Below are 56,757 nucleotides of genomic sequence, written 5' to 3'. Positions count from 1 at the left end.
GCTCGCCGCCCTTCCCGGCCTCGCCGCCAAGGCCGCCAGGAACGGCTACGAGGCGGCCCGGGTCGTCGACGCCGACGCGCTGTACGCCCGCGAACCCCACCTCGGTCCCGGGGCCCTCGGCGCGCTCGCGGTGCCGGACGAGTCGATCATCTGCCCGTTCACCACCCCGCTCGCCTACGCGACCCAGGCCGTACGCGCGGGCGTGGACCTGCACCTCAACTCCCGCCTACAGCACGTCACATGGGCGGAAGGCGAAGGGGTGGGCGGCCACACCCTGCACACCGAACGCGGCCCGCTGCACGCCCGCTGGCTCGTCAACGCGGCCGGTCTGCACGCCGACACCGTCGACCGCATGCTCGGCCGCACGACCTTCACCGTCACCCCGCGCCGCGGCCAGCTCGTCGTCTTCGACAAGCCCGCCCGCGCCCTCGTACACCACATCCTGCTGCCGGTGCCCACGGCGCTCGGCAAGGGCGTCCTCGTGGCGCCCACCGTCTTCGGCAACGTGCTGCTCGGCCCGACCGCCGAGGACCTCCACGACAAGACCGCCACCCACTCCACCGAACAGGGCCTGAGCGCGCTGCACACCCAGGGCGCCCGGATCCTCCCCGAACTCCTGGAGGAAGAGGTCACCACGGTCTACGCGGGCCTGCGCGCGGCCACCGAGGAGGACGACTACCGCATCGACTCCTGGGCGGAGCAGCGGTACGTGACGGTCGGCGGCATCCGCTCCACCGGCCTCACCGCCTCCCTCGCGATCGCCGCCCACGTCACCGGCCTCCTCGCCGAAGCTGGCCTCGACCTCGGTACGCCGACGAGCCTCCCGCCCGTCCGCATGCCGAGCCTCGGCGAACGCACCCAGCGCCCCTACCAGGACCCCGGACGCATCGCCGCCGACCCCGACTACGGCCGCATCGTCTGCCACTGCGAGCGGGTCACCCTCGGCGAGATCCGCGACGCGCTCGGCAGTACGGTGCCACCGGCGAGCCTCGAAGGCCTGCGGCGGCGGACGCGGGCGCGCGGCGGGCGGTGCCAGGGGTTTCACTGCGGGGCGGCGCTGCGGGACCTCTTCGACGGCGAACTGTCGTGACAGAGCGGGGAGTTGACACCGTGGTGAACGGGACGGGCGGGACGGGCGAGGCGGGCAGGGCCTTGGGTCGGCGGGTGCGCGAGGTCGACGTGCTGATCGTCGGGGCGGGTCCGGCCGGTCTGACCGCCGCCGAGCATCTGGCCGCCGCCGACTGCGGCACCGTCGAGGTGCTCGAACGCGAACAGCAGGCCGGTGGCGTGCCGCGCCACTGCCACCACGGGGGCTTCGGCACGCCCTGGACCAGTGGCCCGCGCTTCGCCGCCGCCCGGTCGCGTGCCGCGACCGACGCCGGAGCCGTCGTCCGCACCTCCACCACCGTCACCGGCATCCCCGAGGCCCGCACCGTCGACGTCACCGGCCCCGACGGCCTGGAGCGCATCACCGCCCGCGCCCTGGTCCTCGCCACCGGCGCCCGCGAACGCCCCCGCGCCGCCCGCCTCGTGCCCGGCACCCGCCCCGCCGGGATCCTCACCACCGGCGAACTCCAGCAGGCCGTGCACCTGTACGGGCAGTACGTCGGACGCCGAGCCGTCGTCGTGGGCACCGAGCCCGTCGCGTACGCCGCCCTCGACACGCTGCGCCGCGCGGGCGTCACCGTCGTCGCCCAGCTCACCGACCTCGACCGGCCGCAGATCCCCCCGCTGCGCGCCGCCGACGCCCGGCTCCGCCGCACCGTGCCGCTGCTCACCCGCACCACGCTCACCGAAGTGCTCGGCCGCGGCCGCCTGACCGGCGTACGCCTGCGGCACGCGGACGGCCGTACCACCCAAGTCCCCTGCGACACCCTGGTGTTCACCGGCGACTTCGTCCCGGAGGCCGAACTCGCGCGCGGCGCGGGCCTCCGCATGGACCGCGCGACCCGCGGGCCGCTCGTCGACACGGCGTTCCGCACGGACGTCCCCGGGGTCTTCGCCGTCGGCAACGTCCTGCACGCCGCGGAGACCGCCGCGACCGCCGCCGCCGAGGGACACACCGCCGCGGCGGCCGTACGGCGCCTGCTCGCCCACGAGGACCGCCCGCACGCGTTCGGTCCGCAGCTCGCAGTCGCCCCGCCGCTGCGCTGGATCACCCCGGGCCGCCTGCCGCGCGACCTCCCCGCCGACGACACGCAGCGCTTCCTCGTACGCGCAGCCGAGCCGCTGCCCGCCCGCGGCGGCGCGACGCTCACCGTCACGCAGGACGGCCGTACGCTGCACAGCGAGCGGGTGCGCGGCCCGTTGCGCACGGGCAACTCGCGTGAAATCAGCGGGTCTTGGGTGCGGGACGCCGCCCTGGACGGCGGCCCGATCCATGTCACACTCGCCGCGACGCGCCGCTGACCGTTCGGACCCTAGAGCTCCTGCTCCGTCCGAGCGATCAGCTCCCGCGCCTCCGCCTCCCGCCGGTCGTACCGCTCCGGGTACGCCGAGACCTGGACGGCCTGCGCCAGTTGGCCCGGCGTGAGTGACGGGTTCTCCTCTTCGACCGTGAGCGCCCGCGTGAAGAACTGTCGTGACGCGTACGCCACGTTCGTCACCTGCTCCGCTGAGCCCCAGCCCTGACTCGGGCGCTGCTGGAACACGCCCAGCGAGTCCTCCAGGCCGTGGTCGAGGTTCTCCATGCCCGACTCCACGAGTGCGGCCTCGAACGCCGACAACAGCACCTTGTCGTCCGCTCCGAGCTCCAGGCCCACCCGGTACACGACCACCGCCACCGCGAGATCCGGCTCCCCGGTCCCGGGACCCGGCGGCGGCCCGTCGTCGCCCGCTGCCGTGTCCTCCATGGCGCGCCCTCCCCGTTGTGCGCTGTCGTGTCACCTCGACCGTACGCACGGGAGCCCGGAGGCGGAACCCCGCCCGTGCCCCCACGCGCGGGGGCGCGTCCCACCCGGCACACATGTCACGTCCGGGAGACGCGCCCACAGGCCTGCGGGCCGCCGCTGCTTGCCGCTCTGCTCGTGCAACGGCGCACCGTGGGCGTCCTTGCCGCGAGCTCGGCGCCATGCTCGCCGGGATCAACAACCGCCCCGGCAGCCGACACGCCGCCGTCTCCCGGCTCGGATGGCCTCGGGGTGTTCCTCGGCGCCGGACGCGATCAACACGCCTCGCAAGGCTGCCAGTTGAACGCCACCTTCGCTGGACTCGGTCTGATCGGCCGCGTCTTGAGCGCGGTCGGGCCCGTCGCCTCCGCCTGCGGGCGGTACTGTGCGTCCGCGGGCGCCGCTCAGCTCTCGCCCCTGCGGCTTGCCTGCCTGGGTACGTACAGACCGGCGGGCCGCCGGTTCGACGGGGGATCGCGGCGCTATCGAACTCCCCATCCTGGCCTGGGGGTTCGGACCGCTACCGACAGCGCGGCGGGGCGATCAGTCCTTGTCCGCGTGCACTTGACGCCCGCCCCGAAGGCCCGTGCGTACGTCCGATACCGTGCCTCCGGGAGATCCGCACGGAGGGGAAACGGCATGCACACGGCCGACGGGGGCTCAGCGCAGGAACACGATGTGGTCGACGTGCGGGACGTGGACCACGACGAGGGCTTTCCGCAGATCCCCGACCCCGAGGATGGCGTCCGCTGGCTCGCCCCGACGGATGTCGAGCAGCACCTGTACCGGCTGAGCCGCCGCGACCACACGTACGCCTACCTGCGCACCCTCGCCGCCGAGGGCGTCTACTACCCCGTCTGGCGGGAGGACGCGGACGCCGCGGGCGAGGACGAGTTCCCGATGTTCACGCGCGAGCGAGACGGCAGGCTCTGGGTGCCGGTCTACACCGAGGGCCTGCTGCCCCGCCCGCACCCCGACATGGTCTTCGAGTTCGCCAACCTGGCGCGCCTCGCCCGGATCCTGCCCGCCGAGGCCGACGTCCTCATGGTCAACGCCGGCACGCCCTGCCAACTGCTGCTCGCCGTGGACGAGGAGGAGCGCGACGTCTGGTACGAGCTGGGCTGCGACCTCTTCGAGCCCGACGCCTTCGGCGACCGCGTCCTCACCCGGCGCAGCGGCAACGGTGTCCCCGACCTCGGCCCGCTCCTGCACGGCCTCGCCTGCGGCGCCCACCTCTGCTACGGCAACGGCGACGCCTGGAACACCCTGCACTGGCACGGCACCGGCTACCACAACGAGATCGAGCGGCTCAGCGAGTGGTGGGGCGTGGACAGCCGCGCCGACTGGCTGGAGATCCAGGAACGCCTCCTCACCCGCCAAGTCAGCCCCTGGTACTGGGACTTCGTGCTCGCCGCCCGCGACAAGCTGCTGCTCGCCACCCCGGGCATCGTCGAGGAGGCCGCCTGGCGCGACACCGTCGAGTCGACCCTCCGCGAACGCCTCCGACGCGGCGGCCGCGACCACCGGCCGGGCGCGGACGCCGAGTTCGACGCGTTCGTCGTCGAACTCCGCGGCCTCGTCGGCAAGATCATGCGGTACGAGGCCCGCTTCCGCGCCGACGGACTCCTCCCGCCCGGCGGCATCGTGCGCACCGTCGCGGCCTGGGACGTCGGCCGCGCCTCGAAGATGGCCCGCTGGGGCCGCGGCGCCCGCTACGCCACCGAGCCGGAGATGTACGAGGCGATCGAACGGGCCGGCGCCGGGGCGCGCGCCGCCTACCACTCGTGGGAGGAGTTCTCCGCGGGCTACGTACTCGGCCGCTGTCTGCACTTCGACGAGGAGGAGTTCGGCAGCTGGTACACCACGGTCCTCGAAGCCCACCGCGCCCTCGTCACCGACCCCGACAGCCCGTGGCTGACGGTGCCGTTCCTGGGCGGTGCCGTCCGGGGACGGTGAGCGGGGCGGGGCCGGGGCGGGCACGGCCGGGCTTGACCGCGCGGCGCCCCGGACCGCAGGATGAGTACGTGATCGCGCACCTGACCTGTACCGCAGCCCGCTCCGGCACCCTGCCGGACCGCTGCGGCTGTGCGCGCAGCGGCTTGTAGCGGACGCCTTCCCGTCCCTCGCCGCCGACGCGGCCACACCACCCCCTTCCACCGGCGGGGCGCACCGCGTCCCATCCGGGCGTTCCCCGTACCCCGTACCCCCGTATCCGCGACGCCGTGTCCTGTGACGGCTCATGCGCCACAACGGGCCGGGACGCCCGGCCGGACGTGCCGCCGCCCCGCCCTCAGCCCCCGGGAGCCCGCCGATGACGCCGACCACCACCACCCCCGCACCCGCCGCGCCCACGCTGCGCACGGCCCAGATCCCGCCGAACGGCCTCTACGAAGGCCGACGCGTGCTGCGCCGCCTGCCGGACGGCGTGGCCGAGCGGCCGTACGAACTCTTCGCTCTCGCACCGCAGTCCGCGACCATCGGCGCCGAGATCAGCGGCGTCGACCTGTCCCGGCCGCTGACGCCCGAGCTGCGCGACGAGCTCAACCGCGCGCTGCTCGAATGGAAGGTGCTGTTCTTCCGGCAGCAGCACCTCACCTCCCAGCATCAGCGCCAATTCGCCCGCAGCTGGGGCGAGTTGGAGACCAACCCGCTCCTGGAGTCGGGGGACAGCGACGACGTCGTACGCTTCGACAAGAGCGCGGGAACCACGCCCAGCTTCGAGAACGTGTGGCACACCGACGTCACCTTCCGGCCCCGGCCCGCCATGGGCGCGGTGCTGCAACTGCGCGAGGTGCCCCCGCGGGGCGGCGACACCATGTGGGCGGACATGGCCGCCGCGTACGACAACCTGCCCGAGGACGTGCGGGCGCGCATCGACCGGGCCACCGCCGAGCACGACTTCCTGCCCGGCTTCCGCCGCTTCTACGGGCCCGAGCGGCTCGCCCCGATGCAGGACGTCTTCCCGCCCGTGACCCACCCGGTGGTGCGCACCCACCCCGCGAACGGGCGCCGCATGCTGTTCGTCAACACCTCGTTCACCACCCGCGTCCACGGCCTTGAGCGCGCCGAGAGCGACGAACTCCTCCGGCTGCTCTTCCAGCAGGCGCACGTGCCCGAGTTCCAGGTGCGCTTCCGCTGGCAGGCCGGCGACATCGCCTTCTGGGACAACCGCGCCACGCAGCACTACGCCGTGAACGACTACGGGGACGCGCGACGGGTCGCGGAGCGCGTAGCGATCGCCGGGGACCGGCCGTACTGACCTTTCCGGCACGGCAGTTGACGAGTTGACGTCACGTCAGGCGCGTCTCGTACGGGGCCACTCGGCCCGGTCGCTCAGGCGCGCCTGACGACGATGTCCCCCGCACTCGTCGTCGCCCGTACCTCCACCGTCTCGTCCGTGCTCCGCGGGCCCTCCGCCGTACCGAGGGAGTTGAGGACCGAGCCGACGGCCGTGCTCACGTCCAGCCACGCCGCCGTGGACTCCCGGATGCCGACCTCCAGGTCGCCTGCCGCCGTCCGCAGCGTGATCCGGCCACGGGCCACGTCCCCGACCCGGATGTGCCCACTGGCCGACTTGGCGTCCACGGAGGCGTGCGCGACATCCACCGAGATGCGGCCGTTGGACGAGTTGGCCTTCAGGTCGCCCACCGCCTCCCCGATCACCGTGTCGCCGTTGCCGTTGCGCACCGTCGCCGCGGCGCCAAGCGTGCCGATCTCGATCCGGCCGGCGCCGTTCACCTCCGCCGCACCGTCGACCCGGCCCAGGGTGAGGTCGCCGTGGCTCGTGCGCAGCCGTGCCGTGGCCGCCTGCTGCACGTGCAGGTCGCCGAGCGAGGTCTTGAACTCGCAGTGCCCGAGCGGGCCTTCGCAGACCAGGTCGGCCATCGGGGAACCGCCCTGCAGGTCGGAGCCCGACGGCACCTCGACCGTGATGTCGAGGCTGCCCGGCCTGCCGAAGAGCGACCGCTTCCGGGGGCCCTTGACCAGCACCTTCCCGCCCGAGCAGGTCACCTTGGTCTGCTGCGCCGCCTGTACGTCGTTGTCGTCCGCGCCGTTGCGCGGCAGCACCTCCACGACGGTGTCGCGGCGCTCGCCCGCGACGATCCGTGCGGAGCCCAGGTCGAATTCCAGGGTCACCGAGACCGGTCCCGGGGTGTCGAAAGTCGGCATGGTCGTGGCCGTCCTGTCCTCGTGGCTGTGGTGGGTCTCCCGCGGTGTTCCGGGCCGGTCAGCGGACCCAGCCCGTGAACCCCTGGTGACCGCGGCCGCGCCCGCGCGCGGGGGAGTGCGCGGCGCTGCTGGTGTCCATCGCCGTGGCCACCGCCCGTACCAGCCAGGCGTTCACGGACAGGCCCTCGCGCCCCGCCGCCTCCTCGACACGCGCCTTGAGGTGCGCGGGCAGCCGGAAGTTGATGCGCGACGTGCCGCCGTCGTCCCCGTCGACCGGAGCGGGCGGCGCCACCGGAGGCGCGGGCGGCTCGGCCCTCTCCTCGTACGCCTCGGTCCCCGCCGGGGCCGTCACCACGAACTCGGGGTCGCGGCCGCGCAGCCGTACGTCGACGGAGCCCGGCGCCAGGTCCTGGGTGACCTCGGCCATCGCCGCCGACAGCGCTTCGAGCAGCGTGAGGCGGGTGGCGGACTCCAGGGGCGCGGAGAGGCGCTCGGCCAGCGCGCGGCTCTCCTCGCCGCCCGCCTCCGCGGCGACGGCGAGCTCTTGGCGGAGGTGGTCGACGTAGGGCGTGAGATCCATGGCGCCAGTATGGTGTCACGGTGGCGTCAGGACAAGTTCCCCGATGCCGTCCGCCGGTGCGATGTGGCTGGTCACGGCCGTGCCGGCGGTTCCGTGGGGATCGCGGACCGGCCGCTGTGATTGCGCGGGTGCCCCCGCGCCCGCGATGGTGGCAGAGCGGGCCGAACCGCAGCCCGGCCCGCGAGAGCGCTGTGCCGACCGTGCGAGCAGCGCGGCCCGCGACGGAGAGGACCGGCCGTGAACGCCACCGAACGCGATGAAGGCAGCCAGGGCGACGGCAACGCCGCGTACGGGCACAAGAAGTTCAAGCGGTCCAAGAGCCACTTCGCCGACCGCGTCACCGCCGACGGCCGCGACGGCTGGCCCGTGGAGCCCGGCCGCTACCGGCTCGTCGTCAGCCTCGCCTGCCCCTGGGCCAGCCGCGCCCTGGTCTCACGGCGCCTGCTCGGCCTGGAGGACGCCCTGTCCCTCGCCGTCGCCGACCCGATCCAGGACGACCGCAGCTGGCGCTTCACCCTCGACCCCGGCGACCGCGACCCGGTGCTCGGCATCCGCTACCTCCACGAGGCGTACGACGCCCGCGAGCGGGACTACCCGGGCGGGGTCAGCGTGCCCGCGATCGTCGACGTGCCCAGCGGCAAGCTCGTCACCAACGACTTCCAGCGGATCACCCTCGACCTCGCCACCGAGTGGACCGCCCTGCACCGCCCCGGCGCCCCCGACCTCTACCCGGAGCCGCTGCGCGACGAGATCGACTCGGTCATGGAGGGCATCTACCGCGACCTCAACAACGGCGTCTACCGCGCCGGGTTCGCCAGCGAGCAGAGCGAGTACGAGGAGGCCTGCCGGGACGTGTTCCGCCGCCTCGAAGAGGTCTCGCAGCGCCTGGCCGACCGCCGCTGGCTCGTCGGCGACACCATCACCGAGGCCGACATCCGGTTCTTCACCACGCTCGTCCGCTTCGACGCCGTCTACCACGGCCACTTCAAGTGCAACCGCTACAAGATCTCCGAGGACCCGGTCCTCTGGGCGTACGCACGCGACCTGTACCAGACGCCCGGCTTCGGCGACACGGTGAACTTCGACCACATCAAACGGCACTACTACCAGGTGCACACCGGCATCAACCCCACCGGCATCGTCCCCCTCGGCCCCGACCCGGCGGGCTGGACCACCCCGCACGGCCGCGAGGACCTCGGCGGCCGCCCGTTCGGCGACGGCACACCCCCGGACCCGGTCACCCCATGAGGAGCCGACCCTCGACCACGGGGCACAGCACGCAGCACGCACCGGCCCCGCCCCCGGCGGCACGTACAACCGATCCCGCCCCTCGCGTGTCACACCGGACAACGCCCGTACGCATCCAGTGAACTGACCCTTCCGACCGTGAACCGCGAGGGAACCGCCATGCTCACCCGCACCGCCGCCACCGCGCTCGCCGCGGCCCTGCTCCTCACCGCCGCAGGCGCGGCCGCCGCCGCTCAGCCCGCCGCGCCCGACGCCCGCGGCAAGGGCACGCCGCAGTGCCGCGCGAACCAGGTGCGGGTGGCCGCCGAGACCGTCGAACCGGAGTCCGGCTCGTACCCGAACGTGCTGCACATCCGGGTCACCAACAAGAGCGCCAAGAAGTGCGCCGTCGACCGCATCCCCACGGTGACCTTCGGCGACCTGGACGGCCCGGCCCTGCCCATGCCGATCGGCGAGAGCGGCCCGTACGCCCTGGCCCCCGGCAAGACCGGGCACGCCGCGGTGCGGACGATCGAGGACCCGGCCGACCCCGAGACCCGCCAGGTGGACTACATCACCGTCGCCGGCGCCCCCGCCCACCCCGGCGCCAGCTTCACCTCCGACGACCTGGACATCACCGGCAAGATCCGGGTCTGGGAGCCCATCACTACCTGGTGGCAGCCGACCTTCGCAGAGGCGGAGGAGATCCTGGCCAACCGGTTCCAGGCGTAGTCCGTGCCCCTCTGAGGCGTCTCGCCGGGCGTCCGCTTCGCCGGGTGTACGACGGGCCGGGTGTACGACGGGCCGGGACCGCCTCCCTTTACGGGGGCGGTCCCGGCCCGGACGTTTGCGGGTGCTGCGCCTGTGGCAGTCAGCGGCCCTGTTCGGCGGCCTTCTGGGCCTGTTCCGCCTTCTTCTCCTTGAGGCGGATCGCCTCCTTGCGGACCTCGGCCTGGGTGGCGCGCTCCTTCCGCAGCCACTCCGGGGACTCCTGCTTCAGGGCCTCGATCTGGTCCGTCGTCAACGGCTCCGTGACACCACCGCGGGCGAGCCCGGCGATGGAGACACCGAGCTTCGATGCCACCACGGGACGCGGGTGCGGGCCGTTGCGGCGCAGCTCCTGGAGCCACTCCGGCGGGTCGGCCTGCAGCGCGCTGAGCTCCGCGCGGGAGACGACACCCTCCTGGAACTCGGCGGGGGTGGCCTGGAGGTACACACCCAGCTTCTTCGCCGCGGTCGCGGGCTTCATCGTCTGGGAGTTCGCTTGCGTCGTCATGGTGTCAAGGGTAACGAGCCGATCGGCCTCCCTCCGACCACGGGCGACGGCCTCCCTCCCGACCACGCCGGGTGACGTGGCGCCGACCACGCCCGGTAACCTGGCGGAGTGACTGGCTCGGAAGCAACCCCTTCGTTCCGGCTCGCCTACGTCCCCGGCGCGACCCCCGCGAAGTGGGTGCGGATCTGGAACGAGCGGCTGCCCGACGTCCCCCTGAACCTCGTCGCGGTCCCGGCCGCCGAGGCCGAAGACCTGCTCCGGGACGGCGAGGCGGACGCCGGCCTCGTACGGCTCCCGGTCGACCGGGACTACTTCAGCGCGATCCCGCTCTACACCGAGACCTCGGTCGTGGTGATCCCCAAGGACCACCTCGCGGCCGCCTTCGACGAGGTGAGCGCGGACGACATCGCCGACGAGATCGTCCTGCACCCTCTCGACGACCCCCTCGACTGGGAGAAGCCGCCGGGGCAGCCCGCGTTCGAGCGGCCCGCGACGACCGCCGACGCCATCGAACTCGTCGCCGCCGGCATCGGCCTCCTCGTCGTCCCGCAGTCCCTGGCCCGACTGCACCACCGCAAGGACCTCACGTACCGGACGATCACCGGCGTCCCGCAGTCGCAGGTCGCCCTCGCCTGGCCCGAGGAGCGGACCACCGACCTCGTGGACGACTTCATCGGGATCGTGCGCGGCCGCACCGTGAACAGCACCCGCGGGCGCAGGGGCGGGCAGGAGGACGACAAGCAGGTGAAGAAGGGCGCGGCGTCCGCTGCGAAGTCCGGCTCGTCGCGTACGGGAAAGCCCGGCGCCAAGACCCCGCGAGCCAGCGCCAAGTCCGGCGGATCCAAGGCGGGCGGTGCCAAGTCCGGCGGTGCCAGGGCGGGCGGTGCCAAGTCGGGCGGCTCCCGGGCCGGAAGCGGCGCCAAGCGGGCCAAGCCGCGCCGCCGCTCGTAGCCTCCCGGGGGCTGTGCCAGCAGGCCACAGCCCCCTTTGATCTTCGGCAGCGGCTCAGATCTCCGACGCCTCCACGAACCGCTCCCGACCACTCGCGCCGCCCTCAAGCAGCTTCCAGTCGGCGGTGACGTGCCCCTGCGGGGCCTCGCCCTCCGCGGACTCCGGCCGCCCGAGCACCCGGCGGATCCGCAGTTGCACCCGAGCCGCCGGGTCCCCGGTCTCCACGACGACCCGCGTGCCCTCCGCATCGTCCATCGCGGACAGCGAACCGACGCCCGCGCCGAGCGCCGCGCCCTCGAACCGCGCGACCACCGACGGGTCCGGTACGTCCGTCTCGCTCTGCGCCTGCGCCCCCGTGCGCCCGGCGAGCAGCTGGAGCAACTCCTCGACGGCGACCGGGTCGTGGGCCGCGTCGTACACCCAGCGCTTGCCGAGCACGCCGTGTTCGAGCGTGCCGACGAGGCCGTCCTCGGCGCCGTCGAGCGGAGCGCCCCGGTAGGTGAGCGGCACGTGATACGGGACGGGCGTCCCGCCGGAGGTGTCGGCGACCACCATGAACTCGATGCCGACCTCGCCCGCCGGGTCGTCGAGACGGAAGCCGCCCGCCTTGCCGAGTGCGGGAGCCGTCCCCGTACCGGCGTACCAGGCGCGCGTCGGCAGCCAGTTGGTGAGGAGTTCGAGTTTGGTGGGCTTGACGGTGGTGCGGTGAATGACAGCCATGCCTGATGGATACCACCCGCACCTCACCGCGCGTCGAGCAGCCCCCCGTCCACGAGGTCACGCGGCAGCCCGTGCGTGTCGTGCAGATAGGCGTAGTCCCCTTCGGTCAGCGGGCCGTGGAACTCGCGGCGGGCGAGGACGCGCCGTCCGCGTTCCAGGAGCCGGCCGAACCGCCGCTCCTCGGCGCGCAGTTGGTCCCGTACGAGATCGGTGTCGGTGGACTGCCGGAAGTGGTGCAGGGTGTGCTCGACGAGTTCCACCGGCAGATCGCCGACCGTGCGGTCCGGGTCGTCGCGCCACAGCGTGGTGAGCAGCCTGCGCGTGAGGCGCCGCAGTACGTAGCCGCGCCCGGTGTTGGAAGGACGGACGCCGTCGCCGAGCACGACCACGGCGGACCGCAGGTGGTCGCTGACCAGGCGCAGGGAGGGCCCGTCGAGCTCCCACAGCCGCGGTACGCGGGACATCCACGGCTCGAACAGGTCGGTCTCGTACACCGAAGTGCGTCCCTGCAACACCGTGACCAGGCGTTCCAGGCCCATGCCGGTGTCGACGGACGGGCGGTCCAGGGGTTCGAGGCGGCCGTCGTCGTGGCGGCGGTAGCGCATGCTGACGTGGTTCCACAGCTCGACCCAGCGCGGGTCGGTGGTCGGGGTGCCCTGGGGCGGGTTGCCGTCGGGGTCGGTCCACACGAAGATCTCCGAGTCGGGTCCGCAGGGTCCCGTGGGGCCGTTGGACCACCAGTTCTCGTCCCGTGTCCGCTCGACGGGGAGGCCCGACTCCCGCCAGACGTCCAGGGACCGGGTGTCGGGGCCGACCTGGTCGTCGCCGCCGAAGACCGTGGCGTACATCCGCTCGACGGGGATGCCGAAGCCGTCGCGGAGCAGCTCGAAGCCCCAGCGCAGGCTCTGGCCGTGGTCGTAGTCGCCGAGCGACCAGGAGCCGAGCATCTCGAAGACGGTGAGGTGGGAGGAGTCGCCGACCTCGTCGAGGTCGGTGGTGCGCAGACAGCGCTGCACGTTGACGAGCCGGCGGCCGAGCGGATGCGGGCGCAGGCCCTCCAGGTAGGGCGTCAGCGGATGCATGCCGGAGGTCGTGAAGAGCACCGGATCGCCGGGCGGTGGGAGTAGCGAACTCCCGGTCAGGGCACGGTGCCCGCGCTCCTCGAAGAACTCGACGAACGTACGCAGGGTGTGCTCGGTGCTCCTGCTCCCAGGGTTCTGGACGGGCACGTAGCTCATGGCGGGGGCCTTTCGGTTCGGGGGACCGGAAAGGGGCCGCCATGGGCGCGGGCCGGGAGAAGGGGTCGATCAGGGTTCTGCGGCGCACCGGCGATCCGTTTCCGGTCGCCGGGGAGTGGGTGAGGTCAGGCGGCGGCAACCGGCGAGCTGGTCGCTCGCGCGGTCGCGGTGCTGATGCGGGCGCTGTTCCTCATACGGTCCACGGTAACAAGGCCCGCCGCGCCGTTCACCTGAATTACGCGGCCGCTTCGGCGTCCCGGTGACCGCCCTCGCGGCTCTTGGTGTACTCGACCTTGGCGGGGCCCTCGCCCTCGATGCGGCCGCCGAGGACCCAACCGCAGGCCTCGTAGAAGGACTTGGCGCCGGTGTTCTCCGGGAAGGTCTCCAGGCGGATGGCCGGGTACCGGGCCAGGAGCGTCTGTTCCGCGTGCCGCAGCAGCAGCCGCCCGAGCCCTCGGCGGTGGTGATCAGGGTCGACCATCATCATGTCGACCGTGGGGCCGTCGAGGGCGGAGAGGCCGATGATCCGGCCGTCCTCGGTGAGGCAGTGCACCCCGCCCCGCTCCAGGCGGCTCTTCACGTGCGCGTCGGCAGCACCACCGCCGATGAACCAGTCCACCGCCTCCTCACCCAGGAACCCTCGGTAGCAGGTGTCGATCGTGCGGCGCGCGAGCGCCTGGAGAGCGCCGAGATCGGCCTCGGTGGCAGCGCGGACGGCAGGGCGGACGGCGGGGCGGACGGCGGGGCGGTGCTGCCCGGTCGGCACTCCGGTGGTCACCCCCTGGTCACTCCGGTCACGGTGATTCGGGTTTCTTCCGTGAGGCGTCCCGGAAACGCCCGAAGGCGTTGGTCAGGGTGGTGGTCAGCGTCGAGCCCTCGGGCCGGGGCGTCGGCGGGGCGGACGGGCCCGACTGCTGTGCGGGCAGCGGCGCGGAATCGCCGCGTTCCGCCAGCGCCGCCTGGGCGAGCTCGGCCGCCTCCCGGTACAGATCACGGGACTTGGTCATCGCGTCGAGGGCGTCGGCGTACTTGGTGACCAGTTCGCGTGTGCGGGCCAGCTCCTCCTCGATCGTCAGCAGGTGCCAGCGGCGGCGCAGTTGCTCCACGGCCTGCTCCGCGTCGGCGGCCAGCGGGCGGGGCAAGGACGCGAACTCCGTGATCTTCTCGATGAGTTCGGTGGGCTCGGACCCGTCCAGGAACACGCTGCGCACGGCGAAGCGGTCCGCGTCGTACCCCGCCGGGGGCGGCGAGGGCGGCAGGACGACGGCGCCGCCGCGCGGAACCCGGACGTCCAGGTCCTTCATGGCCCAGTTGACGATGTCGAACTGCTCGGGCGCCGCGCGGTGTTCGACCACGCGGTGGCGCAGGCTCGGCGGCAGGAACGGGCTGAGGGGTTCGAGGCCGCGCGCGTCGGGCGTCATCGCCTCGTGCACGACGACGTGGATGTTCCAGCTGTTGCGCGTGCAGTTCTTGAGCAGGCGGCGCAGGTCCTTGTCGTCGTCGGCGACGAGGCGGTGCGTGCTGCGCAGGCGCGGGCCCGGCACCACGTCGTGGTCCCAGGGCGTGAGGTCGCTGTCGGGCCAGAACACCGTCGCCGGCGAGAGCCACTGAAGGTCCCACCGCCGCTCCGCCTCGGCGGCGATCACCCAGGAGATCGTGGAGTCGCCGCGCCTGCGCCCCGGGGCGTCGTACGTCGTCAGCTGGGCGCGCACCGTGACGTCCTCGTCGACACGCCAACGGGCCTCGAAGAGGCGGCGTGCCGTGGGTGCGGGGGCCGCGGCGTCGTCGTCGGACACGAAGGGGTCGGGCAAGCCGCCCACGTCGCCGGGGGACGAGTCGTCGGGCGCCAGGTCGAGGAAGTCGTCGATCAGGCCGACCGACTTCAGCGCGATGAGGTTGCGCCGGACGTCCTTCTCGGGCTCGGGCCCGAGGTGGCGCCCGTGGCCCAGCCAGGTGGTGTCGGGGGCGGCGGTCACGGATGAGCTCGTCTTAGGCATGGAGTCGTTCTGTGGGTGGTCGCGTGGAGGCTCCAGTATGGGCCAGTCGCCCGGTCGGCGGTACGGGGAGGGGGGAACGACATGCGGTGATCGCATCCCCGTCTCACAGTGCGGGCAGATCGGCCCGCGCCGTCGAACCGTCCCGTCCGTCCGCCATGTGCGCACCGTTGACCGTCGTACCTGCCCCGGCCTAGGTTCAAGAGGACGGAAAGCGCTTGCTGTCCGCTGGGTGCAGGCCCGTAGCCGGACTTTCCCGTTCCCGGATTTCCCGTACCCGGACTTTGAGGAGCACCCGTGGCGACGACGTCCTCCGAACGGCCCGCGCCCGAAGGACCCGCAGGCCCCCCGGAGACCGGGGCCGAGGCGCCGGAAGCCTTCACCGGACTCCCCGGTTCCGTGGCCGTCTCGCATCTCAGCGTCTACCACTGGCCCGCCGCCGACGGCCGTCGCGGCGGCACCCCGCACATGCATCTGACCTGCAGCGAGGGGTACGTCGTGACGGCCGGCCGGGGCGCCGTGCAGACCCTGACCGCCGCCGGGTACGAGGAGACCCCGCTGGAGCCCGGCACGGTCGCCTGGTTCACGCCCGGCACCATCCACCGCCTGGTCGAGGCGGACGGCCTGCGCATCGTCGTCCTGATGCAGAACAGCGGACTGCCCGAGGCCGGGGACGCCGTGCTCACGCTGCCCCCGGAACATCTGGCCGACCCGGAGGCGTACGCGGCGGCGACCGCGATCCCGCAGGGCGCACCGCGTGCCGAGCAGGCGCGGGCCGCGCGCGCCCGCCGGGACCTCGCCCTCGACGGGTACCGGCGACTCCGCGACGCCCGCGACCCGCAGGCACTCGCCGACTTCCACGCGGCCGCCGCCGCGCTCGTACGCCCTCGGCTCGGTGACTGGCGGGAGCGCTGGGAGCGGGGCGCCGCGGCGGCCGCCGCGGCGACCGGGGAGCAGCTCGACCGGCTCGCCGCCGGTGACGCCTCACATCTGGCCGACGCTGCCGTACGGTCACGGCGCCCCGCGGAGCAGGGCAAGTTCGGCATGTGCGGGTACCTGGACGTGTACCGGTTCTGACGGGCGGGTGCGCGCGGCGGCCCGTCCGGACGCCTTCCGACCCGCCCGCACCTGGCGCTTTTCCAGCCCTTGCTTACGGGGCGATCAAGCCGACGGAGGGCTCGTACGTATGCACGGAGCCGCCCGTTCCGAGGGGCTGACCTGGTGTGACGCGCCCGGCCTCGGGCGTACGGGACGGGTGGCGGCGGGAACCGGCCAACGCTGCCGTTCGGCCATCTGGCCGGTGCGAGCGTGGACCTCTTAGATGCCTCGGGCATCCAATGGAGTCGGAACAACGGCCGAACGCTTGCGAGGTCAGCATGACGGATGTGCGCACGACTCAGGCAGTCGCCTTCCCACAGAACCGCACCTGCCCCTACCACCCGCCCCAGACCTACCAACCCCTGCGCGACGCAAGGCCGTTGAGCCGTGTCACGCTGTACGACGGCCGCTCCGTCTGGGCCGTCACCGGGCACGCCGTGGCGCGTGCGCTGCTCGCCGACGGCCGGCTCTCCAGCGACCGCCGCACCGAGGGCTTCCCGATGCCGAGTGAACGCATCGCCGGGGTCAAGTTCGACGAGCGGCGCGTGGCCCTGCTCGGCGTCGACGACCCGCTGCACAACACCCAGCGCCGCATGCTGATCCCCAGCTTCTCGGTCAAGCGGATCGCGGCGCTTCGGCCCCGCATCCAGGAGACCGTCGACCGGCTGCTCGACGCGATGGAGGAGCAGGGCCCGCCGGCCGAGCTGGTCGAGTCGTTCGCGCTGCCGGTTCCCTCGATGGTGATCTGCGCGCTCCTCGGCGTCCCGTACGCCGACCACGAGTTCTTCGAGGAGCAGTCCCGGAGGCTGCTGCGCGGACCCGAGGCCGCCGATGTGGAGGAGGCGCGGGACCAACTCGACGCCTACTTCCTGCAGTTGATCGACGAGAAGCTGAAGCGCCCCGGCGAGGGCCTGCTCGACGATCTCGTCGCTCAGCAGCTCGCCACCGGCGCCGTGGACCGCGACGAACTGGTCGCGATGGCCACGATCCTGCTGATCGCCGGACACGAGACCACCGCGAACATGATCTCCCTCGGTACGTTCACCCTGCTCCAGCACCCGGAACGGTTCGCGGCGCTGCGCGCGGACGATGGCCTGATGCCCGCGGCTGTCGAGGAGCTGCTGCGTTTCCTGTCCATCGCGGACGGCATGCTGCGCGTGGCCAAGGAGGACATCGACATCGCCGGGGCCACGATCCGTACGGGCGACGGCGTCGTCTTCTCCACCTCGCTCATCAACCGTGACACCGAGGTCTACGGCGCGCCCGAGCAACTCGACTGGAACCGGGGCCCGTTGCACCACCTCGCGTTCGGCTTCGGCATCCACCAGTGCCTCGGGCAGAACCTGGCCCGCGCCGAGATGGAGATCGCCTTGCGCACCCTGTTCCGTCGCCTGCCCGGACTGGCGCTCGCGGTGCCCGCCGAGGAAATCCCGTTCAAGCCGGGCGACACCATTCAGGGCATGCTCGAACTGCCCGTCACTTGGTAGGAGTTGACGCGATGGACCAGCGGATGCGGGTAGAGGTCGACCGGGACCGGTGCATGGGCGCGGGCATGTGCGCCCTCACCGCACCCGGAGTCTTCACCCAGGACGACGACGGCCTCAGCGAGGTGCTGCCGGGGCGGGCGGACGCCGGAGGGGACCCGCTCGTACGGGAGGCGGTGCGGGCTTGTCCTGTGGGGGCTGTGCGGGTGGAGGAGGTGGGGTAGGAACGCGCCTGCGGCGGGCTTCTTCCCCAGCCCCGCCCCTTCCCGAACTGGGGCTCCGCCCCAGACCCCGCTCCTCAAGCGCCGGAGGGGCTGATTTTTCAGCTCCTCCGGCGCTTGAGGAGGCCCGTCCGGCAGGACCTAGAAGAACACCCCGCACCGCAGCAGCACGTTCGCGTACGGCCGAGCCTCCCCCGTCCGCACGACAAGGCGCGCACTCGCCGTGAGCCGCTTCAGCTCCTCATGCGGGACGTGGTCCAGTGAAGGGACGCGTTCGTCCAGGAGTTGCGCCGCCTCGGGATTGGCGTCACCCACCTCGACCGCCGCCACCCCGCCCTCGATCACCAGCTCATCGAGGAGCCCGTCGAGGATCTCCGCGAAGGACGGCACACCGGCGCGGAAGGACAGGTCGACCACGCGCGGGCCGTCGGGTATCGGCATGCCCGCGTCGCACACGAGGACACCGTCACCGTGCCCCAACTCGGCCAGGGCGCCCGCCAGTTGACGGTTCAGGATGCCGCAGCGCTTCACTTGAAGTCCCCCGCGTTCTTCGACGTGACGACCTTGACGTCCACCTTGACGTCGTCGGGGACGTCCTTGCCCTGGGCCGCGCGGACCGCGTTGCGTACGGCGATCCGGCCCAGCTGTTCGGGCTGCTGGGCGACCGAGGCGTACAGCGTGCCCGACTCGACCGCCTTGATCCCGTCGGGCGTGCCGTCGAAGCCGACCACGGCCACCGACTTGCCAGCCTTCGCGCCGAGCGCCTTGGCCGCGCCGAGCGCCATCTCGTCGTTCTCGGCGAAGACACCGTCGATGTCGGGGTGCGACTGCATCAGGTTGGTCATCACGTCGAGGCCCTTGGTGCGGTCGAAGTCCGCGGGCTGCTTGGCGACGACCTTGATGCCCGGGTACGCCTTGATCCCCTCGGCGAAGCCCTGGCCGCGCTCCCGGCTGGCCGAAGCGCCCGGGGTGCCCTGCAGCGTGACGACCGTGCCCTTGCCGCCGAGCTTCTCGGCCAGGGCCTTGGCCGCCTGCTTGCCGCCCGCGACGTTGTCGGACGCGACGAACGTGGTCGTCTTCGCCTTGTTGACCCCCCGGTCGACCGCGATCACCGGGATGTCGGCCTTGTTGGCGGCGCGTACGGACGGGCCCGCCGCGTCCGAGTCCACCGGGTTCACGACGATCGACGCCATGCCCTCGCCGCTGAAGTTCTGCAGCTGGTTGGCCTCCTTGGCCGGGTCGTTCTGCGCGTCCGTGACCGTCAGTTCGACGCCCGCCTTCTCCGCCTCCGCCTGCGCGCCCTTCTTCATCTGGACGAAGAAGGGGTTGTTCAGCGTCGACAGCGACATGCCGACCTTGGGCGTCGTACCGGCGGGACCGGAGTTGAACAGCGACATCGCGCCGAGCACCGCCGCCACGACGACCGCCGCGAGCGCCAGCTTGACCGCGCCGCGCTTGCCGCCGTTGCCCGCGCCACCGGCACCGGCACCGGCACCGGCACCGGCACCGGCACCCGCGCCACCGGCACCCGCACCCGCGGCACCCGCCGAGCCGCCACCGGCCCTGCGTCGCACCGTGTCCAGGAGCACCGCGAGAGCGATCACGACACCGATGACGACCTGCTGCCAGAACGCCGACACCGAGAGGAGGTTGAGGCCGTTGCGCAGGACCGCGAGGATCAGCGCGCCGATGAGCGTGCCCGACGCCTTGCCGACACCGCCCGCGAGGCTGGCGCCACCGATCACCACGGCGGCGATCGCGTCCAGCTCGTACCCCTGCGCGGCCTGCGGCTGCGCCGAGACGAGGCGGGAGGCGAGCACGATGCCCGCGACGGCTGCGAACAGACCCGACAGGGCGTAGATCACGAGCTTCTGCCGCTGCACGCGCAGCCCGGAGAGCCGCGCCGCCTCCTCGTTGCCGCCGATCGCGTACATCGAGCGGCCGATGAACGTACGGCCCAGGATCAGCGCCGTGAGCAGGCCCGCCGCGATCATCACAAGCACGGGCACCGGCAGCCAGCCGCCGAGCGTGTCGCCGAGTACGGAGACCGAGTCGGGGAACGGGATCGGGCTGCCCTGCGAGATGACGAGCGACAGACCGCGGCCGATCGACAGCATCGCCAACGTCGCGATGAACGGCGGCAGTTTGCCGTATGCGACGAGCGCGCCGTTCACCAGACCGCAGGCGATACCCGTACCCACGGCGAGCAGCACCGCGATCCACACCGGCACGCCCTGCGAAGTGGCCGTCCAGGCGAGGACGGTGGCCGACAGGGCCGCCACCGAGCCCACCGACAGGTCGATGCCCGCCGCGACGATCACGAACGTCACACCGAACGCGAGGATCGCCGTCACCGCCGCCTGCACGCCGACGTTGAGGAGGTTCTGCGCGGTCAGGAAGTCACCGGAGAGCAGCGACATCGCCACCACCAGGACGATCAGCGCGCTCAGGGCGCCGTTCTCGAGCAGAAAGCGGCGGACCGCTCCGGCGCCACCCGCGCCCGTCCTGCTCTGGAGCGTGTCAGCGGCCATCGGAGTCCTCCACGTCGTCGTAGCTCTTCTCAAGGGTGAGGCCGGCCGCCGCGTCGGCGGCCTGCGGGGCGGAGACCGCCAGGGCCATCACGGCGTCCTGGCTCGCCTCCTCGGCGCTGAGTTCGCCCGCGATCCGGCCCTGCGCCATCACGAGGACCCGGTCGCTCATGCCGAGCACCTCCGGCAGATCGCTGGAGATCATCAGCACGGCGTGCCCGGACGCGGTCAACTCGTTGATCAGCTGGTAGATCTCGACCTTCGCGCCCACGTCGATGCCGCGCGTCGGCTCGTCCAGGATCAGCACCCGGGACTTGGCGAGCAGCCACTTGCCGATGACGACCTTCTGCTGGTTGCCGCCCGACAAGGTGCGCACATGCTGGTCGATCCCCGCCATCCGCACGCCGAGCTGCCCGGCGACCTGCACGGCCGCGGCCCGCTGCCCCTTCAGGTCCACGAGCCCCGCACGCGTGGCCGCCCGCAGCGTGACCAGGCCCAGGTTCTCCTGCACGGACGCGTCCAGGACGAGCCCCTGCCCCTTGCGGTCCTCCGGTACGAGGCCGATCCCGGCGCCCATCGCGGCGTTCACATCGTGCCGCGGCAGGCGCTCGCCGAGCACGTCCACCCGCCCGTCGTCGTACGGGTCCGCGCCGAACACCGCCCGCGCCACCTCCGTACGACCGGCGCCGACCAGCCCGGCGAGGCCCACGACCTCACCGGCGCGGACGTCGAAGCCGACATCATGGAACACGCCGTTCCGGGTCAGCCCGCGCACCGACAGCAACGGCCGCTCCCCGTCCGCCTCCTGGACCGGTCCGCGCTCGCGCGGGTACTGCTGCTCGATGCTGCGGCCCACCATCAGCCGTACGAGCTCGTCCTCGGGCGTGGACGCGGGCACCTGGTCGACGCTCCGGCCGTCGCGCAGCACGGTCACCCGGTCGCCGAGCGCGGCGATCTCCTCCAGGTGGTGGGTGATGAACACGATGCCGACGCCGTCCTCGCGCAGCCTGCGCACGATCGCGAAGAGCTTCTCCACCTCCTCCGAGGTGAGCACGGCCGTCGGCTCGTCCATGATCAGTACCCGGGCGTCGAGGCTCAGCGCCTTGGCGATCTCCACCATCTGGAGCCGGGCGATGCCCAGTTCACGCACGCGGGCCCGCGGCGACACCCGCACGCCGACCCGCTCCAGGAGTTCCGAGGCCTGCGCTTCCATGCGCCCCCGGTCCACGAGACCGAAACGGCGCGGCTGGCGGCCCAGGAAGATGTTCTCGGCGACCGTCAGATCGGGAACCAGGTTGAACTCCTGGTAGATCGTGGCGATGCCCAGCGCCTCCGCGTCCTGCGCGCCGTGGATGCGCACTTCGCGCCCCTCGGCGAGGATGCGGCCGCTGTCCGGCCGGTACGCGCCCGACAGCATCTTGATCAGCGTGCTCTTGCCGGCGCCGTTCTCGCCGAGCAGCACATGCACTTCTCCGCGGCGGAGGTCGAAGTCGACGGAGTCGAGCGCGACCACGCCGGGAAAGGTCTTGCGTATCCCTTCGATACGCAGCAACTCCTCCGGATGACTCACGGGTTGCTCCTCGGTCGGGGACGGGAGGGTGGGGCCGCCGCGTCGGACCGCGCGCCGCACGAGCGGCGCACGACGAGCCGTGCGGGCAGCGTCACGGACCGCACGCGGCGGCCCTCGATCAGGGCGGTGAGCGCACGCACGGCGGCGCGGCCCAGCTCGCGGGTCGGCTGCGCGATCGCCGTGATCGGCGGATCGGTGTGCACGAACCACGGGATGTCGTCGAACGCCGCCAGCGCGATGTCATCGGGTATGTGTAGCCCCCGGGCGCGCATCGCGTCGAGAGCGCCCAGAGCCATCAAGTTGTCTGCGGCGAAGACCACTTCGGGCGGTTCCGGCAGCGCGAGGAACGCCTCGGTGGCACGCCGCCCGCTCTCCGCCTGGAAGTCGCCCTGGCCCACGTACTCCTCGGGCAGCTCAAGCCCGTACTCGCCGAGCGCCGCCCGGAACGCGGCGACGCGCTCGCTGCCGGTCGTGGTGGCGGCCGGGCCCGCGATGATGGCGAGCCTGCGGTGGCCGAGGGCGTGCAGATGGGCGACCAGATCACGGACAGCGGAGCGGCCGTCGGCCCGTACGACCGGCACGTCCACTCCCGGAATCCAGCGGTCCACGAACACGGTCGGCGTTCCCGCACGCGCCGCGTCGAGCAGCTGCGGCGAGCCGCCGTCGGTGGGGGAGACGAGCAGGCCGTCGATACGGCGGTCGAGCAGGGTGCGGACGTGGTCGTCCTGGAGCCGCGGCGACTCGTCGGCGTTGCCGATGATCACGCTGTAGCCGAGGGCCCGCGCCTGCTCCTCCACGGAGCGGGCCAGCTCCGTGAAGTACGGGTTCATCACGTCGCTGATGATCAGGCCGAGGGTGCGGGTCTGGGCGGTACGCAGGGAACGGGCGACGGCGTTGGGCCGGTAGCCGAGCTCGTCCACGGCGGCGAGCACCCGCGCGCGGGCGTCCTCGCTGACGGAGGGGTGCGCGTTGAGCACGCGCGAGACCGTGGCGACGGACACACCCGCCGCGGCCGCGACATCCTTGATGCCCGCCATCTCTGGACCACCTCTTCGTGGGCTCCGTGGAATCGATTACACGGAGGATTGGAAACGATTACACGAGGGTGGGGCAAGGGGGTGCGAGGGAGCGAGATTCAATTGTGATGTGAGGGGCGCAGATGAGCGTGGGCTCGAAGAAGGTGCCGGATCAAGGCAGTAAGGCGCCGGATCACGGCTCTACGGCCGCACCCGTACCGTCAGGCCCCCGCCCGCGTTCGCCTCGGCCGCGACCGTCCAGCCGTGGGCACGCGTGATCGACGCGACGATGGACAGGCCCAGACCCGCGCCCGAGCCCGGCTTGTGCTCGCGCTCCTTCAGGCGCCGGAACGGCTCGAAGAGCTGGGGGACGACGTCCGGTGGGACGGCCGGGCCCGTGTTGCGGACGACGAGGCCCGCCGGACCGGCCGTCACCGTCACGGTGCCGCCCGGCACGTTGTGGCGTACGGCGTTGGCCACGAGGTTCTCCACCAGGTGGTGCAGCAGCACCGGATCGCCGGTCACCGGCAGGGGCGCGGCGTCCACCGCGACCGTCACCTCGTGGCGCTCCGCCTCGCCCGCGAGCCCCGCCACCGCCTCCTCGACCGTCCGCCCCAGGTCGACCGGCTCGGCCCGCTCGACGCCCTGGTCGGCGGCCGAGAGCAGCAGCAGCCCCTCGATCAGGCGCTCGCTGTCGCCGGCCACCTCCAGCAGCTTGCCCCGGATGCGGGCGACCTGCGCCGGGTCCGGATCCGCGAGCCCGATCTCCGCCGCCGCGCGCTGCACGGCCAGAGGAGTGCGCAGCTCGTGCGCGGCGTTCGCGGCGAACCGCTGCTGCGCCGAGACCAGTTGCTCGATCCGGTCCAGCATCTCGTCGAACGTGTCGGCCAGGCGCTTCAGCTCGCCCGGCGGCCCGGCGAGGGCGATGCGCTGATGCAGGTTCTCGCCGGAGAGCCTGCGCGCCGTCTCGGCGATCACGCCGACCGGGCGGAGCACCCGCCCCGCCAGCCACCAGGCAAGCACCAGCGAGACGAGCGCGAACAGCGCGAGCGCCACCAGGGACACCGTGAGAAGCCGGTTCAGGGTGGCCTGTTCCACGGCGCCCGAGAGGCCGTTGCGGGTGACGGCGCAGTCCGAGCCGCTGCCGCAGCCCGAGAACGGCGGCGCCACCGTGGCGGCCGGGCCGGGCGAAGACGTGACGGCCCCCTCGGGGACCTCCCCGAGCCGGAGCGCCGGAACCCAACCGGTCACCGCCCGGGTGATCCGGTCGTACAGGCTCTCCCGTACGAGGAAGTAGACCAGCGCGACCAGACCGCCCCCGGAGAGGAGCAGCAGGGCACCGTAGACGAGGGTGAGCCGCATCCGTTCGCCGGCCGGGAGCAGGGAGTGCCGCAGCGGTCCGCGCCGCGTCGGCGCGGCCGCCGTCAGGGAGGCCATCAGCGGTCCACACCGACATCGGCGATGCGATAGCCCTCGCCGGGCACGGTCCGCACCACCTGGGGCTCGCCCATCTTGGTGCGGAGCTTGCTGAGGGTGACCCGGACCGCGTTGGTGCGGTAGCTGGTGTCCTCCTCCCAGACCTGTTCGATCAGGTCGTCGTGCCCGACGACGGCGCCGTCCGCGCGCATCAGCGTCTCCAGAACGGCGAACTCCTTGCGGGACAGGGCGAGTCGGCGCCCGTCGCGGGAGACCTGCCGACGCGCGGTGTCCAGGACGATGCCGCCGCGCTCGATCACCGGGGGCAGTGCCGGGCGCACGCGCCGGCCGAGGGCCAGGACGCGGGCGAGGAGTTCGTCGTACGCGAACGGCTTGGTGAGGTAGTCGTCGGCGCCGAGCCCGAGGCCGTCCACCCGGTCGCGGACCGTGCCGGACGCCGTGAGCATCAGGACCCGGGTGAGCAGCCGCTGCCGTACGACCTGGCGGCACACCTCGTCGCCGTGCAGGCCGGGCAGGTCCCGGTCGAGGACCAGGACGTCGTACTCGCCGAGCTGCAGTTTGCGCAGCGCCTCCAGGCCGTCGGCCGCCACGTCCACCGCAAGGGCGTCGCGGCGCAGGCCGTCGGCGATCATCTCGGCGAGGAAAGCCTCGTCCTCCACCACCAGAACTCGCATGCGTCCTGTCTAGCGGAACCGCGCTTTCGTCGATGTAAGCGGAACCTGTTAGAGAGGCGAAACCGCCTGCCTTGCCACGCTCGCCCTGCCGGTCACCGCCGGCACCGATCGCCCCTGCCCGCCCCGGCGTGCAGGCGATCGGCACCGAATCTCGGCAAGGAGTCCCCGATGCCACTGATGCTGAACCGTTCCCTGCAGGCGGCCGTCATGGCGGGCTGCACCGGCCTCATGCTGCTCGCCACCGCCTGCTCGGGCGGATCCGCCGACGACAGCACCGACGAGAACAGCGGCGGCGGCCAGAACAACGCGGCCGACGACAACGGCAAGAGCGCCGACGACGCCCTCAAGCTCCGCAAGTGCCTGCGCGAGCAGGGCATCGACATGCCCGACCCCGAGCCCGGCCAGGACCCGCGCGGCCTCACCCTCGGCGGGGACGCCGACCCGAAGAAGTTCCAGGAAGCCCTGAAGAAGTGCGGCAGCGGCACCAGCGGCCGCAAGGGCGGCGGCTCCATGACGCAGGCCGACAAGGACAAGATGATCAAGTACGCGCAGTGCATGCGGAAGAACGGCGTCGACATGAAGGACCCGAAGTTCGACGGCGGCTCGGCCGTGGGCGAGGCGATGCGGATCCCCAAGGGACAGGAGAAGAAGTTCGAGAAGGCCAACAAGCTCTGCTCGCAGACCAACGGCTGAGGCGGCGGTCCGCAGATGGCACGCAAGAAGTGGATCATCGCCTCGACGGCCCTCGTCGTGGCCGTGGCGGGCGGCGGACTCGCGCTGACCGCGCAGCCGGCTGCCGACGGACAGGGCGGGCAACAGCAGGACGAACGCCTCCCGCCGGACACCGCACCGGTCGTCAAGGGCGACCTGAGCAACTCCGTCCAGGCCGACGGCACCCTCGGCCACGCCAGGCAACGCAAGATCAACGCGGGCACACCCGGCACCCTCACCAAGATCGCGGGGGAGGGGGACACGCTCGAACGCGACGACCGCCTGTACGAGGTCAACGGCAGAGCGGTCCGCCTGATGTACGGCACCTCGCCGATGTACCGCACGATGAAAGCGGGCGACGAGGGCGATGACGTACGGCAGTTGAAGCGGAACCTCCAGGCACTCGGCTACGGCGCCGGGCTCGCCATGGACGACGAGTTCACCTCCGGCACGGCCGCCGCCGTGAAGCGCTGGCAGAAGGACCACGGGGCCGAGCGGACCGGCGAGGTCGGCAAGGGGGACATCGCCTTCGCCCCCGGCCCGCTGCGGGTGCGGGAGGCGAGCGCCGCGACCGGGGACGAACTCGCCCCGGGCAAGCCCGTCCTGACCGTCACCGGCTCCGAGCGTGTGGTCACCTTCAAGCTTGAAGTCAGCGAGGCGGACATCGCGAAAAAGGGCACCGAGGTCACCGTCCGACTGCCCGACGGCTCCACCGCGAAGGGCAAGGTGTCCTCGGTCGGCAAGACCGCCGAGGAGGACCAGGGCGAGCAGGGCGGCGGCCAGGACCGGACGCCCAAGATCAAGGTCACCGTCACCTTCGACGACCCCGCGCGGGCCAAGGGCCCCGACCAGTCACCGGTGACCGTCGAGCTCGTCGGGGAGACCCGGCGGGACGTGCTGTCCGTACCGGTCAACGCCCTGCTCGCGCTGCCCGGCGGCGGCTTCGGCGTGCAGGTCGTCGAGGACGGCGGCGGGAGCCGGGACGGGGGCAGCGGCGGCAAGGTGCGCGAGGTGCGGGTCGAGCTCGGCATGTTCGGCGAGGGCCGGGTCGAGGTCAGCGGCGGCGGTCTGGCCGAGGGCATGAAGGTCGGGGTGCCGAAGATATGAGCACCCACGAGGGCCTCATCGGCTCCGCTGCCACGTCCGCTGCCACGTCCACGTCCGCGTCCTCGTCCGCGTCCGCGTCCGTGCGCACCGTCGTCGAACTCCACGGTGTCACCAAGGAGTACGCGGGCGGGGTCGCGGCCCTGCGCGGCGTCGACCTCACCGTCGCCGAGGGCGAACTCCTCGGCATCGTCGGCCCGTCGGGGTCCGGCAAGTCGACGCTGCTGCACATCGTGGGCACGCTCGACCGGCCGACCGCAGGGTCCGTCGCCATCGCGGGGCACGACATCTCCCGGCTCTCCGACCGGGCGCTGTCCGCCCTCCGCGCCCAGCACATCGGGTTCGTCTTCCAGTCCTTCCACCTGGTCTCCGGCGTCAGCGCCCGGGACAACGTCGCCGAAGGCCTGCTCTACTCGGGCCTGTCCCGCGCCGAGCGGAGCCGGCGCGCGGCCGAGGCATTGGACCGGGTCGGCCTCGGTGACCGGATGAAGCACCGCCCGCACGAGCTGTCCGGCGGGCAGAAGCAGCGCGTCGCGATCGCCCGCGCGGTGGTCGGCGAGCCCGACCTGCTGCTCGCCGACGAGCCCACCGGCGCACTCGACTCGGCCTCCGGCGAGGCGGTGATGGCGCTCCTGCACGACCTCAACCAGGACGGCGCGACCATCGCCGTGATCACCCATGACACGGAGATCGCGGCACGCCTGCCCCGGCAGGTGCGCATCCGGGACGGGCAGGTCGTGGCCGACGTGGGGAACGCGCCCGTGTCCGACGTCGGGAACGAGCCCATGTCCGACGGCACCAGGTGCGTGGCGCCATGACCGTGACCCGAAGGAATCGCGGGAAGCTCTCCCCGGCCCGCCTCGGTCCGCGCGACGTTCTGCACGTCGGAGCGGCAGGACTGCGCTCGCGCCCCGTGCGCGTGGTGCTCTCCTCGCTCGGTATCGCCATCGGGATCGCCACGATGATCGCGGTGGTCGGCATATCGGCGTCCAGTCAGGCCCAACTCCTGCGCAAACTGGACGCGTTGGGCACCAACATGCTGGTCGTCACGCCCGGCGAGGAGATGTTCTCGGGCCAGGACACCAAGCTCCCCGAGACGGCACCCGGCATGGTCGGCCAGATCAAGGGGGTAGAGCAGGTCGGCGCCACCGGCGACGTGGACCACTCGGCGCGCCGCAGCGAGAAGATCGACGAGGACGAGACCAACGGCATCACGGTCAAGGCCGCCCAGGGCAAGCTGCTCGAAACCCTGCGCGGCACGATGCGCAGCGGCTCCTGGCTGAACGAGGCCACCGGACGCTACCCGTCCGTGGTGCTCGGCCATGTCACCGCCAGGCGCCTCGGCGTCACCGAGCCCGGCCAGCAAGTGTTCATCGGGGGCCGCTACTTCACGGTCACCGGCATCCTCGACCCGCTGCCGCTAGCGCCGGAGATCGAGCGCTCGGCGCTGGTCGGCTGGGACGCCGCGGAGCAGTACCTCGGCTTCGACGGGCACCCCACGTCGGTGTACGAGCGCTCGGCGGACGGCACGGTCGACGCCGTACGCGAGCTCCTCGCTCCGACCGTCAACCCGGAGAACCCGCAGGCCGTCGCGGTCACCGACCCGTCCGCGGCGCTGCAGGCGAAGGCGGCGACGGAGGGTGCGTTCAGCACACTGCTGCTCGGCCTCGGCGGGATCGCCCTGCTGGTGGGTGGGGTCGGTGTCGCCAACACCATGATCATCTCGGTGCTCGAGCGGCGGCATGAGATCGGGCTGCGGCGCTCGCTGGGGGCGACGAAGGGCCAGATCCGGGTCCAGTTCGTGGCCGAGTCGCTCCTGCTGTCCGGGCTCGGCGGCCTGGCCGGCGTCGCCCTGGGCGCGGCGGCGACCGCCGTCTACGCCTCGTCCGGGGGCATGCCGTGGGTGGTGCCGCCGTGGGCGGTCGGCGGCGGCTTTGGGGCGACGCTGGTGATCGGCACGATCGCGGGCCTCTACCCGGCGGTCAGGGCGGCCCACTTGTCCCCCACCCTGGCGCTCCAGACGGCGTAGCCGAAGCGAGTCCCGCGTACGCGGCACGTGGCGGGATGGGGGGATGGGGGATGGGGGATGGGAGGACGGCACGGCGACGCAGACTGCTGCCGTCCTCCCTGTCCGTACGCCCTCAACTACCTACGCCCTCAACTACCTACGCCCTCAACTACCTACGCCCTCAACTACCTACGCCCTCAACTACCTACGCCCCCTGTCGAACCCCGTCGCCCGCCATCGCGTCCGCCACCAGCTGGAACAGGCGTCGTTCGTTGCCCGCCAGGCCCGCCGCCCGCAGGGCGCGGTCGGTTTCGGCCATGGGCTCGTGGAGCAAGGGTGGGGCACCCGCGGGGTGCGACGTGTCGTCAAGCGTCGCGCGCACGCCCTTCATGAGCCTCACGTACGCCTGCACTGCCACAAGTTCCAGGTCCGTCATCGTCCGTCTCCTCCTCTGAGCGTCGGACCTCCCAGTCTTGCGTGCACCACTGACAACGGACCCGACCCCGGCCGTCGGTGCACGCGGACGGACCAAGATCCGCAGCAACAGTTCGTGGACCTGACCAGGACTCACGGCGTGACGATCGCGAAGTTCTTGTCCGGCTCGTCCAGGACGGACAGGAGCCCTGTCAGCAGTGAGCGGTCGCCCTTCATCGTGACGCCCTCCGTGCCCTTCCCCGCGAGCAGCGCCAGGAGTTGAGGCTTCGTCATGGTCATCGTCAGGCCCGCGCCCGGGTCGGCCTCCTCGTCCTTGGTCCAGGTGAGGAGGCCATGGGCGAGGCGGAGATGCCAGTAGCCGTCGCCGATGTGCCAGTCGATGGCCAGCCGTACGTCCCAGGCCTTGGGGCCGTCGACGCGGACCGCGACGCTGTCGATCAACTGGCCGACGGTGAGGGCGAGATACATGTCCGGGCCCACCGTGGAGGTCTCGCCCGGAGTGACGCCCTCGGTGAGTTCCTGGGCGCCGGTGAGGAAGAAGTTGCGCCACACCGCGTTCTCGCTGTCGTGGCCGAGGCGGGTGTAGAGCGCGGCGAGCTGACGCTTGGCCTTGGTGTCGTCCGGGTCGTTGAACACGGCGTGGTTGAGCAGCGTGACCGCGAACCGCGGGTCACCGCGCCGCTCGTACGCACGCGCGCGTGCTCGTACCGCCGCCTGCCCGCCGAGGCACTCGACCCAGCGCCGCGCCTCCTTTGCCGGAGGGTGCTCCCAGAGGTGCGCGGGGTTGCCGTCGAACCAGCCCATGTAGCGCTGGTAGATCGCCTTCACGTTGTGGCTGAGCGAACCGTAGTAGCCGCGGTTGGCCCACACCTCGCCGATCTGCGGCGGGAGTTGGAAGGTCTCGGCGATCTCGGTGCCGGTCAGGCCCTTGTTGATCAGCCGTACGGTCTGGTCGTGCATGTACCCGTACAGGTCCCGCTGCTGCCTCAGGAGCCCCACGATCGCGTCGTTGCCCCAGGTGGGCCAGTGGTGGGAGGCGAAGGCGACGTCGGCCCTGCCCTCGTACAGGCCGATGGACTCGGTGAGGTAGCCGGCCCAGGCGTGGGCGTCGCGGACCTGGGCGCCGCGCAGGGTGAGGATGTTGTGCATGGTGTGGGTGGCGTTCTCGGCCATGCAGACGGCCCGCAGATCGGGGAAGAGGAAGTTCATCTCCGCGTGCGCCTCGGTGCCCGGCGTCATCTGGAACTCGATGCGGACGCCGTCCAGGGTGAGTTCGTCGCCGGTGGCCTCGACGTACCGGGTGGGGGCGATCAGGCCGACCGTGCCGAGGGAGACGGTGAGGCCGAGCCCGCAGCCGATCTGGGCCTTCGCGCCGGTGGGGAGTTTCGCCCCGTACATGTAGCCCGCGCGGCGGGACATGGCCGGGCCCGCGTAGATGTTCTCGGTGACCGCGTGCTCCATGAAGCCCTGCGGCGCCACGATCGGGATGTCCACCGAACCATCGGCGCCCCCCGCGTTCCCCGCACCTTCGGGGAGGACGCCTCGGCAGCCGCCGAAGTGGTCGACGTGCGGATGGGTGTAGATCATCGCCCGGACCGCGCGGTCGCCCCGGTGCTCGCGGTACAGGGCGAGTGCGGCGGCCGCGGTCTCGGCGGAGATCAGCGGGTCGATGACGATGATGCCGGTGTCGCCCTCGACGATCGTCATGTTCGACAGGTCGAGCCCGCGAATCTGGTAGATGCGGTCCGTGACCTGGAACAGGCCCTGTTTAGCGAGGAGTTGGACTTGCCGCCACAGGCTGGGGTCGGCGCTCTCGGGGCTGCCGCCGCCGTCGCCCGCTCCTCCGTTCTTCGGCCCCCGCAGGAAGTCGTACGCGCCCGGGTCCCAGGCCACGCGACCGTCCTTCGTCTTGATCGGCCCGCCGGTGAACGCGGAGATGAACCCTTTGTCGGCGTCGTCGAAGTCACTCCGGTCGTCGTACGGCAGTGCTTCCGTACGCGTGGGGGTTTCGCCCGCACCGGCCGGACCGTCGGCGCTGCCCGCACCGGCCGGACCGTCCGCCGCGAAAGCGGTCCCCGTCGGGAGCGGGTTGAGCGAGACGGCGGCGGCAGCGGCGCCCGCCGTGGCGGCGACGAAGCCGCGCCGATTCATCGGAGTCATCGTGAAGTCGCCTTCGGGATGAGGGTGTTGGACGCACAGGAGCAGCGGAGCCGCCGCGGCGTGGGAGAGGGACCGGGGCCCAATCGGGGCTCCACGTTCCGCCACTATTGCATTGCTGCTGCAATAGGCGTCAAGGGTCGGGAGGGCGGCTTTTTGCAGACGCCATGAAATAAGGGCGGAGCTTCCGTCACGCCGGACGGGCCGCACGACCAGGTCCGGCGGCGGGGGGGGGGAGGGGTGGGGCAGGCGGTCCGCTAACGCCCCGTGGCCACGTCCGCGAGGAGCGCGCCCAAGGTGCGGCGGAGCGCCGCACGCGTCGGCGCCGTGTCCAGGCCGCGCCGGGTCCGCAGGTGGTCCCAGGCCGCCCAGGAGGAGGCCGACTCCAGCGCGTCCAGGAGGCCGCCGGCCCTGCGGGCGCCGGGGGCGTGCCGGAGTTCCGGGGCGAAGGTGGCCGCGAGGTCGGCGCGCAGCCAGGCGTCGCCGTCGGCCATGACCCGGCGCAGGCCCGGCGAGTCGGGTTCGAGTCCGAGGCCGACCTTGCGGATCGGGGTCATCAGCTCGTACATCCGGCCGCGTTGATCGAGCAGCGCCCGCACCTTGCGGTCGGTCGGCCACTCGGGCGGTACCGGCGCCGACAGGGACTGCCAGCGCTCGGCCTGGCGCTCGGCGGCGCTGACATAGAGCGCCTCGCGGTCGGCGAAGTGCACGAAGACGGTGCGCTCGGAGACGCCCGCGCGTTCCGCGATGGCCTTGCGGGTCGGCTCGCGGCCTTCCTCGGCGGTGAGTTCGAGCAGCGTGTCGACCAGCGTCGCCCGCGTCCACTCCGGATCGCGCCGCCAACGCCGGCCTGTCGTCTCCCCGTCGGCGGCACGTCTGGTCACGGGGCCCATCCTCGCACTCCGGGGGAGGGGCGGGCCAAGGGCGGTACGGGCGTGGCCGGGCCAGGCCTTGGCCGTACGAAATGGGTTGCCGCCGCTACGGCGACCGCCGAACCATGGACCCATGACCGCCGACCCCGTGATCCGCCAAGTCCGGCCCGACGAGTGGCCCGAGGCGAAGGCCCTGCGCCTGACCGCACTCCGCGACCCCCTCGCACGCCTAGCCTTCGGCGAGACGTACGAGGGGGTGAGGACGCAGTCCGAGCAGTTCTGGAAGGACCGTACGGCGAAGGGTGCCGAGGGCGGGCCGCACCGGCAGTTCATCGCCGAAGGGCCCGCGGGCGCATGGGTGGGGACCGTGACCGTACGGGTGAAGGACCCCGGCTCCGCCGACGCCACCGGTAGCCGGAGCGAGCCCCGCCAGGCCCACCTCGTCGCGGTCTTCGTACGGCCGGAGCACCGGGGCGGCGACGTCGCGCGCGGTTTGTTCCGGGCCGCTGTCGACTGGGCCAGGGCGGAGGCGGGCGTGGAGCGGGTCCGGCTGCGGGTGCACAGGGAGAACGGCCGGGCGGAGGCGTTCTACCGCAAGGCGGGGTTCGTGCGGGTCGCTGTGGTGGGGGACGAGTACGAGATGGAGTACCGGCCGACGAGCTGAGCGCGCGGTCGGCGCCGCTACTGCTGCGGTCCCGCCCCCGTGGACCCCCGTACCACCAGTTCCGGCAGGAAAAGGAACTCGCCGGGCGGTGCCGGGGTGCCCGCGAGTTCTTCGAGCAGGGCGCGGACGGCGGCCTGGCCCATGGCGTGGACGGGCTGGCGGACCGTCGTGAGGGGCGGGTCGGTGAAGGAGATCAGCGGGGAGTCGTCGAAGCCGACCACGGAGATGTCGTCCGGGACGTGCAGGCCCAGGTCGCGGGCCGCGCGGATCGCGCCGAGAGCCATCAGGTCGCTGGCGCAGACGATGCCGGTGCAGCCGCGGGCGAGCAGCGTGGCGGCCGCGGCCTGACCGCCCTCCAGAGTGAAGAGGGAGTGCTGGATCAGCTCCGCCGTGTCCTCCTCCGGCAGGCCGAGGTGCTCGTGCGAGGCGCCGCGGAAGCCTTCGATCTTGCGGATCACGGGCACGAACCGCCGGGGGCCCACGGCAAGGCCGATGCGACTGTGGCCGAGTGTCGCGAGGTGGGTCACGGCGAGGCGGGCGGCGGCGCGGTCGTCGGTGGAGACGAAGGGTGCCGTGACGTCCGGTGCGTGGCCGTTGACCAGGACGAACGGGACGCCCTTGGCGCGCAGCACCTCGTAGCGCGCGGGGTCCGCGGTGGTGTCGGCGTGCAGGCCGGAGACGAAGATGATGCCGTGCACGCCGCGGTCCACGAGCATCTCGGTCAGCTCGTCCTCGGTGGAGCCGCCGGGCGTCTGGGTGGCGAGCACCGGCGTGTACCCCTGGCGGGTCAGGTCCTGCGCGATGACCTGGGCGAACGCCGGGAAGATCGGGTTGTCCAGCTCCGGGGTGATCAGTCCGACGAGGCCCTCGCTGCGGCGCCGCAGCCGCAGGGGGCGTTCGTAGCCCAGGACGTCCAGGGCGGCCAGGACGGATTCGCGGGTGCTCACGGCGACGCCGGGTTTGCCGTTGAGGACCCGGCTCACGGTGGCCTCACTGACCCCCGCCTGGGCTGCGATGTCGACGAGCCGTGCGGTCATGGGCGGACTGTACCCGCCATCCTTCGGCTTGCCCACCGCTCTTGCACGCTCTTTCCGGCAGGTTCTTGCAAGCGTCTTGCAGTGTGGTGCCAGCCAGATCCCAGAGGGTGTATGAGGGCTCCGCCCCCGTTCTGACCGGCCGCGCCCAGGACACGCGGAGGTAACGATCACCGCTCCTTGCAGAAAGTTCTCGCAAGGTCTTTCGGCTGCTTTTCATCGCTGTTACGTTCCTGGCAACCCGGCGCCGCGTCGAGAGCGGCCCGCAGGAGATGCCCGGTTTCGGGGTGATCTCCCCCTGTTCCGGGATCAGTTGAAGGAGTTCACATGCGGCGTGGCATAGCGGCGACCGGCCTCATCGCGGCCCTGGCCCTGACGGCGACGGCCTGCGGCGGCGACGACACCACCCAGAGCGGCAGCAAGGGCGGCAAGCTCTCCGGCACCGTCACGTTCTGGGACACCTCGAACGACGCCGAGAAGGCCACGTACGAGAAGCTCGCCAAGGGCTTCGAGCAGCTGCACCCCGGGGTGGAGGTGCGCTACGTCAACGTGCCGTTCGGCGAGGCCAACGCCAAGTTCAAGAACGCCGCGGGCGGCAACTCCGGCGCCCCCGACGTGATGCGCACCGAGGTCGCCTGGACCCAGGACTTCGCCTCGCTCGGCTACCTCGCGCCGCTCGACGACACCGCCGCGCTGGACAACGCGGACGACTACCTGAAGCAGGCCGCGGCCAGCACCAAGTACCAGGGCAAGACCTACGCCGCGCCGCAGACCATCGACACGCTCGCCCTCTTCTACAACAAGCGGCTCCTGAAGAAGGCCGGAGTGGGCGTGCCCAGCTCGGTCGACGACATCAAGTCGTCCGCGAAGAAGATCAAGGCGAAGACCGGCAAGACCGCCCTCTACCTGCGCGGCGACGACCCGTACTACTACCTCCCGTACCTCTACGGCGAGGGCGGCGACCTGCTCGACGCCAAGAACAAGAAGGTCACCGTCGACGACTCGGAGGGCGCCAAGGCGTTCTCCGTGATGAAGGACCTCGTCGACTCCAAGGCCGCCGTGACCGACGCGAGCGACGGCTACAACAACCAGCTCAACGCCTTCAAGGACGGCGACGTGGCCATGGCCCTCGACGGCCCCTGGTCGATCGAAGGCGCCCTCCAGGGCAAGGAGTTCAAGTCCGACAAGGGCAACCTCGGTGTCGCTCCCGTGCCCGCAGGCACCTCCGGCGGCCAGGGTTCCCCGCAGGGCGGCTGGAACCTCGCCGCGTACGCCGGGTCGAAGAACCTCGACGCCTCCTACGAGTTCATCAAGTACATGAGCTCCGCGAAGGTGCAGCAGCAGACCACCGAGAAGCTCAGCCTGCTGCCCACCCGCACCTCCGTCTACGAGCAGCAGTCCGTCAAGGACAACCAGATGGTGCAGTTCTTCAAGCCCGCCGTCGACAAGTCCGTCGAGCGGCCGTGGATCCCCGAGAGCAACGCCCTGTTCGAGCCGATCCGCCTCCAGCTGGGGAAGGTGCTCAGCGGCAAGGCCTCGCCCGCCGAAGGCGCCAAGGCCGTCGGCGACGCGTACCGCAAGCTCCTGAAGGACTACAAGTAGCCCCTCCCGCACCGCAGATCGTGAAGAAGGATCGTGAAGAACAGGAGGGCTGAACGCCCCATGGCTGTCGACACCGGCCGGCCCGTGGTGCGGGCCGCGGACGCATCGAGCGTCCGCGGCCGCGGCCACCACGACGGCAAGAACCCCGGCGGGAAGCGCCCCGGCCGGCTGCGCCGCTCGCTGTCCACCCACTGGTACGCGTGGTGCATGGTCGCCCCCGTGGTGGCCGTCATCGGCCTGATCGTCGGATATCCGCTGGTCCGCGGCATCTACCTGTCGACGACCGACGCCAACGAGGCCAACGTCGAACGGCACATCGGCGTCAACCACATCCCCGCCACGTACGAGTCAGTCGGCCTCGACAACTACACGGCGATCCTCTCCGACGGGGTGTTCTGGGACCGGCTCGGCTGGACCGTGGTGTGGACGGTGTCCTGTGTCGCCCTGTCCTTCGCCCTCGGCCTCGCCCTCGCCACCATGCTCAACCGCAGGCTGGCGGGCCGTTCCTGGTACCGGATGGCGCTGATCCTGCCCTGGGCGGTCCCGGCGTTCGTGTCCGTCTTCACCTGGCGGCTGCTCTTCAACGAGAAGAACGGCATCCTCAACCAGATCCTCGCCGGCGGCGGCATCGACGCCATCCCGTGGCTCAACGACCCCACCTGGGCCAAGCTCTCCGTCATCACCGTCAACGTCTGGCTCGGCGTGCCCTTCATGCTCGTCGCCATGCTCGGCGGACTGCAGTCCATCCCCGGCGAGCTGTACGAGGCCGCCGAGATGGACGGCGCGAACGCCTGGCAGCGGTTCCGGCACATCACGTTGCCGGGACTGCGCACCGTCAGCAGCACCGTGGTCCTGATCAGTGGCATCTGGACGTTCAACATGTTCCCGGTGATCTTCCTGCTGACCAGGGGCGGTCCCGGTGACGCCACCGAGATCCTCGTGACGTACGCCTATCGCCTCTCGTTCGTCGTCAGCCCACGGGACTTCTCGGGATCCGCCGCCTGGGGCGTGCTCATCCTGCTGCTCCTGTCGTTCTTCGCGGTGATCTACCGCCGCGCGCTCCGCAAGCAGGGAGAAGTGTGGTGACCCCGGTGACTACGACCGCCAAGACCGAACTCGCAGCCCCCGCAAGGAAGTTCAGGCCGCGCGGCGAACGCGGACCGCTGGCCTCCGTCGTCCTCCACGTGACGCTGCTCGTCGCCTCGGCCGTGGCCGTGCTGCCGCCCCTGTGGCTGCTCGTGACGTCGTTCAAGCCGAAGAGCGAGGCCTTCTCCACCGAGCTCGTGAAGGACTTCACCCTCGGCAATTACGACCACGTCCTGAACGACACGTACTTCCTCGGCTGGCTCGGCAACTCCCTGCTGGTCGTCGGACTGACCACCGTCATCGGCGTGTTCATCTCCGCGACCACCGGATACGCCGTGTCGCGCTTCAAGTTCCCCGGCATGCGGCCCCTGATGTGGCTGCTGCTCATCACGCAGATGTTCCCCATGGCCGTGCTGATCGTGCCGCTCTACAACCTGCTCGCGAGCCTCGGCCTGCTCAACCAGCCGGTGGGCCTCATCATCACCTATCTGACGATCGCCGTGCCGTTCTGCGCCTGGATGATGAAGGGCTACTTCGACACCGTCCCCGTGGAGATCGACGAGGCAGGCCGGGTGGACGGGCTCAACCCCTTCGGCACCTTCTGGCGGCTGATCCTGCCGCTTGCCAAGCCGGGCCTCGCCGTCACCGGGTTCTACAGCTTCATCACCGGCTGGGCCGAGGTCGCGTACGCCTCCGCGTTCATGACAGGTGAGGAGAACCTGACGCTCGCCGGCGGTCTGCAGACCTTCGTCAACCAGTACACCAGCGACTGGGGTTCGCTGACCGCGGCGGCAGTGATCGTGGCCGTGCCCGCGGCGGTGATCTTCGGATTCGCCCAGCGGCACCTCGTCTCAGGACTCACGGCGGGCGCGACGAAGTCCTGAGCCGACCCTCACGACGCCGACCCTCACGACGCCGATCCTCACGACGCGACGCACCCCCACTTCACAAGAACCCAGGGAAGACATGACCCAGCATCTCGCTGCCCCTGCCGCCGACGCCGCCACGGAACCCGCCGCCATGGAACCCGCCACCGAGGCCGCCCCCAGCGCCGATCGCCCCTCCGACTGGTGGCGCCACGCGGTCATCTACCAGGTCTATCCGCGCAGCTTCGCCGACGGCAACGGCGACGGCATGGGTGACCTGCGCGGCGTACGCGACCGCCTGCCGCACCTGCGCGACCTCGGCGTGGACGCCGTCTGGCTCAGCCCGTTCTACGCGTCCCCGCAGGCCGACGGCGGCTACGACGTCGCCGACTACCGCACCATCGACCCGATGTTCGGCGACCTCCTCGACGCCGACGCGCTGCTCCGCGACGCCCACGCGCTCGGCCTGCGCGTCATCGTCGACCTGGTGCCCAACCACTCCTCCGACCGGCACGACTGGTTCAAGCGCGCCCTCGCCGAAGGCCCCGGATCGCCGCTGCGCGAGCGCTACCACTTCCGCCCCGGCAAGGGCGCCAGCGGCGAACTCCCGCCCAACGACTGGGAGTCCATCTTCGGCGGCCCGGCCTGGACCCGGGTCCCGGACGGCGAGTGGTACCTGCACCTCTTCGCGCCCGAGCAGCCCGACTTCAACTGGGAACACCCCGCCGTACGCGACGAGTTCCGCTCCATCCTGCGGTTCTGGCTCGACATGGGCGTCGACGGTTTCCGGGTCGACGTCGCCCACGGCCTGGTCAAGGCGGAGGGGCTGCCCGACATCGGCCGCGGCGACCAGCTCAAGCTGCTCGGCAACGACCGCATGCCGTTCTTCGACCAGGACGGCGTGCACGAGATCTACCGCAGCTGGCGCACGGTCCTCGCCGAGTACGCGGAGGACAGAGTCCTGGTCGCCGAGGCATGGACGCCCACCGTGGAACGCACCGCCAACTACGTCCGCCCCGACGAGATGCACCAGGCCTTCAACTTCCAGTATCTGGGCACCTCTTGGGACGCGGCCGAGCTGCGGGCCGTCATCGACAGCTCGCTGGCCGCGATGCGTCCCGTCGGCGCCCCCACGACCTGGGTGCTCTCCAACCACGACGTGACCCGGCACGCCACCCGCCTCGCCAACCCGCCCGGCGGCGGCACCCAGCTGCGCACCCCCGGCGACCGGGCGCTCGGCCTGCGCCGGGCCCGCGCCGCCACCCTCCTGATGCTGGCCCTGCCCGGCTCCGCCTACCTGTACCAGGGCGAGGAGCTCGGCCTGCCGGACGTCACGGACCTGCCCGACGAGGTGCGCCAGGACCCGTCGTTCCACCGCGCCGACGGTCAGGACGGCTTCCGCGACGGCTGCCGGGTGCCGATCCCTTGGACCGTGGAGGGCTCCTCGTACGGCTTCGGGGCCGGGGGCAGCTGGCTGCCGCAGCCGGAGGGCTGGGGCGAGTTGAGCGTCGAGGCGCAGACCGGCGACCCGGACTCCACCCTGGAGCTGTACCGCGGCGCGCTCGCCGTGCGCCGTGCGCGGCCCGGGCTCGGCGCCGGCGAGTCGGTCGAGTGGCTGGACGCGCCCGAGGGCGTCCTCGTGTTCGCCCGGCCCGGCTTCGTGTGCACGGTCAACACCACCGCCCGGGCCGTACGGCTGCCCGTGCCCGGTCAACTCCTGCTCTCCAGCGTGGAGTTGGCGGACGGGGCGGGCGGCGGCCAGGTGCTGCTGCCCGGCGACACCACCGTCTGGTGGGCGGTGTGACCCTGCCGGGCGTGAGGGAGGACGCGAGGGTGTCGCGTGCGGCGCCGCGCCTCGCCGACATCGCTGTGCAGGCGGGCGTCAGCGAGGCCACGGCGAGCCGGGTGCTCAACGGCCGCGCGGGCGTCGCGGCCGCCACCCGGCACCGGGTCCTCGCCGCCCTCGACGTCCTCGGCTACGAGCGGCCCGTACGCCTGAAGCGGCGCAGCGCGGGTCTGGTCGGCCTGGTGATCCCCGAGTTGACCAACCCGATCTTTCCGGCGTTCGCGCAGGTCATCGAGCAGGTCCTGGCCGGGCACGGGTACACGCCGATGCTCTGTACGCAGATGCCGGGCGGCGCCACCGAGGACGAGCTGGTCGGCCATCTGGAGGCGCGGGGTGTCAGCGGCATCGTGTTCATGTCGGGCCTGCACGCCGACATGTCCGCGGACCCGACGCGCTACCGCGAACTGGTGCGGCGCGGCACGCCGTTCGTCCTCATCAACGGGTTCAACGAGCAGATCCCGGTCTCCTGCGTCTCCTCCGACGACCGCTCTGCGGTACGGATGGCGGTACGGCACCTCGTCGACCTGGGCCATGAGCGCATCGGCCTCGCGGTCGGCCCGACGCGCTATGTGCCCTCGCGGCGCAAGGCGGAGGGCTTCGCGGCGGCCAAGGGCGAACTGCTCGGCCTCGCACCGGAGGAGGCCGAACTCCTCGTGGAGCGGACCCTGTTCACCGTCGAGGGCGGCCAGGCGGCAGCGGCGGCACTGCTCGACCGCGGCTGTACGGCGATGGTGTGCGGCAGCGACATGATGGCGCTCGGCGCGGTCCGCGCGGTGCGCGAGCGCGGCCTTTCGGTGCCGGGGGACGTGTCGGTGGTGGGCTTCGACGACTCGCCGCTGATCCCGTTCACCGACCCGCCGCTGACCACCGTGCGCCAGCCGGTGCAGGCGATGGCGACGGCTGCGGTCGGGGCGCTGTTGGAGGAGATCGACGGAAACCCGGTGCAGCGCACCGAGTTCGTGTTCCAGCCGGAGTTGGTCGTCCGTGGCTCCACCGCGGCCCGCTCCAGGAGTGACCGGCCCGACCGGCCGGGCGCGTAGGCCCCTCGCGGGGCTCTCGGCCGGCCGGACCGGAGTCTCTGCCCGGGAACGTAACACCGATGCAATGTCTTGCGGAAGAACTTGCGAAGTCCGGAACTCTTGACGTCCTGTCCGCGCGGCCTCGGTCGATCGAGGCCCGCCCCCACCCCGCGCGGCCTCCGGCGACCGAGGCCCGCCCCACAGACCGGCCGCCCGGCCCATCCATGTCCCCGCATGCCGGGCGGCCGCCCACCCTTGAGGAGAATCCCGTGACCGGCTCACCCCGACGTCGCACCGCGGCGACCGTGGCCCTCGCCCTGCTCGCCACGGCCGCGCCCCTCACCCTCACCGCGAGCGCCACCCCGCTCGTCGCACCCGCGGCGGCCGCGGCCGCCACGCCCCTCGACGTGACGAAGTCCGCGGCGCAGTGGATCGACCGCGACACCGTCGCCTGGAAGCCCGCGGGCTCGGCGGAAGGTGCCGTGCACGCGCTCCGCTACGCGCCCGACGGCGGCCTCACCGTCAAGGACGGCGCGCTCCACGGCGAGGCCAAGCGCCTGAACCTCACCCCGGTCGAGGGCGGCCTCACCGACGCGCAGCGCGCCAAGTACCCGCACCTGAAGGGCTACGCGGCCTTCCGTCTCGACCCGCGCGACCGGGACCGCGTCCGCAAGGCGCTCACCGGCCAGCTCGTCGCGACCCGGCACGCCGCCGACGGCACCCTCGTCGCCGCGACCGGTGTGCAGACCCAGGGCGTCCTGGACGACCTCTACAGCGCCCGCTCCACCCAGGCCACACTCGGCCCGAGCTTCGCGCGGGGCCGCACCACCCTCGCCGTCTGGGCGCCCACCGCGCAGCGGGTCTCCCTGGAGATCGGCGGACGCACGGTGCCCATGCGCCGCGACCACACCTCCGGTGTCTGGACGGCGACGGGGCCCGCGAGCTGGGCGGGCAAGCCCTACCGCTACGTCGTCAAGGTGTGGGCGCCCAGCGTCCAGAAGGTCGTCACCAACAAGGTCACCGACCCGTACTCCACGGCCCTCACCGCCGACTCGCGGCGCAGCCTCGCCGTGGACCTCGCCGACCCGCGGCTCGCCCCGAAGGGCTGGAGCACCCTGCGCAAACCCGCCGCCGAACCGGCCCACGAGGCGCAGATCCAGGAGCTGCACATCCGCGACTTCTCCGTAGAGGACCGCACCAACGAACACCCGGGCGAGTACCTGGCGTTCACGGACGAGGACTCCGACGGCATGCGGCACCTGCGCGAACTGGCCCGCTCCGGCACCTCGTACGTGCACCTCCTGCCCGCCTTCGACATCGGCACGATCCCCGAGCGCAAGGACCAACAGGCCGCCCCCGACTGCGACTTGGGGTCCTACGCGCCCGACTCCGAGGCCCAGCAGGACTGCGTGGGCAAGGCCGCCGCGAAGGACGCGTACAACTGGGGCTACGACCCGCTGCACTACACGGTTCCCGAGGGCTCGTACGCCAGTGACCCGGACGGCACCCGCCGCACCGTGGAGTTCCGGCGGATGGTGCAGGCCCTCAACGGCTCCGGTCTGCGCACCGTCATGGACGTCGTCTACAACCACACGGTCGCGAGCGGCCAGGCCGACAAGTCGGTGCTCGACAAGATCGTGCCCGGCTACTACCAGCGGCTCCTGGAGGACGGCACCGTCGCCACCTCAACCTGCTGCGCCAACACCGCACCCGAGAACGCCATGATGGGCAAACTCGTCGTGGACTCCCTGGTGACCTGGGCGAAGCAGTACAAGGTGGACGGCTTCCGCTTCGACCTCATGGGCCACCACCCGAAGGCCAACATCCTCGCCGTCCGCAAGGCCCTCGACGCGCTCACGCTCGCGAAGGACGGCGTCGACGGCAAGAACATCCTGCTCTACGGCGAGGGCTGGAACTTCGGCGAGATCGCCGACGACGCCCGCTTCGAGCAGGCCACCCAGAAGAACATGGCGGGCACGGGCATCGCCACGTTCTCCGACCGCGCCCGGGACGCGGTGCGCGGCGGCGGCCCCTTCGACGAGGACCCCGGCGTGCAGGGCTTCGCCACTGGCCTGTTCACCGACCCCAACTCCTCGAAGGCGAACGGCACTCCGGCCGAGCAGAAGGCCCGCCTGCTGCACTATCAGGACCTCATCAAGGTCGGCCTCACCGGCAACCTCGCCGGTTACACCTTCACCGACTCCTCCGGCCGTACGGTCAAGGGCTCCGAGGTCGACTACAACGGCGCCCCCGCCGGTTACGCCGCCGACCCGGGCGACGCCCTCGCCTACGCCGACGCGCACGACAACGAGACCCTCTACGACGCACTGGCCTTCAAACTCCCCGCGACGACGAGCCCCACCGACCGGGCCCGGATGCAGGTCCTCGCCCTGGCCACCGCCGCACTCTCACAGGGCCCCGCCCTCTCCCAGGCGGGCACGGACCTGCTGCGCTCCAAGTCACTCGACCGCAACTCGTACGACAGCGGCGACTGGTTCAACGCCCTGCACTGGGACTGCCGCGACGGCAACGGCTTCGGGCGCGGACTGCCGCCCGCCGCCGACAACAAGGACAAGTGGCCCTACGCCAAGCCACTCCTCGGCGCGAGCGCGGCTCCGGGGTGCGCGGAGATCAACGGCACGTCGGCCGCGTACCAGGACCTGCTGAAGATCCGCAGCACGGCACCGGAGTTCCAGCTCGCGACGACGGCCGACGTGCAGAAGGCGCTGGCCTTCCCGCTGTCCGGAACGGCGGCCGAGACCCCGGGCGTCATCACGATGACCCTCGGCGACCTGGTGATCGTCTTCAACGCCACGCCCCAGGAGCAGGACCAGCGGGTCGAGGCCGCGCGGGGGACGGCGTACAGCCTCCACCCAGTGCAGGCCTCCGGCCGTGACGAGACGGTCAAGTCGGCGCGCTACGAGGCGAGTTCGGGATCATTCACGGTCCCGGCACGCACGGTGGCGGTGTTCCACTCCAGCCCGTCCGGCGTCTGAGGACGAGCGCGCAGCGCGATCAAACGGCGCCGCAGGCTTTCGGGGAGGGGGGCCAAATCCAGCCCGTCCGGCGTTTGAGGACGAGCGCGGAGCGCGATCTGACGGCGCCGCAGCCACGCGGCGCCAGCCGCATATCAGACACAGCCGGGAAGGGGCGGGGAGGGGATCAAATCCAGCCCGTCCGGCGCTTGAGGACGAGCCCGCAGGGCGACCTGCGGTGCCCGGACCGACAAGCGCCGGACGCGCCCCGGGGCGGCTAGCCCTCCGCGCAAGCGAGCCGCACGCACACGGCCAGCGCGACGATGGCCTCCTCCAGCTCCGCGAGCCCCGGGTAGCTGGGCGCGATGCGGATGGTGCTGTCCTGCGGGTCGCGGCCGTACGGGTGCGAGGCGCCCGCGGGGGTCAGCGCGACCCCGGCCTCCCCGGCGAGCCGGACGACCTCACGGGCGCGGCCCTCGCGGACGTCGAGGGTGACGAAGTAGCCGCCCTGCGGACGCGACCAGGTCGCCAGGTCCGTGCCGCCGAGCTCGCGCTCCAGGATGCGCTCGACCAGGTCGAACTTGGGGCGGAGGAGCTCGCGGTGGTGGGCCATGTGCGCCCGTACGCCGTCGGTGTCGCGGAGCACGCGGACGTGCCGCAGCTGGTTCAGCTTGTCGGGGCCGATGGTGCGCTTCGCGGCGTGCTTCAGGAACCATTCGACGTTGGCGGGCGACGAGCCGAAGAACGCGACGCCCGCACCGGCGAAGGTGATCTTGGAGGTGGAGCCGAAGACGAACGCCCGGTCCGGGTGGCTCGCGTCGGCGCAGGCCGCGAGCAGGTCGGTGACCTCGACCTCCTCATCGGTGAGGTGGTGCATCGCGTACGCGTTGTCCCAGAAGATCCGGAAGTCCGGCGCGGCCGTCTCCATCTCGGCGAGCCGGCGCACGGTCGCCTCGCTGAACGTGATGCCCGACGGGTTGCTGTACTTCGGCACGCACCAGATGCCCTTGATCCGCGGATCGCCCCCGGCCAGCTCGGCCACCACGTCCATGTCGGGGCCCTCGGGCGTCATCGGCACCGGGATCATCTCGATGCCGAACCGCTCGCACAGGGCGAAGTGGCGGTCGTAGCCGGGCACCGGGCACAGGAACGCGATGTCGGGCTCGTCACTCCAGCGCCGCTCCGCCCCCGGCAGCTCGCTCAGCAGCGCGTGCACGATCGTGTCGTGCATCAGGGCCAGGCTGGAGTTGTCCATCGCGACCAGCTGGTCGGCCGGTACCTGCAGCGGCCCGCTGAATATCTCCCGCAGCTCGGGCAGGCCCTTCAGGCCGCCGTAGTTCCGGCAGTCGGTGCCGTCGGCCGCCTTGTGGTCGGCCAGGTCGCAGGCGAGCAGCTCGGCCGCCAGGTCCAACTGGTCCGGGGCGGGCTTGCCGCGGGTGAGGTTCAGCGAGAGTGAGCGGTCGAGCAGGGCCGTGTAGTCGGCGGTGGCCTGCTCGTGATCGATGGCCGGGCTGCTGGACTGCGGGAGCGTGGACATGTGCTGCTTCCCTCCGGGGTCGGCTTGCGGCGCGAACGATACCCGCAGCCCACCCGGTCATGACCAGGGCGTTTCTCACGTGCTGAGACGTACGGGGGTCTTGCCCGGGTTCGGGCTCGGGCCGCACGCGTGCCTGCTCGCGTGCCGCGCGGGGGCGGTGTGGCGGCCGCTCAGTCCCTTTCGGCTCCGGCCGCCCGGCCGTGGGCCGCCCGCCACTCCGGTGCGAGCACCGACCAGATCTCCATGTCGTGCCGCTCGCCCCGGTACAGGTAGCTCTCCCTGAGGACGCCGTCACGCGTCATCCCCAGGCGCCGGGCCACGGCGATGCTCGGTGCGTTGGCCGAGGCGACCCACCACTCGACGCGGTGGATGCCGCGCTCCTCGACCGCCCAGTCGATCAGCAGCCGCACGGCCCGCGTCACGAGCCCGCGGCCCGCGGCGGCCGGCTCCAGCCAGCAGCCCGCCTCCGCGACGCCCTGCTCCACGTCCATCGTGCGCAGGATGACCGCGCCGACCAGCGTGCCGTCCGCGAGGCGGATGCCGCAGATCCGGCCGGAGTCGGTGGCGGTCTTCTCCGCGTACGCCCGCAGATAGGCCCGGCTCGACTCCATGTCCCGTACGACGTCCGGCAGTTCGTTGTACCGGCCGATGAACTCGCGGCCCCGGTCCATGTGCGCGAGGAACTCCCCGGCCTGCCACGGCTCCAGCGGACCAAGGGTCGCACCGTCGTCACCCAGTGACCTGGCGTACATCGCCACCCCTCCCGTCTCGGCCGAAGGGCGATCTTCTCATGGGGTGCGGGTCCTACTCCGGGTGGGGTGCGGGAGGTTGATGTCTCACTGGTGCCCCCCGACCACCACCGGTCCCCGGCGCGTTGATCCCCGGTCCGACACAATGCCTCCCGGTCCCGACTCCACCGGAAGGCAGTCCCCATGACAGCTCCGATCCCGCCGAGCGCCGACTTCGCCGCGCCCATCGACGACCGCTACTTCGAGGACTACGTCCCCGGCTCCACGTACACCTTCGGCCGCATCACCCTCACCGAGGAGGAGATCCTCGACTTCGCCCGCCGCTTCGACCCGCAGAGCATCCACACCGACCCGGAGGCCGCCGAGCACGGCCCGTTCAAGGGCCTGATCGCGAGCGGCTGGCACACCTCCGCCGTGATGATGCGCCTGTACGCCGACCACTTCGTGAGCAGGCACGCGAGCCTCGCGTCCCCGGGAGTGGACGAACTGCGCTGGGTCCAGCCGGTGCGGCCCGGCGACGCCCTCGCCATCCGTACGACGATCCTCGACGCCCGAGTCTCCCGCTCCAAGCCGGACCGCGGACTCGTGCACACCCGCGTCGAGGTCCTCGACCAGCGCGACGAGATCGTGTTCACTCTCACCGCCATGAACCTGTTCCTGCGCCGCCCGGACCCCGCCGCCTGAACACCCGCCGCCTGAACAGAAGTCGAGTACGGGCGCGCAGAGGCGAGCGGAACGGCGGAGGGGGAAGGGGCAGCCGCCCCTTCCCCCTCCACCGCACGTGACCTACGGGTCAGCTCTGCGCAGCCGCCTTGCGGCGCCGTACGACGAACACCGCGCCCGCGCCGACCGTCACGGCAGCCGCGCCCGCGAGGGTCAGCGGCAGCGTCGCCGACGAGGCACCCGTCTCGGCGAGGTCGCCCCCGGCCTCGCCGTCGGCCCCGGACTTCGCCGACGCACCGGCACCGCCCTGCGCGGACGTGTCCTTGCCGTGGTCCGCGCCCGTCTCGCCCGGACCGGGGCGCTCGTCGTCACCGCTGCCGGGCTTGCCGGGCTTCGCGTCGTCCACGTCGCCGGGCTCGCTGCCGACGGGCAGCACCTCGAAGTCGTAGCGCTTCATCGGACCGAGCACACACGGCTTGTACGCGTCGAAGGCGTCGGCGGCGAACAGCGCGAAGCCCTCGGCGTTCTTCGCACCCTTCTCGACGGCCTTCGCGCCGACGGTGAGCCGCATCTTCACCTCGCTGCGCGCACCCGGCTTCAACTCGTCGACGCGGCCGAGGTGTTCGGCACCCTTGGCCTGGTCGAGGGCGTGCCACGCGGAGCCGTCCGACCACTCCACCTTCAGCGCCTCGTCGAGCCGCGCGTCCTTCAGGTGCGCACCCGCCAGCGGGTCGACGCTCAGCGTGCGCGTACCGCCGTTGGTGACGCGGAACGTGAAGTCGACGCTCTCGCCCGCCACCACCTTCGACGGCAGCCCGACGGCAACAGAGGTCAGCGCGTTGTCGCGGACGCACTCGCGGGCCTCGGCGAGCGCCTTGTCGGCGGCCTCCTTGGCCGTGCGCGCCTCGCTCAGCGCTTTCTTCACCAGGTGGTACTTGCGGGTCGCGGCAACCCGCGCGTCATCGAGCTCCGTACGGGCGGACTTCGCCTTGCCGCGCGCCGTCTCCAGCGCCTCGACGGCCTCGGCCTGGGCGGTCTCCGCCGCGTCCAGGGCCTTCTGTGCCTCGGCCTTCTCGGCCTCGCTCCCGGCCGCTTCGAGCGCCGCCTTCGCGTCCGTCACGTCCTGGTCGGCCGCGTCCTTCGCGTCGGCGGCGTCCTTCGCGGCCTTCTCGGCGTCGCGCCAGGCCTTGTTGAGCGGGTGCGACTCGGACTCCAGCGCCTTCAGCGTCGCCTCGACCTCCTTGCGGCCCTCGCTCTCGGCGACCACGGCGTCGTCGTACGCCTTCTTCGCCGCCGCGGCTGCCTTCTTGAGGTCGTCGTACGTGGGCACGTTCTCTTGGCCCGACGCGCTCGGCCGGGCGGCGGCCTGTGTCACAGGGGTGCCGTGGGCGAACGCCGGTGCGGCGGCCGCGAGGACGACGGGCGCGGCCACGGCGGCCACGACGGTGGTGGCAAGGGCGCGGTTCAGCGTCACAGGGGACCTTCCTGGTCGGGGGGAGTGGCTGGAGTGCGATGAGTGTAGGGCGCCCCCGGGCCGCTCCCACCTGCGATTTCCGCCGGTACGAGGGGATCGGGCGCCCTCGGTGTCACGCGAAAGGGGCATACCGGGAAGGTTGTGCACGGTGCAGGCGATTCTTCTGTGACTCATGCCATAGGCGGGGTCGGTGGTCCCACTCCCGCCCCGCGCAAGGGTGAGGTAATCCCGTTCGGTGGACGTCGGGCACACCCGCGTGAGTAGCATCCGGGCACGACTCCAACAACTCTACGAAAGGGAGCCGTTGTGTCTGACGAGAATGGCACTTCCTCGGTCCAGGACCGGTACGCCCCGCAGTTCGCTCAGGAGCTGGCCCGCAACGAGCAGGAGCAGAAGGAGCTCGAAGCGCGCCTCGCCCAACTCCGCGAGGACCACACGGCGTTGAGCGGAATGCTCGCCGCACTCGGCCACGAGACCACACCCAGGAGCGAGCCGGAGACGGCAACCCGCGCATCCGTGACGGACGAGGCCACGGCGGCGGGGGAGTCGGTGCCGCAGCAGCGACGCCCGGGCAAGAAGCCGGCGACGGCCAAGAAGCCCGCAACGGCCAAGAAGCCGTCCGCCACGAACAAGGCCTCGGCCACGAACAAGGCCTCGGCGACGAACAAGGCCTCGGCGACGAACAAGGCCTCGGCGACGAAGAAGGCGCCGTCGAAGAAGGCTCCGGCCAAGAAGACCACGGCGAAGACGGCCACGAGCAAGGCAGCCACGAGCAACACGGCCGCGAGCAATACGGCCACGACCAAGGTATCCACGAGCAATACGGCCACGACCAAGGCACCCACGAGCAATACGGCCACCAAGGCACCGGGCGGCAAGGCGGAGAGCAAGACTCCCGGGGGCCCCACCCTCCAGGACGTCATCGCGGGCCTGCTCGGCGGCCACTCCCCGGAGCGGCGCACGGTGCGGGAGATTTTCGACGAGCTGAAGCAGAAGCACCCCGAGCGCGCCTCCAGCACCCAGTCCGTGCGCAACGCCCTCAACGGCCTGCTGCGCAAGGGCGCCATCGAGCGCGAGGAGAAGCAGGGCGCGGTCTGGTTCGGCACGCCCGCCACCACCACCGCCACCACCCCGACCGCCGCCTCGGCGACCAGCACGCCCGCAGCCGAGCCCGCCGACGAGCAGCCCAAGGCGCCCGCGGAGGCCTGACAGACGGTAACGGGGGGCCGGGTGGGCTCAGCCCAACAACCCGCCCAGCTCGGCAAGTTGACGCTCCACCGGCCCGAACGTCAGCAACCCGCTGCCCGCTCCCGCCTGTTCGGCGGCTGCCGGTCGCAGGTGGGTGTGCGCCAGGCGGGCCGTCGTACGGTCGCCCACCGCCAGGGCGGCCCGGCCCAGCACACACCACAGCGCCTCGTTGAGCAGATCCCGCGGTGGTTCGGGGGCCGCGCGCAGCGCCGTGCGGGCCTCGTCGATCCGCCCGAGATCGGCGAGGAGCAGCGGGCGGACCCAGGGCTCGTACGGGCCCCACTCGGTATCCGGGCCGTCGCCGTACGTCGTGCCGTGCAGGACGTCCACGGAGAGCAGGGCCAGCGGCAGCAACCCCTCGGAGAGGCCGGGCATCCCGGCGCCTTCGAGGGTGCGGGCCGCCTCGCGATACGCGGCACGGGCCGCGTCGGCCGGCTGCGTCAGGGCCGTGCGCAGCGCCCGGTACCAGGTGGTGAACACGGCCACCAGCGGCAGGTCGTGGCGGGCGGCGAGGGCGTCGGCGGCCGCGGCGTGCCGGTCCGCCCCGGCGAGGTCGGCGAGCGCGGCACGGCCCTGCACACGGATGAGATGGCCGAGCACCTCGTACCGCGGCAGGTCGTGGCGTACGGACAACGCGACGATCTCCGCACCCACGGCGTCCCGGCGCGGGGCGAGCCCGGCACGGTGGAAGCTCTGCATGAACGTGCCGTTGAGGGCGAACGCGAGCAGCGCCGCATCGTCGAGCTCGCGGGCCAGCGCCTCCGCCTGGCGCGCGGCCTGCAACGGCCGCGAACTCGTCGTACCGGCAGGGCAGTTGGTGCCGTCCGTCGGCAGCATCCCGCGTGACTCGACGGCGATCGTGGCGAGCAGGCGGCAGCGCGCCGCCGCCGCACCGTCCGAAGGCAGGCGCCGCAGCGTGCGCTCGGCCGCGCCCACCAGGAGGCGCGACTGCTCCGGGTCGTCGGAGCGGGTCCACAGGGCGGGTACGTCGTACCGGCCGATGACCCGGGCCGTCAGCTCCGGGTCGCCCAGCTCCTCCGCGGCCGCGACCGCCGCCAGTCGATGGCGACGCGCCGTCATGAGGCCGCCGCCACCTGTCACCGCCAGATCGCGCAACAGGCCCACGCTGGACTCCAGTTGAATGCGGGCACGCGGCGCGACGTTGCTCTCGTACGCCGTCGTCGCCCGCGTCCACACCTGCGCGGCCGAGCCGTGGGCGCCCGGGTCGAGGTGGTCGGCCTGGCGCAGCACGTCCTCCTCAAGGTGGCGCAGGCGCGGGCCGGGGTCCACGCCGAGCTGTTCCTTGAGGAGGGTGCGGGCGCGGCGCAGCACGGACAGGGCGTCGGCCTGGCGGCCCGCCCGGTACAGGCCCAGGGCGAGGAGCCGCCATGCCTCCTCGCGCCACGGGTGCTCGCCGGCATGCGCGTCCAGGTCGGCGACCGCCTGCGCGGGCGCGCCCAGAGCCAGCTGCGCCTCCGCCCTCAACTCGACGGCGTGCAGGCGGAGTTGGGTGAGACGGGTGCGCTCCGTACGGGCCCACGGGGCATCGGCGAAGTCCGCGTACGCCGGGCCGCGCCACCGGTCGAGCGCCTCGGTGAGCAGGCCGAGCGCGGTGGCCGGGGGCGCTGCGTCCGTCACCGCGTCCACCGCCTGCTCGAACTGCCACGCGTCGACGTCACCGGCCCCGGCGCGCAGCGCGTACCCCGGACCCTCCGTGACGAGCAGCCGAGGCGGGGTGCGGGGCGGCCGGTCCGGCTCGACGGCCCGGCGCAGCGCGGCGACGAACGTACGGACCGTGCCCGTCGCGTCCTTCGGCGGCTCCTCCCACAGGTCGGCGACGAGCCGTGCCACGGGGACGACCTGGCGGCGGGCCACGATCAGCCGGGCCAGGACGGCACGGTGCCGGGGCCCCTTGAGCGCCAGCGGCCGCTGTTCCGCGTCCCAGGCGGCGACGGCACCGAGCACTCCGAACGTGACGTGCATGGGTGGCTGTCCTTCCGTGGTCCGTGCGTGCGCGTCCATCCTCGCGGACCCGCGGTGGACCACGCCCCGCGCCCGGCGCGCGCCCTTCCGCTGCTCATCCGTTGCTCATCCGCGCTGCCGAAGCTGGTGGCGCCCGCACGACCAAAACACGACTGAGGTGAGGCCGATGCCCGCGACCCCTACGATCCCCGGATTCCGCCACCAGAGGGTGCCGGTCGCCGAAGGAGTCGCGCTCGAAGCGGCCGTCGGCGGCTCGGGCCCGCCGATCGTGCTGCTGCACGGCTTCCCGCAGACCCGTCTGATGTGGCGGCACGTCGCCCCCGAACTGGCCGCCGACCACACCGTCATCTGCCCCGACCTGCGCGGATACGGCGCCAGCGACAAACCGGCCGAGGCGGACGAGACCACGTACGCGAAACGGACCATGGCCCAGGACGTCGTCCACCTCGCCCGCGCTCTCGGCCACGACCGCTTCGCGCTCGCCGGGCACGACCGGGGTGCCCTGGTCGCCTTCCGCGCCGGGCTCGACCACCCCGAGGCCGTCTCCCACCTGGCCTGCCTCGACGTACTGCCCACCCTGGACATGTGGGAGGCGCTGCACGGCACGTCGGCGGCCGTCGGCTTCCACCTCTACCTGATGGCACAGCCGCCCGGACTGCCGGAGGCGATGATCGAGGCGAGCGCGGACACGTTCTTCGCCCACTTCCTCGACACCTGGACCAAGGACCCCGCCGCCCTCCCGGAGGACGTACGCGCCGCCTACCTGCGGGCCTCCCGCACGGCCGTGCCGTCGATCGTCGCCGACTACCGCGCCTCGGCCGGAATCGACACCGCCCACGACCGGGCCGACCGCGCCGCCGGCAACCGCCTCACCATGCCCGTCGCCGTCCTCCAGCAGGACTGGGGCGCCGCCCTCGGGTTCGAGGCGGCCGCCCTGTGGGGAGCGTGGGCCGACAACCTCGACCACACCACCGTGACCTGCGGCCACTTCGTGGCCGAGGAGGCCCCGAAGGAGGTCGTACGGGCGCTGCGCGCACTCCTCGCGCGGGCGTGAACACCGGGCCTTCCCGCCCGGGCGTGACACTGGGCCTCCTCGCCCGGGCGTGACACCGGGCCTTCTCGCGCGGGCATAACGCCCGCGCAGGGGCCGGGCGGAATCTGGGCAGCCGCGGGGGGCGCCGGTACGTTCCTCGACGACCCCACCTCGGCCGACCGCTCGCCCGCACGGCGTGCGTCCAAGGAATGCGAGGTACCGACATGACACCGCCCCCGCCGCCCCCGCCGCCCCCGCCGCCCCACGACATCACCCGCAAGGCGCTCCTGAAGGCAGCCCTCGTCGCCGGAACCGTGCCGCTGCTCACCTCCGGCGGCGCCGCGCTCGCCCGTGACACCGCCACCCGTGGCGGCCCGCTCGCACCCACCCCGACCTGCGACGACGGCGACGGTCCCACCCATGAGCAGATGGAAGGGCCGTACTTCAAACCCAACTCGCCGCTGCGCACCGACCTCGCGCCGCCGGGCACCCCCGGCATCCCGCTCACGGTCAGCGGCTACGTCTTCAGCCGCACCTGCACCCCGCTGCCCGGCGTGCTCCTCGACTTCTGGCAGGCGGACGACAACGGCTCCTACGACCTCGCCGGATACGCCTTCCGCGGCCACCAGTTCACCGACAACACCGGCGCCTTCGCGCTCACCACGATCGTGCCGGGCCTCTATCCGGGACGCACCCGCCACCTGCACGTGAAGGCGCAGGCCCCGGGCGAGGCCGTACTCACGACGCAGCTGTACTTCCCGGACGAGCCGCGCAACCACACCGACGCCCTCTTCGACCCCGCACTGCTCATGACCGTCCAGGACAACGGAACCGACCGGCAGGGCACCTTCGACTTCGTCCTGGATGTGGCCGACACTCCCTAGCGGATTGCGTGCTCCGCGCACGCCTCCGGCCGTCACTCAGGCCGTCATGGTCCGTCACCGAACCCCATACGACCGCTGTGCGAAGCTGGACGGGTGAGCAACCTGGAGGACCTCGTACGTCTCCGCAAAGCCCGTGATGTCATGGACCGCGACTACGCACAGCCACTGGACGTGGCGGCCCTGGCGCGGGTCGCCCTCATGTCACCGGGCCACTTCTCCCGCAGCTTCCGCGCCGCGTACGGGGAGACTCCGTACAGCTATCTGATGACGCGCCGCATCGAGCGCGCCAAGGCCCTGCTGCGACGCGGCGACCTGTCCGTGACCGAGGTCTGCTTCGAGGTGGGCTGTACGTCACTCGGCTCGTTCAGCTCGCGCTTCACCGAGCTGGTGGGCGAGAGCCCCAGCGCCTACCGGGCCCGCGACCACGCGGACGGGGCGGCCGTCCCCGCCTGCGTCGCGAAGGTCTCCACCCGACCGGTCAGGAACGGAGAAGCGAAGCCCCCGCCCGGCGCCTAGCGTGAAGCGCATGGACATGAACCTCGCCACCTGTTTCATCGCCGTCGACGACCACGACAAGGCACTGCCCTTCTACCGGGACGTCCTCGGCCTGGAAGTACGCAACGACGTCGGCTTCGAGGGCATGCGCTGGGTGACCGTCGGCTCGCCCGACCAGCCCGACGTGAACATCGTCCTCGAACCGCCGCTCGCCGACCCGAACGCCCCCGCCGCCGACCGGCAGGCCATGGCGGAACTCCTCGCCAAGGGGCTGCTGCGCGGCGTCATCTTCCAGACCGACGACGTCGACGCCACCTTCGAGCGGATCCGCGCCGCCGGCGGCGATGTGCTCCAGGAGCCCGTCGACCAGCCCTACGGCGTCCGCGACTGCGCGTTCCGCGACCCCGCCGGAAACATGCTGCGCTTCAACCAGGCCCGCAAGAGCTGATCCCGCGGCCGCCGCGCCCGCACGCTCACGGAAAGATCTGCTTGCTCGCGTCCCGGATCGCCACCAACTCCCGCTCGTAGAAGGCGTGGAGAGGCGATCCGGGACGGTACGCGTGGCACGGCACCGACTGCCGGTCCGGCTGCGCGTGGTACTGCGTGACCACCAGGGCCTCGTCCATGCGGTAGATCGTCGACGCCCGGAAGCCGGGGCAGGCCCAGATCTCCACCGCCCCGGCCGGCGCGGTCGCCGCGAGCCGGACGCAGTCGGCCACCGCCTCCTGGACCTTCGCGCGCACGTCGTGCTCCGTGTGGACCGGGTGGAAGCGCGTGCCGAGCGCGGTCACGCACGCGGGGTCGGTGTGGTCCGCGAGGAAGAACCTGACCTTCGCGCCCGGCCTGCGCACGAGCCGCAGCAGTTCCTCGCGGTGCGCGCCGCGCCAGGTCGTGGACCAGGCGCAGGACACGTCGAGGGTGCGGGTGCGGGCCAGGTGGTGGTCCCAGTCGAGCAGGTCGAGGTAGTCGGTGCCCACGGCGAGCAGCCCGCTGTGCTCGACGTCGTGCCGCAGGCCGATCGCCTCGGTCAGCTCCTGCCGGTCGCGGCGCCTGCCCGCGAGGTTCACGAGCACGGCGATGCCCACCGAGGTGATCAGCACCTCCCCGGCGACGGACCGGAGTTCGGCCGCCGACGGCCCGGCGGAGAGCAGCAGCGCCGCCCCCGCGGCGAGCGCCGCCGTCCCCAGGAACCAGGTGGCCAGGCTGTTGAGCTGTCGATAGGGGAGCGCGGGCGCACGCATGCGGGAGTCGATCTCCGTACGGATTCGGGGGGACAAGGAAGAGGCCCCGGACCGTGCCGTCGCACGTTCCGGGGCCGGGGCCGGGGCCGGTTGCCGGGGCCGAGGCCGGGGCCCGTCAGGTGAGCAGACGCAGCAGCGCCGCGCAGGCCTCGGCCTCCGTGCTGTGGTGGGTGATCACTTCGTAGATGCCGCGCTCGTACGCGCCGGTCTCCCACGCGCCATCCGGTGACCTGCGCAGGAACAGGAAGTCCGGGGGCGTGGGGGCCGGTTCGTGGACGCCTTCGATGCGGTAGTGGCCGTCGGGCACTCCCGCCGCGGTCAGCGCGGCACGCAGGGTGGTGCGGTTCATGTCGCGTCCGGGGCGGTCACCGCGGGACGGGGGCGAGGTAGCCGTGCTCCAGGAGCCACTTCACGTTCAGCCGCTGCCCCTCGCCCGGGTCCAGGAACACCGCGTCCAGCTTCATCTGCTGGCCCCCGCCGGGCTGCTCGAACCAAGGCGCGATGCTGCCCTGCCACACCCAGAACGGCTTGCTGACCTTGTACACGCGGTAGTCGCAAGGGGCGCTCGCGTCACGGGTGTTGAGGTTCTGCGGCGGCAGCGCCCGCTCCTCGTACGGGTCGCCGGCCGGGGCGAGGTACGCGCCGTACTCGGAGCCGAAGCGGTCGAGGCGCTGGCCCTCGCGGAGCTTGGTGGGCTCCTTGTCGATCTCGCCGTTCTTCTCGGCGAAGCCGTCGTTGGGCGGGTACTTCCAGCCGCCGCCGTCCGCCGGGCCCTCCCAGTACTTCTTCAGGTACGCGTCGTCGGAGAGGCCGCCGGTCCTGTCCCAGTTCTTCAGGAGCGGGCCGACCGGAGCGTGCCACCGCTTGGGCAGCCGCTCAGGCCCGAGGCGGGCGTCGCCGTGGTACTCGCCGGTGCACACCGCGCCCGGTGCGGCCGCGCCCGGTGCGGCCGCGGTGCGCGGCTGACTCGGCGCTTCGGGCGCGGCGGCGGCGGACGGCGCCAGGGCCACGGTGACCGTGACACCCAGGGCGGCAAGAACGATGCGGAGCGGGCCGGTCGGCTTCACTCGGGGCCTCCTCGTACGGCACAGGGGCGGCCGTCCGGGCCGCCCGCTCGAAGTACGCACGGTAATCACCACGCTGCTGTGCGCAGCTCCGCAACGCCGAAGTGGCTTGATCCGTACGGCAGTAGACCGTTCACCGAAAACAGGCGCGTACGAGAAACGCCGACCCGCCCTGCCACGACGTACGGCCGGGGAAACCGTCGTGTCGGGCGGGGCGGGTCGGCGGGGCCGGAGGGGGGTTCCGGCCGGGGGAGGCCCGCGGTGGTGCGCGGGCCTGGCTAGATGATCAGCGAGAGCAGCAGGACCAGGGCACCGGCGACGACCGAGATGATCGTCTCCATCACCGACCAGGTCTTGATGGTCTGGCCGACGTTCATGCCGAAGTACTCCTTGACCAGCCAGAAGCCCGCGTCGTTGACATGGCTGAAGAACAGCGAGCCCGCGCCGATCGCGAGGACGAGCAGGGCCGTGTGCGCGGTCGACATGTCGGCGGCGAGCGGCGCGACCAGTCCGGCGGCGGAGACCGTCGCGACGGTCGCGGAACCCGTGGCCAGGCGGATGACGACGGCGATCAGCCAGGCAAGGAGCAGTGCCGGGATCGCCCAGTCCTTGGAGATCTCCAGGACCATCTCGCCGACGCCGGAGTCGATCAGCGTCTGCTTGAAGCCGCCGCCGGCGCAGACGATCAGCAGGATGCCCGCGATCGGGGCGAGCGACTTCTCGACCGTGGCCGTGATCTTCCCCTTGGAGAACCCGGCGGCGCGGCCCAGGGTGAACATGCCGACGACGACCGCGGCGAGCAGGGCGATCAGCGGCGAGCCGATCACGTCGAAGACGCGCTGCACGGTGTGCTCGGGGTGGTCCACGACGATGTCGACCAGGGCCTTGGACAGCATCAGGACGACGGGAAGGAGCACGGTCGAGATCGTGGCACC

At 72.1% G+C, this 56,757-nt stretch carries 51 protein-coding genes and 2 pseudogenes (2 of these 53 only partly in view); 27 read left to right on the top strand and 26 right to left on the bottom strand.

Going from position 1 to position 56,757, the window contains the following annotated elements; genetic code table 11:
* Both QIT00_RS23970 and QIT00_RS23965 read left to right on the top strand, forming a co-directional pair.
* Positions 1-1,090: the 3' portion of an FAD-dependent oxidoreductase gene (locus QIT00_RS23970; RefSeq protein WP_282537435.1), read on the top strand. It extends 350 nt beyond the left edge of the window; the window shows 1,090 of its 1,440 coding nt (coding positions 351-1,440); the start codon falls outside the window, past its left edge; it ends in the stop codon at positions 1,088-1,090.
* A 20-nt stretch (positions 1,091-1,110) separates the two neighbouring features.
* Positions 1,111-2,409, top strand: a complete 1,299-nt coding sequence (locus QIT00_RS23965; RefSeq protein WP_282537434.1) for an NAD(P)/FAD-dependent oxidoreductase — start codon at positions 1,111-1,113, stop codon at positions 2,407-2,409.
* 11 nt (positions 2,410-2,420) lie between these two features.
* On the opposite strand, the gene QIT00_RS23960 is transcribed toward QIT00_RS23965, so the two are convergent.
* Positions 2,421-2,852 (bottom strand): hypothetical protein, encoded by a 432-nt coding sequence (locus QIT00_RS23960; protein WP_282537433.1) that lies wholly within the window; start codon positions 2,850-2,852, stop codon positions 2,421-2,423.
* A gap of 675 nt (positions 2,853-3,527) precedes the next feature.
* On the opposite strand from QIT00_RS23960, the gene QIT00_RS23955 reads away from it, so the two are divergent.
* Positions 3,528-4,844 carry a DUF1266 domain-containing protein gene (locus QIT00_RS23955; protein WP_282537432.1) on the top strand — a complete coding sequence of 439 codons (1,317 nt, stop codon included), beginning with the start codon at positions 3,528-3,530 and terminating at the stop codon, positions 4,842-4,844.
* 355 nt (positions 4,845-5,199) lie between these two features.
* Entirely contained in the window at positions 5,200-6,147 is a 948-nt protein-coding gene (locus QIT00_RS23950) for a TauD/TfdA dioxygenase family protein (RefSeq protein ID WP_282537431.1), read from the top strand.
* Positions 6,148-6,221: 74 nt separating this feature from the next.
* Here QIT00_RS23950 and QIT00_RS23945 read toward each other — a convergent pair whose 3' ends face one another.
* A complete protein-coding gene (locus QIT00_RS23945) occupies positions 6,222-7,058 on the bottom strand; it encodes a DUF4097 family beta strand repeat-containing protein (RefSeq protein ID WP_282537430.1) in 837 nt (278 codons plus the stop codon).
* Between the two features lie 58 nt (positions 7,059-7,116).
* Positions 7,117-7,638, bottom strand: coding sequence for a hypothetical protein (locus tag QIT00_RS23940; protein WP_282537429.1), 522 nt, complete (start codon positions 7,636-7,638; stop codon positions 7,117-7,119).
* 237 nt (positions 7,639-7,875) lie between these two features.
* On the opposite strand from QIT00_RS23940, the gene QIT00_RS23935 reads away from it, so the two are divergent.
* Both QIT00_RS23935 and QIT00_RS23930 read left to right on the top strand, forming a co-directional pair.
* Positions 7,876-8,886, top strand: a complete 1,011-nt coding sequence (locus tag QIT00_RS23935) for a glutathione S-transferase family protein (RefSeq protein WP_282537428.1) — start codon at positions 7,876-7,878, stop codon at positions 8,884-8,886.
* A gap of 138 nt (positions 8,887-9,024) precedes the next feature.
* The gene (locus QIT00_RS23930; protein WP_282537427.1) at positions 9,025-9,597 is read left to right on the top strand and encodes a DUF4232 domain-containing protein; all 573 of its coding nucleotides are present in this window, start codon (positions 9,025-9,027) and stop codon (positions 9,595-9,597) included.
* Positions 9,598-9,736: 139 nt separating this feature from the next.
* Here QIT00_RS23930 and QIT00_RS23925 read toward each other — a convergent pair whose 3' ends face one another.
* On the bottom strand, positions 9,737-10,141 hold the full coding sequence (locus QIT00_RS23925) for a DUF5997 family protein (RefSeq protein WP_282537426.1): 405 nt from the start codon (positions 10,139-10,141) through the stop codon (positions 9,737-9,739).
* 108 nt (positions 10,142-10,249) lie between these two features.
* On the opposite strand from QIT00_RS23925, the gene QIT00_RS23920 reads away from it, so the two are divergent.
* On the top strand, positions 10,250-11,092 hold the full coding sequence (locus QIT00_RS23920) for a LysR family transcriptional regulator substrate-binding protein (RefSeq protein ID WP_282537425.1): 843 nt from the start codon (positions 10,250-10,252) through the stop codon (positions 11,090-11,092).
* A gap of 54 nt (positions 11,093-11,146) precedes the next feature.
* Here QIT00_RS23920 and QIT00_RS23915 read toward each other — a convergent pair whose 3' ends face one another.
* The 4 genes from QIT00_RS23915 to QIT00_RS23900 form a co-directional block, all read right to left on the bottom strand.
* The gene (locus QIT00_RS23915) at positions 11,147-11,812 is read right to left on the bottom strand and encodes a maltokinase N-terminal cap-like domain-containing protein (protein ID WP_282537424.1); all 666 of its coding nucleotides are present in this window, start codon (positions 11,810-11,812) and stop codon (positions 11,147-11,149) included.
* Between the two features lie 23 nt (positions 11,813-11,835).
* Positions 11,836-13,050 carry an alanine--tRNA ligase-related protein gene (locus QIT00_RS23910; RefSeq protein WP_282537423.1) on the bottom strand — a complete coding sequence of 405 codons (1,215 nt, stop codon included), beginning with the start codon at positions 13,048-13,050 and terminating at the stop codon, positions 11,836-11,838.
* Positions 13,051-13,285: 235 nt separating this feature from the next.
* A complete protein-coding gene (locus tag QIT00_RS23905) occupies positions 13,286-13,828 on the bottom strand; it encodes a GNAT family N-acetyltransferase (RefSeq protein ID WP_282537422.1) in 543 nt (180 codons plus the stop codon).
* Positions 13,829-13,844: 16 nt separating this feature from the next.
* Positions 13,845-15,047, bottom strand: a complete 1,203-nt coding sequence (locus QIT00_RS23900) for a hypothetical protein (RefSeq protein WP_282537421.1) — start codon at positions 15,045-15,047, stop codon at positions 13,845-13,847.
* 396 nt (positions 15,048-15,443) lie between these two features.
* On the opposite strand from QIT00_RS23900, the gene QIT00_RS23895 reads away from it, so the two are divergent.
* The 3 genes from QIT00_RS23895 (at position 15,444) to QIT00_RS23885 (ending at position 17,850) form a co-directional block, all read left to right on the top strand.
* A complete protein-coding gene (locus QIT00_RS23895; protein ID WP_282537452.1) occupies positions 15,444-16,121 on the top strand; it encodes a cupin domain-containing protein in 678 nt (225 codons plus the stop codon).
* Positions 16,122-16,420: 299 nt separating this feature from the next.
* A complete protein-coding gene (locus QIT00_RS23890; RefSeq protein WP_282537420.1) occupies positions 16,421-17,629 on the top strand; it encodes a cytochrome P450 in 1,209 nt (402 codons plus the stop codon).
* 23 nt (positions 17,630-17,652) lie between these two features.
* On the top strand, positions 17,653-17,850 hold the full coding sequence (locus tag QIT00_RS23885) for a ferredoxin (protein ID WP_282537451.1): 198 nt from the start codon (positions 17,653-17,655) through the stop codon (positions 17,848-17,850).
* A 138-nt stretch (positions 17,851-17,988) separates the two neighbouring features.
* On the opposite strand, the gene rbsD is transcribed toward QIT00_RS23885, so the two are convergent.
* From rbsD to QIT00_RS23855, 6 genes are all read right to left on the bottom strand, one after another.
* Complete coding sequence (gene rbsD / locus QIT00_RS23880; RefSeq protein WP_282537419.1) at positions 17,989-18,378, bottom strand: D-ribose pyranase; 390 nt, start codon at positions 18,376-18,378, stop codon at positions 17,989-17,991.
* Positions 18,375-20,378: an ABC transporter permease/substrate-binding protein gene (locus tag QIT00_RS23875; RefSeq protein ID WP_282537418.1), complete on the bottom strand. Its 2,004-nt coding sequence runs from the start codon at positions 20,376-20,378 to the stop codon at positions 18,375-18,377. Before QIT00_RS23875 ends, rbsD begins: the two co-directional genes overlap by 4 nt.
* Complete coding sequence (locus tag QIT00_RS23870) at positions 20,368-21,945, bottom strand: sugar ABC transporter ATP-binding protein (protein WP_282537417.1); 1,578 nt, start codon at positions 21,943-21,945, stop codon at positions 20,368-20,370. The genes QIT00_RS23875 and QIT00_RS23870 overlap by 11 nt, the downstream gene beginning before the upstream one ends.
* The gene (locus tag QIT00_RS23865; protein ID WP_282537416.1) at positions 21,942-22,982 is read right to left on the bottom strand and encodes a LacI family DNA-binding transcriptional regulator; all 1,041 of its coding nucleotides are present in this window, start codon (positions 22,980-22,982) and stop codon (positions 21,942-21,944) included. The genes QIT00_RS23870 and QIT00_RS23865 overlap by 4 nt, the downstream gene beginning before the upstream one ends.
* Before the next feature lie 180 nt (positions 22,983-23,162).
* On the bottom strand, positions 23,163-24,398 hold the full coding sequence (locus QIT00_RS23860; RefSeq protein ID WP_408909839.1) for a sensor histidine kinase: 1,236 nt from the start codon (positions 24,396-24,398) through the stop codon (positions 23,163-23,165).
* Complete coding sequence (locus QIT00_RS23855) at positions 24,398-25,072, bottom strand: response regulator transcription factor (protein WP_282537415.1); 675 nt, start codon at positions 25,070-25,072, stop codon at positions 24,398-24,400. The genes QIT00_RS23860 and QIT00_RS23855 overlap by 1 nt, the downstream gene beginning before the upstream one ends.
* Before the next feature lie 168 nt (positions 25,073-25,240).
* On the opposite strand from QIT00_RS23855, the gene QIT00_RS23850 reads away from it, so the two are divergent.
* From QIT00_RS23850 to QIT00_RS23835, 4 genes are read left to right on the top strand one after another with little or no spacing between them, the layout of a single operon-like run.
* The gene (locus QIT00_RS23850) at positions 25,241-25,765 is read left to right on the top strand and encodes a hypothetical protein (RefSeq protein WP_282537414.1); all 525 of its coding nucleotides are present in this window, start codon (positions 25,241-25,243) and stop codon (positions 25,763-25,765) included.
* Between the two features lie 15 nt (positions 25,766-25,780).
* Positions 25,781-26,890: an efflux RND transporter periplasmic adaptor subunit gene (locus tag QIT00_RS23845; RefSeq protein WP_282537413.1), complete on the top strand. Its 1,110-nt coding sequence runs from the start codon at positions 25,781-25,783 to the stop codon at positions 26,888-26,890.
* Positions 26,887-27,705 (top strand): ABC transporter ATP-binding protein, encoded by an 819-nt coding sequence (locus tag QIT00_RS23840; RefSeq protein ID WP_282537412.1) that lies wholly within the window; start codon positions 26,887-26,889, stop codon positions 27,703-27,705. Before QIT00_RS23845 ends, QIT00_RS23840 begins: the two co-directional genes overlap by 4 nt.
* The gene (locus QIT00_RS23835; RefSeq protein ID WP_282537411.1) at positions 27,702-28,916 is read left to right on the top strand and encodes an ABC transporter permease; all 1,215 of its coding nucleotides are present in this window, start codon (positions 27,702-27,704) and stop codon (positions 28,914-28,916) included. The genes QIT00_RS23840 and QIT00_RS23835 overlap by 4 nt, the downstream gene beginning before the upstream one ends.
* Positions 28,917-29,100: 184 nt before the next feature.
* On the opposite strand, the gene QIT00_RS23830 is transcribed toward QIT00_RS23835, so the two are convergent.
* The 3 genes from QIT00_RS23830 to QIT00_RS23820 all read right to left on the bottom strand — a co-directional run bounded on the left by QIT00_RS23830 (position 29,101) and on the right by QIT00_RS23820 (position 32,371).
* On the bottom strand, positions 29,101-29,331 hold the full coding sequence (locus QIT00_RS23830) for a hypothetical protein (protein WP_282537410.1): 231 nt from the start codon (positions 29,329-29,331) through the stop codon (positions 29,101-29,103).
* A gap of 131 nt (positions 29,332-29,462) precedes the next feature.
* The gene (locus QIT00_RS23825; protein WP_282537409.1) at positions 29,463-31,490 is read right to left on the bottom strand and encodes an alkyl/aryl-sulfatase; all 2,028 of its coding nucleotides are present in this window, start codon (positions 31,488-31,490) and stop codon (positions 29,463-29,465) included.
* Between the two features lie 254 nt (positions 31,491-31,744).
* On the bottom strand, positions 31,745-32,371 hold the full coding sequence (locus QIT00_RS23820) for a TetR/AcrR family transcriptional regulator (protein WP_282537408.1): 627 nt from the start codon (positions 32,369-32,371) through the stop codon (positions 31,745-31,747).
* 121 nt (positions 32,372-32,492) lie between these two features.
* Here QIT00_RS23820 and QIT00_RS23815 point away from each other — a divergent pair, with 121 nt between their 5' ends.
* Positions 32,493-33,023, top strand: coding sequence for a GNAT family N-acetyltransferase (locus QIT00_RS23815; RefSeq protein WP_282537407.1), 531 nt, complete (start codon positions 32,493-32,495; stop codon positions 33,021-33,023).
* 17 nt (positions 33,024-33,040) lie between these two features.
* Here the strand turns inward: QIT00_RS23815 and QIT00_RS23810 are convergent, their stop codons facing one another.
* On the bottom strand, positions 33,041-34,060 hold the full coding sequence (locus QIT00_RS23810; protein WP_282537406.1) for a LacI family DNA-binding transcriptional regulator: 1,020 nt from the start codon (positions 34,058-34,060) through the stop codon (positions 33,041-33,043).
* A 324-nt stretch (positions 34,061-34,384) separates the two neighbouring features.
* On the opposite strand from QIT00_RS23810, the gene QIT00_RS23805 reads away from it, so the two are divergent.
* From QIT00_RS23805 to pulA, 6 genes and pseudogenes are all read left to right on the top strand, one after another.
* Positions 34,385-35,659 carry an extracellular solute-binding protein gene (locus tag QIT00_RS23805; RefSeq protein ID WP_282537405.1) on the top strand — a complete coding sequence of 425 codons (1,275 nt, stop codon included), beginning with the start codon at positions 34,385-34,387 and terminating at the stop codon, positions 35,657-35,659.
* A gap of 60 nt (positions 35,660-35,719) precedes the next feature.
* Positions 35,720-36,745: a carbohydrate ABC transporter permease gene (locus QIT00_RS23800; RefSeq protein WP_282537404.1), complete on the top strand. Its 1,026-nt coding sequence runs from the start codon at positions 35,720-35,722 to the stop codon at positions 36,743-36,745.
* A 5-nt stretch (positions 36,746-36,750) separates the two neighbouring features.
* Positions 36,751-37,629 (top strand): sugar ABC transporter permease, encoded by an 879-nt coding sequence (locus QIT00_RS23795; protein ID WP_408909840.1) that lies wholly within the window; start codon positions 36,751-36,753, stop codon positions 37,627-37,629.
* A 136-nt stretch (positions 37,630-37,765) separates the two neighbouring features.
* Positions 37,766-39,415, top strand: coding sequence for a glycoside hydrolase family 13 protein (locus QIT00_RS23790; protein ID WP_282537448.1), 1,650 nt, complete (start codon positions 37,766-37,768; stop codon positions 39,413-39,415).
* Positions 39,403-40,497 (top strand): LacI family DNA-binding transcriptional regulator, encoded by a 1,095-nt coding sequence (locus QIT00_RS23785; RefSeq protein ID WP_282537403.1) that lies wholly within the window; start codon positions 39,403-39,405, stop codon positions 40,495-40,497. Before QIT00_RS23790 ends, QIT00_RS23785 begins: the two co-directional genes overlap by 13 nt.
* Before the next feature lie 383 nt (positions 40,498-40,880).
* A pseudogene (pulA, locus tag QIT00_RS23780) lies at positions 40,881-43,472 on the top strand (pullulanase-type alpha-1,6-glucosidase); the annotation flags it as partial.
* A gap of 256 nt (positions 43,473-43,728) precedes the next feature.
* Here the strand turns inward: pulA and QIT00_RS23775 are convergent.
* Complete coding sequence (locus QIT00_RS23775; RefSeq protein WP_282537402.1) at positions 43,729-44,988, bottom strand: aminotransferase class I/II-fold pyridoxal phosphate-dependent enzyme; 1,260 nt, start codon at positions 44,986-44,988, stop codon at positions 43,729-43,731.
* 170 nt (positions 44,989-45,158) lie between these two features.
* Entirely contained in the window at positions 45,159-45,740 is a 582-nt protein-coding gene (locus QIT00_RS23770) for a GNAT family N-acetyltransferase (RefSeq protein WP_282537401.1), read from the bottom strand.
* 180 nt (positions 45,741-45,920) lie between these two features.
* Between QIT00_RS23770 and QIT00_RS23765 the strand changes: the two genes are divergently transcribed.
* A complete protein-coding gene (locus QIT00_RS23765; protein ID WP_282537400.1) occupies positions 45,921-46,421 on the top strand; it encodes a MaoC family dehydratase in 501 nt (166 codons plus the stop codon).
* Between the two features lie 109 nt (positions 46,422-46,530).
* Here the strand turns inward: QIT00_RS23765 and QIT00_RS23760 are convergent, their stop codons facing one another.
* Positions 46,531-47,874 (bottom strand): LAETG motif-containing sortase-dependent surface protein, encoded by a 1,344-nt coding sequence (locus tag QIT00_RS23760; protein WP_282537399.1) that lies wholly within the window; start codon positions 47,872-47,874, stop codon positions 46,531-46,533.
* Positions 47,875-48,180: 306 nt separating this feature from the next.
* Between QIT00_RS23760 and QIT00_RS23755 the strand changes: the two genes are divergently transcribed.
* A complete protein-coding gene (locus QIT00_RS23755) occupies positions 48,181-49,083 on the top strand; it encodes a hypothetical protein (protein ID WP_282537398.1) in 903 nt (300 codons plus the stop codon).
* Between the two features lie 27 nt (positions 49,084-49,110).
* Here QIT00_RS23755 and QIT00_RS23750 read toward each other — a convergent pair whose 3' ends face one another.
* Positions 49,111-51,105 (bottom strand): AfsR/SARP family transcriptional regulator, encoded by a 1,995-nt coding sequence (locus QIT00_RS23750; protein WP_282537397.1) that lies wholly within the window; start codon positions 51,103-51,105, stop codon positions 49,111-49,113.
* Positions 51,106-51,271: 166 nt separating this feature from the next.
* Here QIT00_RS23750 and QIT00_RS23745 point away from each other — a divergent pair, with 166 nt between their 5' ends.
* From QIT00_RS23745 to QIT00_RS23730, 4 genes and pseudogenes are all read left to right on the top strand, one after another.
* The gene (locus QIT00_RS23745; RefSeq protein WP_282537396.1) at positions 51,272-52,159 is read left to right on the top strand and encodes an alpha/beta hydrolase; all 888 of its coding nucleotides are present in this window, start codon (positions 51,272-51,274) and stop codon (positions 52,157-52,159) included.
* 203 nt (positions 52,160-52,362) lie between these two features.
* A pseudogene (locus tag QIT00_RS23740) lies at positions 52,363-53,019 on the top strand (dioxygenase family protein); the annotation flags it as partial.
* A 96-nt stretch (positions 53,020-53,115) separates the two neighbouring features.
* On the top strand, positions 53,116-53,538 hold the full coding sequence (locus QIT00_RS23735) for a helix-turn-helix transcriptional regulator (RefSeq protein WP_282537394.1): 423 nt from the start codon (positions 53,116-53,118) through the stop codon (positions 53,536-53,538).
* Positions 53,539-53,548: 10 nt separating this feature from the next.
* Complete coding sequence (locus QIT00_RS23730) at positions 53,549-53,965, top strand: VOC family protein (RefSeq protein ID WP_282537393.1); 417 nt, start codon at positions 53,549-53,551, stop codon at positions 53,963-53,965.
* A gap of 25 nt (positions 53,966-53,990) precedes the next feature.
* Here QIT00_RS23730 and QIT00_RS23725 read toward each other — a convergent pair whose 3' ends face one another.
* From QIT00_RS23725 to QIT00_RS23710, 4 genes are all read right to left on the bottom strand, one after another.
* Entirely contained in the window at positions 53,991-54,758 is a 768-nt protein-coding gene (locus tag QIT00_RS23725) for a hypothetical protein (RefSeq protein ID WP_282537392.1), read from the bottom strand.
* Positions 54,759-54,873: 115 nt separating this feature from the next.
* Positions 54,874-55,107 carry a hypothetical protein gene (locus tag QIT00_RS23720; RefSeq protein WP_282537391.1) on the bottom strand — a complete coding sequence of 78 codons (234 nt, stop codon included), beginning with the start codon at positions 55,105-55,107 and terminating at the stop codon, positions 54,874-54,876.
* Positions 55,108-55,123: 16 nt separating this feature from the next.
* The gene (locus QIT00_RS23715; protein ID WP_282537390.1) at positions 55,124-55,825 is read right to left on the bottom strand and encodes a TNT domain-containing protein; all 702 of its coding nucleotides are present in this window, start codon (positions 55,823-55,825) and stop codon (positions 55,124-55,126) included.
* Positions 55,826-56,100: 275 nt separating this feature from the next.
* Positions 56,101-56,757 carry the final stretch of a GntT/GntP/DsdX family permease gene (locus tag QIT00_RS23710; RefSeq protein WP_282537389.1) on the bottom strand. Its footprint extends 768 nt past the window's final position, so only the last 657 of its 1,425 coding nucleotides appear in the window; the start codon falls outside the window, past its right edge — the gene reads right to left on this strand; its stop codon occupies positions 56,101-56,103.

It is taken from the genome of Streptomyces luteolus (assembly GCF_029968015.1).
Classification (GTDB): Bacteria; Actinomycetota; Actinomycetes; order Streptomycetales; family Streptomycetaceae; genus Streptomyces; species Streptomyces luteolus.
This window is presented reverse-complemented; position numbering and strand designations above follow the sequence as displayed.

Coding starts and splice junctions, on each gene's coding strand:
- QIT00_RS23960 (WP_282537433.1), bottom strand. CDS start 2,852: ATGGAGGACACGGCAGCGGGCGACGACGGGCCGCCGCCGGGTCCCGGG.
- QIT00_RS23955 (WP_282537432.1), top strand. CDS start 3,528: ATGCACACGGCCGACGGGGGCTCAGCGCAGGAACACGATGTGGTCGAC.
- QIT00_RS23950 (WP_282537431.1), top strand. CDS start 5,200: ATGACGCCGACCACCACCACCCCCGCACCCGCCGCGCCCACGCTGCGC.
- QIT00_RS23945 (WP_282537430.1), bottom strand. CDS start 7,058: ATGCCGACTTTCGACACCCCGGGACCGGTCTCGGTGACCCTGGAATTC.
- QIT00_RS23940 (WP_282537429.1), bottom strand. CDS start 7,638: ATGGATCTCACGCCCTACGTCGACCACCTCCGCCAAGAGCTCGCCGTC.
- QIT00_RS23925 (WP_282537426.1), bottom strand. CDS start 10,141: ATGACGACGCAAGCGAACTCCCAGACGATGAAGCCCGCGACCGCGGCG.
- QIT00_RS23915 (WP_282537424.1), bottom strand. CDS start 11,812: ATGGCTGTCATTCACCGCACCACCGTCAAGCCCACCAAACTCGAACTC.
- QIT00_RS23910 (WP_282537423.1), bottom strand. CDS start 13,050: ATGAGCTACGTGCCCGTCCAGAACCCTGGGAGCAGGAGCACCGAGCAC.
- QIT00_RS23900 (WP_282537421.1), bottom strand. CDS start 15,047: ATGCCTAAGACGAGCTCATCCGTGACCGCCGCCCCCGACACCACCTGG.
- QIT00_RS23890 (WP_282537420.1), top strand. CDS start 16,421: ATGACGGATGTGCGCACGACTCAGGCAGTCGCCTTCCCACAGAACCGC.
- QIT00_RS23885 (WP_282537451.1), top strand. CDS start 17,653: ATGCGGGTAGAGGTCGACCGGGACCGGTGCATGGGCGCGGGCATGTGC.
- QIT00_RS23875 (WP_282537418.1), bottom strand. CDS start 20,378: ATGGCCGCTGACACGCTCCAGAGCAGGACGGGCGCGGGTGGCGCCGGA.
- QIT00_RS23865 (WP_282537416.1), bottom strand. CDS start 22,982: ATGGCGGGCATCAAGGATGTCGCGGCCGCGGCGGGTGTGTCCGTCGCC.
- QIT00_RS23860 (WP_408909839.1), bottom strand. CDS start 24,398: ATGGCCTCCCTGACGGCGGCCGCGCCGACGCGGCGCGGACCGCTGCGG.
- QIT00_RS23855 (WP_282537415.1), bottom strand. CDS start 25,072: ATGCGAGTTCTGGTGGTGGAGGACGAGGCTTTCCTCGCCGAGATGATC.
- QIT00_RS23850 (WP_282537414.1), top strand. CDS start 25,241: ATGCCACTGATGCTGAACCGTTCCCTGCAGGCGGCCGTCATGGCGGGC.
- QIT00_RS23845 (WP_282537413.1), top strand. CDS start 25,781: ATGGCACGCAAGAAGTGGATCATCGCCTCGACGGCCCTCGTCGTGGCC.
- QIT00_RS23840 (WP_282537412.1), top strand. CDS start 26,887: ATGAGCACCCACGAGGGCCTCATCGGCTCCGCTGCCACGTCCGCTGCC.
- QIT00_RS23835 (WP_282537411.1), top strand. CDS start 27,702: ATGACCGTGACCCGAAGGAATCGCGGGAAGCTCTCCCCGGCCCGCCTC.
- QIT00_RS23830 (WP_282537410.1), bottom strand. CDS start 29,331: ATGACGGACCTGGAACTTGTGGCAGTGCAGGCGTACGTGAGGCTCATG.
- QIT00_RS23825 (WP_282537409.1), bottom strand. CDS start 31,490: ATGACTCCGATGAATCGGCGCGGCTTCGTCGCCGCCACGGCGGGCGCC.
- QIT00_RS23815 (WP_282537407.1), top strand. CDS start 32,493: ATGACCGCCGACCCCGTGATCCGCCAAGTCCGGCCCGACGAGTGGCCC.
- QIT00_RS23810 (WP_282537406.1), bottom strand. CDS start 34,060: ATGACCGCACGGCTCGTCGACATCGCAGCCCAGGCGGGGGTCAGTGAG.
- QIT00_RS23805 (WP_282537405.1), top strand. CDS start 34,385: ATGCGGCGTGGCATAGCGGCGACCGGCCTCATCGCGGCCCTGGCCCTG.
- QIT00_RS23800 (WP_282537404.1), top strand. CDS start 35,720: ATGGCTGTCGACACCGGCCGGCCCGTGGTGCGGGCCGCGGACGCATCG.
- QIT00_RS23790 (WP_282537448.1), top strand. CDS start 37,766: ATGGAACCCGCCACCGAGGCCGCCCCCAGCGCCGATCGCCCCTCCGAC.
- QIT00_RS23775 (WP_282537402.1), bottom strand. CDS start 44,988: ATGTCCACGCTCCCGCAGTCCAGCAGCCCGGCCATCGATCACGAGCAG.
- QIT00_RS23770 (WP_282537401.1), bottom strand. CDS start 45,740: ATGTACGCCAGGTCACTGGGTGACGACGGTGCGACCCTTGGTCCGCTG.
- QIT00_RS23765 (WP_282537400.1), top strand. CDS start 45,921: ATGACAGCTCCGATCCCGCCGAGCGCCGACTTCGCCGCGCCCATCGAC.
- QIT00_RS23750 (WP_282537397.1), bottom strand. CDS start 51,105: ATGCACGTCACGTTCGGAGTGCTCGGTGCCGTCGCCGCCTGGGACGCG.
- QIT00_RS23745 (WP_282537396.1), top strand. CDS start 51,272: ATGCCCGCGACCCCTACGATCCCCGGATTCCGCCACCAGAGGGTGCCG.
- QIT00_RS23730 (WP_282537393.1), top strand. CDS start 53,549: ATGGACATGAACCTCGCCACCTGTTTCATCGCCGTCGACGACCACGAC.
- QIT00_RS23725 (WP_282537392.1), bottom strand. CDS start 54,758: ATGCGTGCGCCCGCGCTCCCCTATCGACAGCTCAACAGCCTGGCCACC.
- QIT00_RS23720 (WP_282537391.1), bottom strand. CDS start 55,107: ATGAACCGCACCACCCTGCGTGCCGCGCTGACCGCGGCGGGAGTGCCC.